The sequence below is a fragment of the Acinetobacter sp. ANC 3929 genome (assembly GCF_000369405.1).
GTDB lineage: Bacteria > Pseudomonadota > Gammaproteobacteria > Pseudomonadales > Moraxellaceae > Acinetobacter.
Map to the genome: position 1 here is coordinate 115343 of NZ_KB849998.1, position 57671 is coordinate 173013.

Consider the following 57671-nt stretch of genomic DNA (forward strand, 5'->3'; position numbering starts at 1 on the left):
AAGATCGACTACCGCAGGAACACCAGTAAAATCCTGCATCAGCACCCGTGCAGGGCGATACTGAATTTCTTGGTCAGAACTTTTGCTTTTCTGCCAATCCACCAGTGCCTGAATATGCTCCACTTTTACACTTTTTTGATCTTCAAAACGCAGTAAATTTTCTAGCAAAACCTTTAAAGACTTTGGCAATTGATCAATATTGCCAAGTGTTTCAGCTGCTCGCGCTAAACTATAAATTTGATAGGATGTCGAACCGACGGTGAGTGTTTGTAATGCATTGAAACTATTGATTTTGCTATATCTGGCCATAAGGTTACCCTCCCAGTATTGGCTGATGTGTTTATTATCGATTTCTTACTTTAATGTACCCCTGTTTAAAGACAGATGTGTTCCCTTTTAGTATCTTATTTTTAACAAGATTATTGGCTTATTCTCTTAAAATTATAGCTGCAAGGCGGTCAAAGAATTTTGCCATAGCTGAGTTGCAAGTTGAGCCTTAGACTGCTCAAGGCTTTGTGCCAAACTCTCTAGCACATAAAGCAGGTTAACTGGTGTATTACGGGTACGATGCTCTGTTGAGGTTTGACAACACAACGGCGTCATATCGGGACAATCCGTTTCAATGACCAAGTTTTCACTGCCAATCGCCTGCACCACTTGATGCAATTTTTTAGCATTTGGATTGGTGATTTGTCCCGTCACCCCGATTTTAAAGCCCAATTTAACCAAGGCTTTAGCTTCTTCCACACCACCACTAAAGGCATGGGCAATTCCGCCTAATTTGAATTTTTGTGTTTTTAAAATTGCGATGGTTTCTGCATGAGCTTTGCGAATATGTAGCAATACAGGTTTTTGATAGTGGGTGGCCAACGCAAGCTGCTCAATAAAATAATGCTGTTGCTTGGCAAACAATTCTGCTTGTTTATGTTGTTTTAAAAAAGTGTCTAAACCGATTTCACCCACAGCGACACAATCATTTTGCTGTAAGACCTGCTCTAAGCGGTGTAAATGTTCGGGTTGATGTTGTTCGATATAAAATGGATGTAAACCTGGGGCAAGATAGGAGCGCGGTACACTTTCCCAATGTTGTAATTGCTGATGGGTTTGAATCAGATCAGTGAATCGTGACTCAAGAAAACCGATCAACACCAATGCCTCAACCCCCACCTGTTTTGCCTGTACAGCCAAATGCTGCCGATCATGATCAAAATCGGCAACATCAAAATGGGTATGGGTATCAAATAATTGCATTAGCTTTTGGTTTTATCACTTGCAACAGGCGCAGAGGCTGCTGGTGTATCTATTTTAGGCAAATATTCAGGTTTTAATATACCTTGCAATTCACTAAATGGGATCACTAAACGTGGTAAGCCAACCACATAAGGTCCAATTTCATATTCACCATATTGCAGAATTAAACCTTGCTCACCCAACAAGAAGTTATCTGTCACTTGGAATGGCCATGCCTGTTCATACTCCTTCGGATCAGTTGCAAGTTTGGAATCAACAATCCATGTCTTAAAGGCTTCATGCGCCAATTTATCTAAAGCTGCTTTCTGCTTCGGCAATAACAGATCATGCAATTGAATCTGTTTTTGACTCGCTAAATCAAAGTTATAGTAGTGTTGTGAGGTTGAACCATGCGCTCCGCCCAAATAACTACTACTATTCAACACCACGGTTGCCAGCTTGCCTTTAGGCTGTAAAATTTTAGGCTTAATCATCAAGCTAATCTGATGGCTACTGCTCAATGCTTTTAGTTCTTCATCAATTTTGACAAATGAATCTGCATATAATTGTGCTTGGCTGTCTAAACTTGATTTTGACTCCGCAGTCTTTGGCGTAGATGCAGCAGTCTCTGCATCAACCACCTCTAGCATTTTGCTGAGTTGGTCTAAAATCTGTTGATCCAGTAATTGATCAATAAATGGGAAATTACTTTGTAATCGTTCAACGGTAAAATCAGGACAAGTATTACCCTTACATTCGGGTAATTTCACCTGAATTTTGACGGTTTCCCCTTGTAAAACAGGTTCAGCCTGTTGTTGCACCGCAGGTGGATCCGTCGGTTTATCCTGTGATTCTTTCGGCTCTGATTTCGGCTGACACGCTGCAAGTAAAATTGCACATGCAAGAACGCTAAATTTATAAAATGTTTTCATTTAAAACCTATCAGCATTGTTATTACACAGGATTTTTAAATGCTATCGAAGTTCATGCAAAACCGCTAGCAGCACATGCAATTTCTATACGAAACTCAAGCAACTAGATTAAAACATTTGCTGATAAATTTCAGGTTGCAGCATCTGTTTGCTTTGTTCCGTGGTTAAATAAATATCCAACTGCGGTGCATCCTTACTAATTTCATTGGCACGATAATGTAGTCCAATACCTTCACCATCAAAGAACCAATCTGCTTGCCCCCAATACAGTTTTTTTGGAACCTGCTTTTTGACTTCTGAAGACTGCTTCTCAATCCATTGTTGGTAATGCACTTGAATAATTTCGTTCAATGCATTTTGCTGATTCTTCTGAATTACATCTAAAATGCTGACACTTTTTTGCAGCTTGCGGTCGGCGATAAAGAAATAGAAACGATCTTTCACCGCAATATCTTCTTGTTGTGCATTTACTCCGACTTGCAACAACACATATTGATTACGCTGCGAAGCGATCCGTGTATTTAAATGCAATTCATACGCTTTATTTTTAGAATATTTATCCTGCCATTCATCTGACTTTTTCACATACGCATTAATCGCTTGTTGCAGGGTCAAGTTTTTATTCAGCTCAATCTGCTGTTGAATCACATTGGCCTGATTTTTCGCAATCCATGCATTCAGCCAATCATCCTGTGTCTTGATGGTTTGAATATCGACATCAATACAGTTTTTCTTTTCGCAGAATGGCAAAGCATAATCTGCCTTCGCCTCTTTCATATTTAAATAAGGTAAAACTTCGGCTTTTTCAGTAGTCGCTGCTGCTTGCTCTTTGTTCTTGGCTGTATCAGTCTCGTTTTTGTTAGGATGATCACATGCCGTTAAAGCCATCATTCCAATCAATACACTGACAGCAAAAAGTGGTTTTAAAGTGTTCATCGCATCATCCTTTATTTTAATCCCTCCCAACCTCCCTTTAATAAAGGGAGGAGCATCACGAATTTAAATACTTAAAACTCGTGACAGAGTCCCTCTTTCATAAAGATGGGTGAGGAGCGTTCAAGCTCCGCAAGGGAGATTCTAGTGTTCTCGTGTGTTACGGAACTGAATATCTGGCCAGCGTTCTTGCATCAATTGCAAGTTTACACGGCTTGGTGCGAGGTAAGTTAAGTGACCACCACCATCAACTGAAAGCTGATCATGTGCCTTCTTCTTAAACTCATTCAGAATCTTGTCATCATCACAATGCACCCAACGAACCGTATGAACACTGACTGGCTCATAAATACAATCCACTTTATATTCTTCTTTTAAGCGATAAGCGACCACATCAAACTGTAACACCCCGACAGCACCCACAATCAAGTCGTTACTGATTTGTGGCATGAAGACCTGAGTTGCACCCTCTTCGGATAATTCTTTCAGACCTTTCTGTAGCTGTTTCGATTTCAAAGGATCTTTGAGGCGAACGCGACGGAACATTTCAGGCGCGAAGTGTGGAATCCCTGTGAAATGCAGATTTTCACCGCTGGTAAACGTATCGCCAATCTGAATGGTACCGTGGTTATGTAAACCAATGATATCACCAGGCCAAGCTTCTTCGAGGTGCTCACGCTCACCCGCAAGGAAAGTCAATGCATCACTGATACGTACATCTTTACCAATACGCACATGATTCATTTTCAAACCTTTTTCATATTTACCCGAACAGATACGCATAAAGGCAATACGGTCACGGTGTTTCGGATCCATGTTGGCTTGAATTTTAAAGACAAAGCCAGTAAACCCTTCTTCATTGGCATCCACAATACGTTCTTGGGTTGGATGTGCTTTGGGTTGTGGCGCCCAATTGATAAAGGTGTCCAGTACATGATCAACGGCAAAGTTACCCAAGGCTGTACCAAACAAAACTGGTGTTTGTTTCCCTTGCAAAAATAATTCACGGTCTAATGGTTCATTTGCCATTTGGACCAATTCAAGAGATTCCTCGAAAGATGCCCACGCCAACTCACCAACTTTTTCACGAATATCCGCATGGTCATAGCCATCACGAACATCGATATCTGTAATCGTTGAGCCAAAACCTGCTTTATAGACATACAGTTTGTTTTCAAGCAGATTGTAAACACCTGCAAAATCACGTCCCATACCCAAAGGCCATGTAATTGGAACACAGCGAATATTCAGGACATTTTCAATTTCATCAAGCAACTCTAAAGGCTCGCGAATTTCACGGTCCATTTTGTTGACGAATGAAATGATTGGCGTGTCGCGCATACGACACACTTCCATCAATTTAATGGTACGTTCTTCGACACCTTTGGCGCCATCGATTACCATGAGAGCAGAATCGACAGCCGTTAAAGTACGATAGGTATCTTCCGAGAAGTCTTCATGTCCTGGGGTATCAAGTAAGTTGATGGTGTGCTTTTTATAAGGGAACTGCATCACCGACGTGGTAATCGAAATCCCACGCTCTTTTTCCATTTCCATCCAGTCAGATGTCGCAGAACGGTCAGACTTACGACTTTTAACCATCCCCGCAACCTGAATCGCCTTACCCCATAACAACAGTTTTTCTGTCATGGTGGTCTTACCCGCATCGGGGTGGGAAATAATAGCAAAGGTTCTACGAACCTTTACCTGATTAGCTAATTCATCTTTAAACATGAGAAAAATCTACAATATGTACACAGTTATGTACACATTTCTAAATATGTACCAAAACTGAAAAAAGTGGGAATTCAAAATTGGCGTAATTGTAGCAGATTTAGAGTTATATAGGCATAGTTGGTAATCCAGTGGCTTGGGGAATTGAGCCATCGTTTGGGCACCTACGGAACCACTTAGTTTTATAAACTCAATCTATACCTTTGCTTCGGACTTTTCGGCTTATTTGGGATTGTACGCTCAATCAAATTTGCTTCTATAGCAGGATTCAAGTAATTCTTTTGGAACGTTGCTCGATGAGTTAATCCAACCAATTGCATCAATTCAGCCAAAGTGTAGTCTTCTTGCTTCATTGCCGAAATTAAACGCTGAACTTGGTCGCTCACTTGTACGTCAACTTGAGCGGTAACATGATCGCTATCTTGAGCGGTATCATTTGAACTCAGGATTGCATCTAAGATCATCTGCAAAATATATTCAATAAATGGTGCTGAATCAGTCCGATCGGTACTTGTTTGCAAAGCCTCATAGTAGGCTTTCTGATTTTGATGAATCAAACTCTCAACTGGAATATTAGCAAAGATTGGGTTCCATCTGCTTAATATTAAAGTTTGCCATAGCCTTCCCATTCGACCATTGCCGTCCGCAAATGGATGGATAAACTCAAACTCATAGTGGAAGACTGAGCTTTGAATCAGTGGATGTATATCGCTGTCATTCAACCAATCAAGTAAATCAGCCATCAAACGGTTAATCTGATTCGCAGGTGGAGCCATATGCACCACTCGATTACCTGACATCACACCAACACCACCATGACGATATTGACCGACTTCATCAATCAAGCCTGTCATTAAAATTTGATGCGCTTGTAATAAGTCTGATTCTTGGCTTGGTTGCCACTGCTGAAAAGCTTCATAGGCTTTGATTGCGTTACGAACTTCCTGTACTTCTTTCGGAGGTGCAATTACTGTCTTACCATTAAGGATCGCTGTGATTTGTTCAGTACTGAGAGTATTTCCTTCTATTGCTAGTGAGCCTTGAATGGTACGGATACGATTGGCTTTACGAAGTTTTAGATTGTCTTGGATTTCCTCTAAAACAGTCAAACGCCCTATATTCTCACTGATCTGTGCAATTAGATGGATGATTTTTGATGTGATGGTATAAGGCGGTTGGTATTTCATTTTTGGCTTACTCCGCCAAATTGTGCGTTAGAATAAGGTGTACTACCTTCCCCCCAAGAAATCAAACGTCCTTCAAACTCAGGTACTAAAAACTCAATAAATTGATTTAAATCATGATTATAAATTTTGGCATCCTCTGACTGTTGGGTATATTTTTTATAGCGTTCTTTCCATTTACCCGAACTATCTCTCTCATTCAATAAGTTAGGTTTTCCAGTTACTTTTAAAGTAAGCATAAAATGCTTAATGTAAGCTGGATGATGTTCCATTAAGTTATGAGCTACACTTACCATATCGTTAATATTATTACCAACTGCATAGCCAAATTTTGCACTTAAAATTGAGTTAACCACTGTTTTATAGGGTGCATGTAAAAGGTATTTGGGTGTACTAATTCCCATTAGTTCAAGCTCTTTACGAATAGAGAACCACTGAAGGTTGAATTGACTATCGGTAAGATAATGAGTTTTTACCCATAGCTCAGTAAATTCCGCCAATAATTCAGATTTAGTTTTTGATGGAACTTTTGTTTCAAGATCAACCTGTTCTAGTGATTCGATATATTTCTGAACTTTTAGTTTATCTTTTTGATTCTTACTCTCTTGTAAATAACTATGCCGTAAGCCTAATTTTTGCTTTAACTTTCGATATTCAGCTTCATAATCAAAAAAGTATATTTGCTTTGTAGCTTCGTTCTGAACTAAGTTTTGGAATTCGACAAACTCAGTATTCCACTGATTAATGATTTGATTATTCTTTATTTCAGGCTTTAAATAATGACACTCTAAAGTAAAAGCTTTTGTTTGAATTGACTGAGCAACTGTAGAGGCATTCACTACAAATGCATTTGCATTATTGTTGTAGTAAATATCTTGCATTGACTGCTTCTTCGCTTTTTCAGTCGGCTCAAAATGATTGAAAATCCATAGTAGGCAAGCATTGTTATCTTGATAAAAAATCTTACGATCAATAATGACATTCAAAAAAGTTGTAGAAAGTTGTCCTTCAAAAACAACTAATTGCTTTTTATATAACGAAGATACATCTGGTCTACGCCATTGCTTTAGGTCAATGCTTTTACGAACTTGTTCAATATGAATATCACTAAAAGATTCATCTACTTGTAGACTCTTATATATATTCTCTTTTAGCAATTTATGTAGTTGGGTTTCTTTCGCAATCTGATACTTTAAAGCAGTTTTTTCTTGCTCCGATAGCTGTTTAATATGCTTTACAGGACACTTGAAGTTTGGGGTATTTTCCAACTCAGGAATATGTCTGAAAAAGAATGTTGCCGAAGTGTTGATCTGCATGTGATCTGTACGTCTAGCGAGGGTTACAGGTGATTGACACCAAGCACATGTAAAATGAGGCTTGGTTTTATTCCTTTTATATTGCTCCCTTATTTGACTACGCCATTGTGTAAGTTCCATTTCAGATTGTTGAAAGAATACATCAACATCAATCCACATATTTTGATCGGTATCAATGATATGAATTAACTTCATGTACTCTCCCAACTATTACTTAAATTAGCTTAACAAGCTCTCAATCAGATCGAAGCGCTTATCTTTAATCATAATAAATTTACATTGTCCTTCTGATAAATTAGCCCATAGCTCCCCAATTTGGCGATCATCCTTAGCAGCTTCCCACTTATCAGCCCCTTTATATTCAACCACTAAAATTTTTCCATTAGGTAGTTTACATATAAAATCTGGATAGAAGCGACCATTTCCCTTTTGCAAGTAAAAAGAACAGCCTTCTTTACGAACTAAGTTTCTCACCCAAAACTCAATATTTCCTTTAACTGCTTGCTGATCCAACCAACATGCACAAGCAAACTCTTCACCACTATCAAAAGCCCCAATACGGCCATAGTAATGTTTGTTAAATGTATAATATCCGTATTCACCATTATCATCGCGAGAAGGTGCATAAACATTTGGATGGAAATTAAACTGATATTCTTGTTCGTTTGAGACTGTTATTTGATGAAGCTCATCATTGCCAAATAAGAAATTTTGGTAAGCATCATTAACAGCTTCCTTTCGTAAAATATTAATTCTTTTTTCAATCAACTGACGAATTATATATTTCTGAGTATTTGTTCGAGCCAAATCAAAATCATCTTTACTTAACAAATCATTTAGCCACGCAAGAACAAAATTTCGTTTAGCCTCATGAGTTAATGATTCTTCTAAGATATTCTTACATAACCAAGTTGCTAATTTGACTTCATCCCAATTTTCAGGTTTATACACCAAACCTAAATCTCTCTGAAGTTTTGGAAGAAAAGTAACTTTTACCTTACCTTTAGTCTCATCAATATCTAAAGTTCCAAAATCATTTGAAGCATAAGCTGAATTTAAAATTGAAATATCATCATGCAAAACTTTTGCATCTACTGTTGTTAAATTCCAAGGATATTCAAGAACTTCTGGATCATCAAATAATTGAAGCTCGCCCTGAACCGATAATGCTAATAGTGGGACTTTAAGCTCTTTACCCAATTCCGCAGGTGTCTGAAAATATTCGATAGATTGACGGCTAACCTCGGCCCCTTTCTCAATCTGCTGCACTGACTCTAGTTGTGAAACAGTTTTCGTTAGTTCCACAGTCTCTTCTTTAGTCAACGGGGTAATAATCGTCAATTCATTGGTTTTATTATTCCATTCTACTTTCTTTTTTACCGTAGGTGTAACAGACTTTAAATCTGGCTTTTCAGGTAACGGAATTGTTATTGGTTTCACAATAATTTTAGAATTTCCAAAGTCCAAACGAGCTTGCTCACCCGTACCTGCTTTAACAAATTCAGCCGCTTCTTTAGTATCAAAACCAGCCCCTTCAACTAGGCTATCTCTCAAAGTTTCAGCTGTGTCAGAAAAACTTTTTGATACAACATAAGCATAAGATTGATTTAACTGTTCACTCTGTCTATGTGATGCATTTGGCTGTCTAAGAATACGCCCTAATAATTGCTCAACTGCTGTACTTGATTGCACAGAAGCCATACTCACTAAAATATAAGCAAATGGGCAATCCCAACCCTCAGCTAAAGCTTTTTGAGTAATTACATACTTAATTTTACAAGCCTTATCTAAAATTCCTTTAGGATATTTTGCTGTAATTTCTTCAAGTTCTTTCTCATCTCCTGTAGCAAGAGCGATCTGCTCTCTTGGAATATTCTGATTATTTTCTAGTTCATTAAGTACAGCATAAATATCCAATGTTTCACGAACTTTACTTTTTGCTTCAGCCTGAATAAGTACTATCGGTCTCAGATATTCAAAACCCTGTCTCTGTTCTTCTAACGCTATATGTTCTAAAGACTCTCTTTTATGAATCGCATATGCTAAGCATTGTTGCCAATTTGATTCTGTTTCTAAAACAATCGGCAATTTAATCATTTGTTCTGCTTTTAATTCAGCAGCAGAGACGCTATGTAAAACATTGGTTGGAGTTCTCACTGTATCTGGTGTTGCTGTAAGCTCCATAATGCCACTTGGCTTAAAACGAGCTAACATATCAAAAGCAAGTTCAGTACGACTATTATGTGCTTCATCAACAATAATAAAAGGGCGATGTAATCTAAGAACGTTAGCTAAAGAATTTGGAACTATTAGATCACTCCCTTCTCCCTCTGTTAATAATTCTGACTTTTGTTCTTCTGTTAGATGCTCAAAATGATGCATTAGCGCACCATTATTTTGATAAACTTTTCTACTTTCTTCTTCTTCTACTTGAAAAGCTTGGCGTGTAGCAACAATAACAACTGTTGAAGTTAAAAGCGTTGAACGAGTAATGCTTTTTGCTTCTTCAATATCCATGACTGTGACTTCACCTGCTTCACGTAATGCTGATGAATATGGATGCTGTTTATTTTTTAAAGCAGTAATAGTTTGTTCACGTATCGTCTTACTTGGAACTAACCACAAGATGATACTTTGAGCTACTCTCAAAAAATGTTTATTTATTAGTGCTACACTTTTACTTGCCAACCATGTCTTTCCCCCACCCGTCGGCACACGTAAACAAAAATAAGGCATCTCACTATTAAACCCATTTAATGCATTATAGGTTTGCCCCTTACCCCACAATCGTTCTGTAGTCACATAAAAGGCCGTAGATGCGTTTGCAAACTCATGACAGACTTGAAAATACGCTTTTACACTGTCTAATACTTGATCTTGATATTCTTTAGCAATATACGCAGTCATAGCTTAAACCTCTAAAGCATATGGTGTTTGTTTAAATACAATATTTTCACGTTTAGCCTTGCCCCCTAAACGATTAGCAGCCGCATAAATCACTTTAACTCCTTCAAACTTCGGAAGAACATCAAATACTTGCTTTGTAAGAATATTGCCACCTTGTTCGGTAAGATCTTTTAAAATTCCATTATAAAGTAGATAAATTGCACGACCTTCATAAATTCCCAGTAAAGGAGAGTCCGCTTTTCCTGTATAGCCCGTACCTGTTTCACAAAACCATACAAATTCAGCCAATTGCGAGAATGAAACATCATTGCGTATATGACCACTGGCATTAAACAATGGTTCTTGTGAAAGCTTACAGAATTGAAAACTACTACCCAACCCTTCTATATCTTCCCCATTCCTATTTATATAACCTTTAGTTACTCTTTTAATTCTTTCAAAAGTGACTTTTGTAGCAATATTTTTATCCATTTCAACTAAAATAAACTTTCTATTACTTCCAAAATTTGCATTGAGTTTTAATACTGCATGTGCTGTTGTACCCGAACCCGCAAAGCTATCCAGCACTAACCCATCTTTTGGAGTCACATAATCTATCCATCTTGCTAAAACATCACTATCTTTTGGATTGATGTGTGCTGAAAAAACAGGAGGTTTTAACTTGGTAAACTAAACACACTCATCAGGAGTTTACCATGAGCAAGAAACACAAGACTTACACCACAGAATTTAAAGCTGAAGCCATCAAATTAATTGAAGCCAATCAAGGCAATGTCTCGGAAACAGCTAGACAACTTAGCATTTCAATGCAAACTCTTTCAAATTGGAATACCAAAGCAAAGGCTGGAACTTTAGCAGGTACAAAACAGTATTCACCTGATCTAAACGCTCTACTCGAAGAAAATAAAAAACTCAAACAACAGCTCAAAATAGCTGAAATGGAACGTGAATTTTTAAAAAAGGCAGCAGCGTACTTTGCCAAAGAAAGTCAGTAAGGTACGCCTATATGAAACAAAAAAGATATTCTTTTCCAATTACCTTAATGGCTCGATTACTTCATGTTTCAGTTTCATGTTTTTATGATTGGCTCAAGAGAGGCGTGAGCAAAAGAACGATTCAACGAAATCAACAGACGATATTGGTGAAAATAGCCCATGAGGAGACAAGGCAGAGCTATGGTTATATTCGATTAACCAAATACTTACAAGCTCAGGGTATAAAAATGAGTATGTACGCTGTACGTCAGATAAAAGCGCTGAACCACCTGTATTGTAAGCGACACAAGCGTTTTAAAAGGACTACGAATAGTGACCATAATCGAGCGATCTATGAAAACCTGCTGGAGCAACAATTCTCAATGACTAGACCAAATCAAGCATGGTCAAGTGATATTACGTACATATGGACTGTTGAAGGATGGCTGTATTTAGCAGCGGTAAAAGACCTTTACACGAAGCAAGTGGTTGGCTATAGCTTAAATGAGCGCATGACAACACAGCTTGTTTGTAATGCGCTAAATATGGCTATTCACAATCAAAAACCAACCAAAGAACTGATTGTGCATTCAGACAGAGGAAGTCAATATTGCAGCCATGAATATCGAAATATACTTGAGCAATATGGTTTTCAAGGTTCAATGAGCAAGCGCGGAGACTGTTACGATAATGCACCGATTGAAAGCTTTTGGGGAATATTGAAAAATGAGTTAGTTCATCATTACAACTATCAAACTAGAGAAGAAGCCAAAGCAGATATTATAAAATACATTGAGTTATTTTATAATCATCGAAGAATTCAAAAGGGTTTGGGTTTTAAGACACCAAATCAAATGGCCGAAGACTTTTATAAGTTGGCTGCCTAGAATCTCCCAAGGGAAAGTCTCCTGATAATTCAGCGTATATCAGATAATCAAAAATTTCTGTTTTAAAAATATCTCTCAATTCATTTTTTGCCTGTAAGGCACTTCTATAAAAGTAGCTTCCAGCAACTTGCACTGCGGACTCATCATCAAATTCGTCCTCACCTGTTTGTATTAAGTATGTCTTTCTTATAGGTGGCTCACTATGATCCGCTCTAAAAACAACCTTTCCTAATCCTATCTGTTCTTGCATTTTTTCTAAAGTACTATATCTCCAACCATTCGGCGGAATAGCACAAGGTAAGCCTGTAACAGGATGAATAACATTATATTTAGGCCCATCAGGTTTTGGCCATGACATATTGTCATCACGCCAAATTCCTTTGTTATCAACTTTGGAATACCTTGAATGCTTTTTGGAAGGATGATCTTTCGCTAGATTTTTGTAAAATTTGGATAGGTCTTTTTCAATTGAAGCATAATCATTCTTGTATAACGTTCTTAATCGATTTAGCTCTATAAGAATTTCATCAGCGCCAGGTTTCTTCTCCCGCCATTTTATATTTTTCTCTTTGAGTTTATTTTTATTTCGAGCGTAAATAAGAATATATTCATGCCCTACTGATACATATTTTGCATCATTTTTTCTCCCTTTTTCCCAAACTAACTGACATATAAAGTTATTTACACCCCAAATTTCATCCATAATTAAACGTAAATTTGCTACTTCATTATCATCTATTGAAATTAAAATTACGCCTTCTTCCTTAAGAAAGCTTTTCAACATAGATAGTCGAGGATACATCATACATAACCAACGATCATGTCGATCTAGCGTTTCGCCCTCTTTCCCCACAATCTCCCCTAACCACTTACGGATCTCAGGACTGTTTACATTGTCATTATAGATCCACCCTTCATTCCCAGTGTTATATGGAGGATCAATATAAATACAATCAACTTTTCCTGCATAGCGTGGTAAAAGTGCCTTCAATGCATGTAAGTTATCCCCTTGAACTAAAAGATTGCCGCCCTGTTCATCCTCATTGCATGAAACTCCAGCCACAGGTTCTAGTAATCGATAAGGAACTTCTTTATGGTGCTTTTCAACTGCTTCTTTTCCTATCCAATTTAAAGTAGGCATTAAGTAATCCCAAAAACATAAACTCCTCAATTGGCATAGATTACCATTTTAAAAAGACTCAACCCTAGATTTTTACTCACGCCTTCTCATAAGTGTGACAACCTCTGACGTGCTAATCAATTTGGTCTATTTTAGTTTCATTGAATTAAACTATCTGTATTATGGCTCTGCATATGAATCGATACCTGAGATAAACCAGCCCGTTCAAATCGATATCTCATATATCTAGAAATATCATCTTCGTGTGAGGAAATGATTAATTGCCTATCTTTTAACTCGCAACGTAATAAGTCAGTTAAAGATGCAATATTGATTTCATCTAAGGATTGCACAGGATCATCAATTAAAACTAAAGAGTTCTCGGAATAAACTCTATTTAATGATAAGAAAAAAGCTAGACTCAATGCAGCCAATTGACCAGAACTCATTGCTAGTGTCGCATCATGGTCAGAACTTTCCGCAGTACAGAAGCGAATTTGCTGCCCTTCTGCATAGTCTATAAACAGTCCTAGACCACGTTGATAATTTTGTATTAAGCGCCCACTATAGATATGAAATATTAATTCAATATTAGCGATAATTCTTGAAGAGTAATCACGTTCAGTTTCAATTAGTGTTTTTTTCAACCTAATTATTTTAGCTTTTGCATTTAAGTTTGCATTATATAAATCACTCTTTTCCTTTAACAATTTTTTCGTCTGCTGAAGTTCAAAATCCTTAAAGTCTTTAAACTTTTTATTTACATAGTTTTTCTTATGATTTAAATCATCTTCCAGTAAGTCATAGAAATCTTTATGTTTCTCAAAAGTTACACTTATAGCTTCCTCCCACCCTACAGGTAGAACATCCCCTTCTATTTTTTTTAAACCTCTTAAATTAGAAATAATTTTATCTTTTCTAATTTCCAATTCAATATCATCATCTGTATATTCAGAAGAATAACTTATTGCCATTTTCTCAAGACGAGAACTCAAACCGTTCAAGGTTTTAAAAAAGTTTTGGCTTATATTTAATTTGGTGAACAAATTAATATTAAAATCTTTTAAAAAAGCATCTTTTTCTTTTATATATAACTCTTTAATCAACTTTAACTCAGAAGAAATAATCAAATAGACCTTACTTAGATCTTCTGTTGAACTTCCAATTTCTTTTGAATATAAATCTGAAATCACCCTTATATTTTCAATAAGTTTTTCTACACTTCCCCAATCTATCCCACATAAAGCGCATATAGTTCCATCCTCACCAAAACTTTGCTTATGTTTTTCAAATAAATCCTTTCGCATTTTATTAAGCTCTAATAACTTCGCTTTTTTTTCTGAGAGCAATGCTAATTTCTTATCTTTCTCAATAATATTTTCTTTAAGTTTATCTGAAATAACCACCCCTAAAGAACTTAATTTTGTAATTTCCTCTTGAGAAATAGCATTAAAATCCTTATCCAATATCAATAAAACTTGATCAACCTCTAAGAGTCTTTTATTAATCAATTGAAGATTATCAAAATTACTTATATGCTTACCTATAGATACAAGCAGCAACAAAGAACTATCATTATCAATGATAAATTTTTCAATAGCTGAATTTTGATTTCTTATGCGTATATCTTCTTTTCTTTTACAACACTCTATTAATAGATCAATTTCTTTTATAAAATTATTATAATTTACATCAGCCTCTTGTAAAAAAATTTCTTCATCATCCCATTTTGGGGATGTTCTTTGTGTAGATATTTTTTTATATATAACATCATATTCATTTTCAGAAATATTTTTTTCCAAGATATTTTTTAACTTAGCATCTATCTCATCAATTTCTACCTTTTGTGCTTTTTCCTGTTTTGTTAATTTACTTTCGACTTTATTACAAATATCAATACGTTTCTTTATTTCAGTTGTTTTTATTAGTTCTTCCAAAGCCTTCTTACGATCAGTGATTTTTTTCGAAAAAATAAATTGACTCTGACCTTGGTGTAAATAATTTAACATTGAATAGTTAGAACAAAAACTTTCACCAAAAAACTGTTCAAAAAAATTATTTTCTAACTTATTCTCAGTAGGTTCAGAGTTAAAATCATCTAATTTATATAAACTAAAAATATCAAAATTATTAGCTTTATTATTAATTTCGACTTTTAAATCATTGACAAACCCCAATCTAACAAAAAACAGTTTTTCATCATCATGATCATTCATCAACTCTACTTTAATTTTTAAATCAACCTCACCACCTTTTTTGTTCCAATATAGATTATCTTTAAACTTCTTTTTTGTCTCAACCATCACAAGCTTATAAAGATCTGATATTCTGGATATTTTCCCCGTAAATAGCAATTCAATAGCATCAAAGGTAGATGTTTTTCCATACCCATTTGGACCTTCTAAAGTAATCAATGAAGACTTTTTGAAATCAAATTCTATATTTGTAAATGCCTTAAATGCTTGAATCTGAAGCTTTGATATTTTCCAATTCTTCATTTAATAACTCCGCTATAACCTCATCAATACTATCTGCTTCAAATTTTCCAATAAAATCATAGGTTTTTACTAAATTTTCAACATTTACTTTTTCACTTACACTATCAAACAAATTTTGAAATGATTTACTAAATTTCGGAATTTCTAAGAATGGAAATTTAATAAACACTCTTGTAACTAAGCTATGAAATGAAGGCTTTAGAGGGTCTTTTTTGTACTCATCAAACTCATCCATTTTCTTAATTTGACTTTTAAAATCCCCATAATTCTTTCCAAGAAGTAATTTTTCTTCAGCATCTGAATAATAGAAAAAATATTTTTTAAAATAATACGGATTCTCTTCTATTTCTAAAATCTGTTCTTCAATTCCATTAAAATCATTCAAAAAATCAACTTTATAAATAAGAATTAAATCACAATTTTTTTTAAAAGCAGGATGTTTTTGCAATGTTTCAGGAAGAGATTCATTAATGAGATCATGAATACTTTCAACAGATAATAATTGATCTAAGACATGTACAATCAAGTACCTTTGAGCTTCACCATTTTCTTTAATGAAAAAATCTGTATTATCTAACGATTTTTCCAAAATAAATCCTGAATCAATCACAGCTTCATGCATAATTTTTTTAAGCATTATTCAACTCGCTCTGTGCTATAGGTGTACAAATTACTTTTACAGGAAGCTCTTTCAATATATGATTTTCCGCTTTATTTTCATCGATAGTGATTCGTGTCACACTGTCATTATAAGCATTAATTTCAATATTTTTGTGAACCTCACTACCTGATATTAAAATATTGTACTCATATAAAATTTTTACTAATAAATTATTACTACGAAGTTGTTCTATCAATTTAGCTTTAAATGATTCAGCACGTCTATCTTGCAACTTCAAGGCTGTAGGTAAGTATTTTTTTGAATCTTTAGAATAATGAGGAAGATCAACTAATACAATATTAGCTGAGATATCGGTAATGATTTCAGCATAAGTACTTACATCATCATTCCTTATTTGATCAGAAGATGATAAGCGGATAGATTGTTTTATATATTCTAAATCTGCATCATCCATTTTATAAATATGCTTAAAAACCTCATTAAATAAGCCTATTTGTTGTATTGTAAAATATTCATTACTCTCACATACATAATTTTCCAAAGTATCAGCAAAAAGATTTCGCAATCTTCTCATCTCATATGGAAGATCCTGTACTAAATTAAAGTCTGTAATTAAAATTTCTAAAATTAAATCACTTTCAATTGTATTTTCATAGGCCGCTCTATTCTGACTTGTTCCCCGATGGATCAAGGAATGAATTTCAATAACTTTTGAAGTGATCATTTCTGATAAATAATGATATTTCTGCTCTACAAGTAGCAAAGAGTTTTCCAAAGAATTCTTATTCAAATATTCTTCTATTTTTTCTTTAATTACTCTCTCAATTCGATCTAATTTAGGTGGTGTTTCAAAAAGTATGCTGGCATTAAACGAATCCATTATTGATATAAAAGAACACTAAATCAAAGGCTTTGAAATGATTTTCAAGCTTTTTGGAGAAGTTGCAGCTTCTCCTAAAGCCTCGCCTGATTCGATGCCGTAATCGACAATTATTGCCTTCTATACCCACAGTGAAAAATTTACCAATCAACTGTTTGCATTCTTTAAAGGTCGTAACAAAGCTATCCCAATGGTCACTTGATATACATGTATAGCTTACACCTAACTGCTTCAATTTTAATTTAAGTCGTTTTGCAGTGGCTAAATCTCGGTTACCCCATACATAAGCAACAATTTCACCTGTTTCTCGATGATAGGCATAAATTAGCCATTGTTTATTTTGCTTATGACCAACAAAAGTCCAAAACTCATCTACTTCAAGGGTTTCATAATGACTTTGCTGTGCTCGAAGTTGATATTTTGATTGGCTAAGTGTCCGTAGAACTTTACCGATACTTACTCTTTCAATTTCTGCTATATCCCTGACACCACTGCCTCGCACCATGAGGTGTAATATTTTGGTTTTGATACCTGAGTGACAGCCTTGATAACTGAGAGCATGATCACCAATAAATTGACGTCTGCATATTTTACATTGGTAATTTTGCTTACCATCTACTTTTGTGCCATTTTTCTTTATACTGTCACTTAGGCAGGCTGGACACTTGATTTCTAGAGTTATTCGCATTTCTCTATTTTATCAAAATCCAACCTGCTTTTTTTCAGCATACTTTTTGAAACACCACCAAAGAAGGAACGACAATGAAAATTAAATTTTTAACGGTCTCATTGATGTTTATTTTGCCATTTTCTGTTTTTGCAGCAAATGGACAAGTCGAAAAAGCGGTCATTGAATCAAATAATGCGTATAAAACCAAATATAATTTAGATGATATGACTGAGTTTAATTATGCGCAAAAAGGCTTTATTGCCAAGCCAACAGGTCAAATTAAAAGTGAAAAAGGCAATGTGATCTGGGATTTTGATGCGTTTAATTTTTTAAATGATCCAGCACCAAATACTGTTAATCCTGCGCTATGGCGACAAGCAAAGCTAAACAACAATGTTGGTCTATTTAAAGTGACAGATCGAGTTTGGCAAATTCGTGGTTTTGATTTGGCAAATATGACCATTATTCAGGGTGATACTGGTTGGATTATTGTGGATACATTAACCTCTAAAGAAACGGCTGAAGCAGCACTTAAATTTGCTAGGCAGCATTTAGGTGAGCAAAAAATTTCAGCCATTATTTTTACCCATAGCCATATCGATCATTTTGGTGGTGCATTAGGCGTTCTTTCTAGCGAAGAAATTAACGCTAGAAAAATCCCAATTATTGCGCCACAAGGCTTTATGGAAGAAGCGACCAGTGAAAATGTGATGGCAGGTTCAGCCATGATACGTCGTGCGACTTATATGTATGGAACTTTTCTACCTAAAAATGCAGAAGGGCTGGTGGATACAGGTTTAGGTAAGGCTGTTGCTGTGGGAAAAATGGGCATCCTTGAGCCTACACAATTGATCACTCAAGCAGAACAGAAAATGAGCATTGATGGCTTGGATTTTGTGTTTTATAACGTGCCAGGTTCAGAAGCACCAGCAGAGTTAACATTCTCTATTCCATCACTGAAACTTTATAATGGCGCGGAAATTCTTTCGCATACCATGCATAATCTTTATACTCTCCGCGGTGCTAAAGTCCGTGATGCCTTAAAATGGGTGGGCTATTTAGACCAAGCAATGCAACATGCCAAAGCATCCGATGTATTGATTGCACAGCATCATTGGCCGGTATGGGGCAATGACAATATTCAAGATTTTATTAAAACCCAGCGAGATGTTTATAAGTTCACGCATGATCAGACGGTGAGATATATGAACTCTGGTTTTAATGGTGCTGAAATTGCCGAGAAAATTCAGCTTCCAGCCGCACTTGACCAAAAATTATATGCGCATGGCTATTATGGAACCCTTAAGCATAATGTAAAAGCGGTATACCAATACTATATGGGATGGTTTGATGCTCATCCTTCCAATTTAGATCCATTGCCACCTAAAGCTGTTGCAAAAAAATATATTGAGTTAGCAGGTGGGGAGAGCAATGCGTTGAAAAATGCGCAGGATGCTTATGCTCAAGCTGACTATAGATGGGCTGCCGAGATTTTAAAACATATTGTGTTGAATAATCCTCAAAACCAACAAGCAAAAGACTTATTGGCAAATACGTATCGTCAATTGGGCTATGCTGCTGAGGCTTCAACTTGGCGTAATTTCTTTTTGGTGGGCGCTCAAGAGCTACAAAATAATGTACCTATGGAAAATACATCTGATCCGAGTGATTTATTGATTCACACGCCAACTGAAAGATTTCTGGAAGCCATGGCAACAAATTTAGATGTGGAAAATTTAAAAAATGAAAATCAGTGTATCAATCTGGTTTTGTCGGATACCCAAGAGAATTTTTCATTATGGGTTGAAAACTCAGTCATGCAGTTTAAACGTCATGATGACAGTAATGGTTTGGCATCGGATTGCCCAACATTAACCGTAACCAAGCCCTTATATCTAAAAATGATTACAGGTCAAATAGAAGGGGTAAAAGTCCTACTTTCGAAAGACAGTAAAGTCAAAGGCAATCCATTGAAAATTGGAAAATTCTTTGCCATGTTTAAACGTCCAGATTCGATTTTCCCAATTGTGACTCGACCAAATGGTTAGGGGGAAATAACGAAGCTTAAATGTTTAGGCTTAATTCAATAGAGTCGAATAAAAAGGGAGAACTTATAGATTAGTTCTCTCATTTTTTATATCAGTATTTCAATAAAAGCTCTTGTTTCATCAAGCAAAAATGATGATGTGCAACGAATCATGTTGGTATTAAAAATTCCTTCTCGTTTTGAGATAAAGCTAGTATGGGTGGACGATTTTAGTATGAGGGGGATTTTATATTGCGCTATGCTTATAGCTACATTGATGTAATTAGTGACTCGTATTGGCTTGAATTGTGAATTAGCTAGGGCTCCTCTATAATTAAATTCTTGCGTGTAGAAAATAGAGAAGTATGTCATCACAATCTCAAGTCGCTTCTACTCAGGTGACAAAACGCCAAACCAAGCCAGCAGAAGTCCGAATTGATGAGCTGATGAATGCTGCACAAACGCTTTTTTTAGCAAAAGGTGTGGAAGCTACCACCATTAGCGAAATTATTGCCAGTGTGGGCGTTGCTAAAGGGACTTTTTATCATTACTTTGAATCGAAACAGCATATTGTTGAAGCCTTAAAAAAACGTTATATCGATTTTTTTATCGCGGCCTTAGACACGGCAGTTGCAACATGTGATGCTGAAGATTGGGTCAGTCAATTTAAGGTTTGGGTCTCGGCCAATATACAAACCTACCTCGAAAGTTATGCAGTGCATGATATTGTTTTTGGTGCACATCACCATGAACGTAAAAATAATGAAAAAAATATGATATTGGAACAATTGCTGCAAATCTTAAATGGAGGGCAGCAGGCGGGTATTTGGCATTTAGAACAGCCAAGATTGACTGCGTTATTGATTTATTCTGGTGTACATGGGGTTGCAGATGAAGCAATTGCCAATCAACTGCACGATAGCACAGATTTTTCTCAGCAAATTGCGCTGCAATATTTAAAAATGCTCCATCATGATGGCTAACTTTTACCATTATTTTGAATCGTATAAATCGCTTCTCGTCTGATATTCTTTTATTATCAATTTTAATTAAAACCCTAAACGATGCATTTTAAAGTCAACCATTCTCCTTAAGTTGCAGTCACTGGTGATCTTTAAAAGTGCTTTCAAGACAGTCTATAAAAAATGAAAGCTTTGGGTTTTAAGTGGGTTTTTATACATTGACCGACGGTCGGTCAATGTATAGTATAATGATTCTCATTTAAATGATCTAGGTGATGTATGAATGCATCTCGCCAGCCGATTTATCTTATTCTAGCGCTCTATATCAGTACCTTTCTGTGTTTGGTGGATTTAAGCAGTGTCAATCTTGCACTTGGAAGTATTCAAAACCAATTTAATAGTGACATGGCAGATCTACAATGGGTGATTGATAGCTATGCTTTAAGTCTATCGAGTTTAATGTTAGCGGTGGGGGCATTAAGTCAGCGCATAGGGCGTAAAAAATTATGGTTGCTGGGTGTGATCATTTTTATTGTGGGTTCATTGATTTGTGCAATGGCAAGCAATTTTAGTTTATTGATTATTGGACGAATGATTCAGGGTGTGGCTGGTGCAGTTTTAATCCCTTTGGCATTGGCGATCATGGTGCATCATTTTCATCAACCGCAAGACAAAGCACGTGAAATTGGTCGCTGGAGTTCGTTTAGTGCATTTTCATTAATTGTCGGTCCATTGATGGGTGGGTTGCTGGTACATCATTTTGGTTGGCAAAGTATTTTCTGGCTCAATCTTCCTGTTGGGGTTCTAACGATTTACTTGGGCTATTATGGTATCGAGGCGGATCAGAAATCGGTGGCTGTACCTTTTGATTATCTAGGTTTGCTCTACAGTGCTGTAGCGATCGTCACATTAACGTATAGCATTATTGCATTACAACATGTGCATTTAGCGCATTGGTTTATGCTGAGTATTTTCTTATTTATCTTGGCAAGTATGGCGTTTGTATGGCAGCAAAAACATGCCACTCATCCATTGATCCCCAATCATTTATTTAAAAATAAACGGTTTTTAGCCTATAACGCGATTTCTTTTATTTTAGGGTTTGCAGGATATAGTTCGTTATTTGGTGGTGTTTCAAAAAGTATGCTGAAAAAAAGCAGGTTGGATTTTGATAAAATAGAGAAATGCGAATAACTCTAGAAATCAAGTGTCCAGCCTGCCTAAGTGACAGTATAAAGAAAAATGGCACAAAAGTAGATGGTAAGCAAAATTACCAATGTAAAATATGCAGACGTCAATTTATTGGTGATCATGCTCTCAGTTATCAAGGCTGTCACTCAGGTATCAAAACCAAAATATTACACCTCATGGTGCGAGGCAGTGGTGTCAGGGATATAGCAGAAATTGAAAGAGTAAGTATCGGTAAAGTTCTACGGACACTTAGCCAATCAAAATATCAACTTCGAGCACAGCAAAGTCATTATGAAACCCTTGAAGTAGATGAGTTTTGGACTTTTGTTGGTCATAAGCAAAATAAACAATGGCTAATTTATGCCTATCATCGAGAAACAGGTGAAATTGTTGCTTATGTATGGGGTAACCGAGATTTAGCCACTGCAAAACGACTTAAATTAAAATTGAAGCAGTTAGGTGTAAGCTATACATGTATATCAAGTGACCATTGGGATAGCTTTGTTACGACCTTTAAAGAATGCAAACAGTTGATTGGTAAATTTTTCACTGTGGGTATAGAAGGCAATAATTGTCGATTACGGCATCGAATCAGGCGAGGCTTTAGGAGAAGCTGCAACTTCTCCAAAAAGCTTGAAAATCATTTCAAAGCCTTTGATTTAGTGTTCTTTTATATCAATAATGGATTCGTTTAATGCCAGCATACTTTTTGAAACACCACCCTAATTTACAATAAGAATCTTCATCATATTTATAAAATTCAACTATTGCTTTTTTCTCATTTTCATAATCACTAGAATCATCAATTTCATTAGCTATATGGAAGTATCTTTTTGTATTAGGACAACAATCTATACATATTTTTGACGACTTATTTAGTGCTTTTTCAAATGCAGATCTATAAGGAGATGCCTTAGCCTTAACTTGATGAACCGATATTGCAATACCATCCGAATAAATGGCAAAGTCATCAGTACTATCCAACTGTAAAGCAAATTTCTTGACTTCTTTCCCCTCGAAGCTTTCATCCAATAGAAGCTTAATAGAATGAAAAAGTGCTATCTTTCCTTGATAGACGAAGCCTCCCCAAGATGATATTGCACTGTCAGGCAGCTCCTCTGTCATATAAAACCCTATTATTTATAAATTTTATTTCTTTCTAATATACATGAAATCTATTTCTTTGCAAAAACTAAACTACTTCAAATTTGGGAGCTTTCGCCCCCTAACTATCGACTTGCTAACCTTCGCTCAATCCATTGGTTTACCTCAAATGCCGACCAACCAACACAATTCACACTCAACTTAATTGGCTTAGGAAATGTTGAATCTAACATTTAGATTGAGGATTAAGTTTTTCATATATAACTGAACGGCTAATATCCGTAACTGCAATGACTTCTTTAATCCTAATGATTTGGTTTATGTGAAATATCTAATCATCTGATAAATACGTTTTATTTCTCCAACCATTATCAAAACTAAATTTAGAAAATGGACTAATTCACCGCCCTAACACTCCCTTGCCCTTGTTGAATATCCTCTACAGAACTTGGCTCCTTAGAGAGTTTAGACTTCGCCTTGACTTCAAACTCAAGCTGAGTTTGCTCAGCCTCATCAGTATAAAAATCCTCCACTAAATCTAATCCTTCCTCCAAATTTATCTCAAACTGTGCATTACTAGAACTTAATCTAGCTGTTGCATCTAAAGCATTTTGATTAAAGCTTACAGCTTTACTTTGTTGGTCTATTTCCTTTGCTGCTTAAATCGTATATTGAAGATTCACCACATGCTGTAAAGTTAAATTCACGCAATTGATTGCGAGATGTAAAGTAAGTAACTCGTCACTTTGAATAATAAGTCACTTAATTTTAACCATTAAAAAGATAGCTTACGATTGGCTATGTTTTTTAAACATTTGGCCAAAACTAATTCCACCGTCATCTTTTGGTCTTTCCCATGCTTCAAACAAACTAACTAAACCATTCACCAACTGTTTATCATAACTAATTGAACCAAAAGGAAATGATGTTAAATACTCAGCTTCTGAGTCTAAAACATGTAGAACAATTACAGCAAATTCATTTTTAACAACAATAAGTTCAAAATTACCGTCAAGTATCCCATCCTTAATCCCATAAAAATACTTTTGCTGATCTTTCGCAATAATCTTACGGTAATTATTTACAGAAGTTCGATCTTGTTCATCATGCATCGGTAAAAAGCATTTCAGTTGTAAATCAGTATTCTGTTTAGTCTTAATTTGCCCTAAAGCATTAATAAAAGTATTGAATCTTAGTGATTTACCCCAAAAGACATCATCTGGCGCTAACCAGTAGATACTGCTGACTTGATGATTCTTAGCAATGCTTTCTTTAATTTTATTCAATATAATCTTTGAATTGCTCTGACTATAGCAAGGACCAATAAACAAATGATTTCCATCAGATGATTTACTTTCAATAGGATTAATACTATCAAATAAAGCATTAGGTGCTAGAAAACGGCCATCCTTAAAATATTGATTAAGTTTTAACTGCTCAAACCCATCTAGATTATTCAAAATATCACGAATATTGTTACCCTTTTTACTTTGCCCCAATGCTTGATAAGTTTTATCTTTGAGTTCATCACTCATAATCGAGTCCAAAACTTTTATGGCTTGTGGTTCAGCCTGAGCATCAACATGAAGATCGAGCGACTTACGAACAGTACATTCTTTAACCTTTTTCACTGTACCCATTTTATAAATACTAGGTCTGCCTTCTATTTTCTTTAAGGTAATAATATCCTCTTCGATAAGTTGATAAAATTGCTTCTGAAATCGGTCCCTAACGATATTTTCACTATTTGCAGCATGAGTACTAGTCGCAATCAATTTAATGCCATACATATTGTTATCTGGCTTTTGAGCAATATAATTAAAATTGGTTAATTCATAGATCAAACTGTGAGTATGCTCCAAAATAGATGCAACTTTCGGTATTGAATCTACCGTGGTGAAATATTTCATTGATTTATTAGTCAAATGAAAAAGTCCATCTTGCTGAAGCTCAACTTCATTATTAGTAATGAGTTGATCTAATACAATGCGAGACTCTCGCTGATTCATGCCTAAAAATTTAGCGATATTCTTCACAGACAATGGGCTTATACGCAATAAACGCATAATCATAGAATCTATGAAGTTAGGCATTTGACTTGATGTATAACTAAAGTTTACTTCAAACTTTTGAGAAGGAATTAAGATATCAATATCATGATAAGGAATACTATAATTACTCATGATTGCCACCTCGATTCGAACTTGTTTTATATTTAAATTTCAATGAATTGGGATTCTTAGTTGGTGCAAGTTTCTGATCAGCAATATATTGATAATGCTGATCATCATTTGTACGCTCCAGGATATAACTAAGAACCAATCCTAATGGACTTTCTTTATGTCTTGGCATATCCCATAGACGAGATGCACCAAAAATTACCAACCGATCCATCGCTCGAGATAAAGCCACATTAATACGATTTGGCATATTCATAAAACCAATTTTATTATCAGAACTATTACGTGTAATAGATAAAATAATAATTCTGTTCTCTTTTCCTTGATAGCTATCAACAGTATCGATTTTAACTAAGGATCTAAATTCTTCATCCCAAGACTTCGAATTAAATTGCTTACGTAAATATCGTTTTTGCTCGCCGTACATACAAATAATACCGATAGGTGGCTCATTTGGCTTTGATCTGTCTTTTAACTCTTTCAATAATTGCTTATCTGAGTGAATTTTCTCTAACAATGCCATAATCTTACGAGCTTCATGTTTGTTATAGAAAGTTGTACCTACACCATCACTATACTTCTCAGACGTATCAACCCATGTCACTGTAGATCGTAGTTCTTGAACTGAACATTTAAGATAGATATTCGGCACAACTCGTACCATTTCTCTTGTATAAGGCTTCTCAAATGGTTCAATTACCTCAGTTTTAAGTGGGTCATCATAAAAACAATCCGAAACCATATTACCTATTGCAGGGGCCATCCGATATTGAGAAAGTAGTTTCCCTTGTACCACCTTCCCATAAGGTGAATTAAATAGTCTCTCAAAATCACTTTTCAGATTTGCCTCTATACGTTTTTCTGAAAATCCTAATTTACGTGCCAATGCCTTAGCATGTTCTGGTGAATACAAAGGAGGCAATTGTTTATGATCACCAACTAATAAAATACGTTTAGCTGACTGCATTGCGATAGCTAATTCTGAAGAAATTGATCGCGCAGATTCATCAATAATGACCCAATCAAATGTTTGATTTGCAATATCAATCGAATGATGCCCAATCCCGACACAAGTCCCGCAGATGAATTGCCGTGTCTTGGAAAGATAAGTCTCATAGTTGGCATTTGGACTATCAATCAATTGATCATAATCAAATGCAATTTGTACAAGTGCTTTGGCATTATTAGCAGCTTTACCTTGCACCTCAAAACTCTCATCCAACATTTCCCAGATTTGACTTTCTCTATCTAAAATCTGGCGGCTATTCAATCCAATTAAAGAAGTATGTAGCTCTTGCGAATAATCTTTAAGACGATCAATCAGCTTAGCCGATAACCCATTCCACTCAGTTTTAGACAATAATTTTTCATCTTCAGACTCTGTTGAAACCAACATTCTTGATAGGTGACCAAATAGATTTACCTTCAAAAATAAAGCGCAAGCTAAATATTCTTTATCAACTCCGATAGACTGGCTCAAAGATAGAACTCTATCTTCCATCTCAGTTAAAAACAAATGACGATGTGTAGAAATAATAGAGTCTGAATACACATCTTTTAAGTTATTTGATACGGCATTTTCTCTATTACTGAAACGTACAATTTCTAATGGTGTTTCTAAACGCTGAGCGTGTTTACGAATACGCTCAGCAGCAGTATTAACAGCTTCATGCGATTGACTAACCATTAAAACATTATTGGCATTTTGCTTTTCAAAAACATAATGAACAAAGGCTGCGATAAATTCAGTTTTACCTGTTCCTGGAGGACCTTGTAAAATTGAGACTGGACCAAAGTTAATTAATTTACGGAATGCTTCACGTTGAAGGTCATTCAGACTGACAACTACTTTTCCATTTTGATCTTTCTGATCGTATCTTTCAAAGTCTTTATCCGAAACAGTAATATTATAATTCTTGGGGATAATTTGTGAAGTCGGCTCAAAATAGTCAACTAAATTGGGGATATCAGATTGTCGTCTTAATATCTGTTCTAATGCATTTTTACGTTTAAGAAATGATGATTTATCCGCCTTAGTACGTAAATATAAAACTTGTCCTACCTTAATTTTATCAGCATATTTTACGCCTTTAACTCTTAACTCCCCAGCTAAAGAATTTTGAATATCAATATCACCTACACGGAACTCTCTATCCTCACCATTAAAATCAATAGTCTTATGGATTAAGCTAATTAACGCATCTTTCGGAAATTTGTCTAATACATCGTTATCATCTTCATATCTTGCAATATAAATTTTGGTATCAACCAATTGCAACGGTTGTGATAAAACAATGTATGGTAAAGCTTCAGTCTCTGTTTCTAAGATTGCCTTCCATAATTTCTTTGTATCAATATTTAAAGCAGCTAGCTTATTAGTATCATTATGGACATAGTCTAATGTTATCTTATTTACAATTTCATCTGTGACACAAGGATCCTGTGAATCATGAATTAGTAACTGTTGATCAATATCCAATACATCAGTTGACTGAGGAAAATCAGTCTCTAATTCTAAAATATCCTCTTGGTCATTAAACTGATCTTGCAAAATATCATCAATTGCAGTTGAAAATTCCTCCAAATTAAACAGGAAACTAGATAGTTCTGTATAATCTGGTCTACCAATTGAATGCTCAATATTTAAGTTAATATCTATTTCTAGCACAGCCTGATCTATGACGTAATGTGGCACAACATCAGATTCACGTACGCCTGTCACAAAGCGAATACTTTTGCTATTAGGATCTATAATAAAATGAATTGAACCCCCAATCCCCTGTAACTTGACCATAATGTCATTACCATTACGACCCTTCTCTAAAGCTGCATAGATACGCTTATTATCGGCAAAAATCTGTAGCTCAGTGAATTTATCAGGTACTGGAATACGAATGGTTGGTGTATCGCTGTTAATTTGCGTAGTTTCAATACTTTCCAATAGACGATTTAAATCACCTAAAGGAAACTCTGTTTCATTGAGCTCAAGTTTTACAGCATCACTAATCCATTTAAAATCTGTACTATCATCACCTATTTTAAACCTTAGGATTTGGCAAACCATATACATAATGGCATGGTTATGGCACTGCTCACTGGTAGGATTTTCGATATGTGCAGGATAATATTCACTCTTATGATCTAAGTATGGTCTGATATCAATAATATCATTGAAAACAAAACTGCTGTTTTCTGAGTTGAACAGCACACTATCATGATTAATGCGACCAATTGGTAAGCCCAATTTATGTAAATGGATGATCGCCTCTACCAAGTTAGCAGCCAACTGCAATCTGCTTTCTTTTTCAGCTTCAATTTCGTCAACTTTTACACCCTCAACAACATCACAAACAACAAATAAAGATCTAGACTTTGTTGAAATACCATATCGTACTAAATTCGGTAAATATGATAAGTTTTGGGCTGTAGCCTCTTTAAGTCGCTCAAAAAAATGTTGATATTTAAGAATATCACTTGATGAGAATCTATCCAAATGAACATCTGACCATTCTTTTACAAGATGATCACCTGAACGATATAAAGTGGTTTTATTATCTACATCTTCGTAGATTTCATCCTCCTCTGGATAAATCTTATATATTTTATCTGCTGTAACATATTCCTCTAATAATGCAACGTCAGCAATAAACTCTACTGCTTGCGTAGGCCTTTTCGCATTAAATTCTCTAAGCAATTGACTAGCATCATTAATTTCAAAAGTAATTGCCTTTTTTACTAAGTCAGCAATCCAATGGTCACTATTAACGCACACATTACTTATTGCTTTAGCAGTTAAACGATTATTCTCCCATAAGTGCCAAGCAACTATTGCTAACATATATACGTCTTTTTTAAACGCAGATACATTTGCTAATTTGGCTTGAAAATCTCTTGGAAGAAATGTAAGACTTGATTGTAAGTCTTCAATCTGATTATCGATATTTTCTGAATTAGAAGTTAAAAAGTGTGAAATAGCGACATCTTTTTGAGGAGAAATCCAAATACAGTGTGAATTAATATCTCCATGTGAAATACCTAGATTATGCATTTCAGCGAATTTACTCACTAAAATTTGAATCAAATCTAATTTATCTTCCTCAGACAAATTAGGGTTGATTCTAGTGATAAAATCATTAAAACGAAGATGACTTTGCCGATATTCAACCAACTCATTGTACTGTTCAGTAATTTGATCCTCTTCAGGCATGATCAAGGGTACAAGAGCAGTCTTATATAATTGGTTACTTTGCTGAAATTCGGCACTAATGATACGTTCATGATTTAGTAATGCAGCCCTTTGCTTTGGTGATTGAAGGCTCATTTCCTTAAAGTTAGCAAAATACCATTGTCTGATTAATGCTTTATCAGAACGAGAAATGGTCGATATTGCCTCATACTCTGTATAAATTTTTTGAGGATGAGCAAGGAGTTCTTCCTCCTGCTTATACTTTTGAACAATAACCTTTTTAGGTTGTGTGTCATTAGTAACAAAGATTTTATCGATTAAGCCAAAGTCCTTATCTAAATGTTGAGCATTTGGATGCGGTTTAAATTCTTTATTAAATGCAATTTTGTTAGAAAATTTGATAAATTTATCAATACTAATGACATGATTAGCTTCATCCTCTGGTAATCCAGAAAAATTTACTTTTCCACACATTACAACAAAAAAATAAACTCTAGGGACAAATCCTGGATTACCTGTAAATTTATCTTTAAGTGCTTTAAGCTTATTGACAAGAATGAATTGTTTTTGGCGTGTTAGTGAGACTGGGGAAATTCCCATATCACGTTCATCCATATACCAGTTGCCATTTACAGATTTTATTGATTTACCATTCCAATCCTTCAACTCAACAACTATTACAACACTGTTTGTCACCAAGATTAGGTCAAACTCCCCCTCTTTCTTAGTAATTCGATCCACCAAAGTATAGCCAGCATAACCATACCAAGGGCTATATTTTCTCATTTCATCTTCAACACTAAATGCTTCTCTAATTTTATCAATAGCTTTAGTTTCATGCTGATGAATCCCATTTGCTTGGGTTTTAATAATTAAAGACATAAAAAATCCATAGAAATAGATAGAAAAATCCATAAAATTTAAAAAATTATGAGATTTACTAATTTTGTTAAGTGTAAAATTTGGTTTTTGGTTATGGGCTCTATGCAACATCAATATTGCATTTGCTCAAATTTAGGTGATTTTTGTTAGTTATCTTTCCTTGGCTTTATTTTAGCCAACAATAATTTATGTATAAAATGTAAATGCATTTACGACGTAAGTAAAGTTCTTTTTCTAAAATTTAGTTTCATGCATTTTTATATTTAAAAAATAAAGACTGTGATAATTTAATCTAATAATTAATCCCCATGTTTTACACAGGGATTCTGTATCAATTTAAAGCCTTCACCGACTGCTGCAAACCTTTCTGGATACACTGAACATCGGTCAGATCATGCGTTTGCTGGTGCTGCTCTGGCTTCTTTTCATCATTATAAAACTCCTCAACAATATCCAAGCCCTCTTCACCGCCTACTTCAAAGCTGGCATTACCATAACCCTGCCTTGCCACATGATCTAATGCTTCCTGATAAAATCCTACTGCCTTGCTTTTTTCACTGATTTGCTTTGCATTGGTAATCGCTTCCTGCAAATTAATGCCATCACGTAAGGTCAAATCCACGTAATAAATCGGGATACGATAGCTTTGTGCAGTGCTCTTACCTCTTAAGGTCAGTTGCAGTGGCAAACACGAAAGTAAACCATTAGAAGCAGCATGGTAATAACTCAGTCGTGCTGCTAGTGTGCGAATGCTATTAAAACCAGTGGTTCTAAAAATAAACGTCCCGAGTTCATCCGATTCATCTAGATTGACATGTAGTCGTCCATAAGGCTTACAGTTGCCGCCTTGTGCCAATGGACATAGGTCAGGTGAAGGACATGCATGCTGTTCTACACCTTGATTGGTCAGCCGTTGGCAAGTTTCTCCATTACCTACACAAATGGGGCGTCCTGTTTGGCGGTCAAATAAACTGTACTCTGCCCGCAGGTTCAGTTCAGGATCATTAAAGATCATCCGTACAGGAATAGAGCGTAGTTTTTGATTCGGTGCTTTAGCTCTGAGCTGTTCATCAAGTGGATGCTTCACCCAACCATCTTTATTTTGGATTTGGCTGGTAATAGTAAATTGGTCATCCTTTTCAGGCAGACGCTTACCGTTCTTTTCGACCACTTTACCGATACTAATTCTGCCGAGTATTGGCGGTGTAATCGCTAAACCTTTTATCATGTTGTTTGTCCTATAAATAAAATTTTACTGCTTACCCCTTGTTATGTAAGTAAACAGAAATATGAAAAGCTATGACTTCGCAAAGACTGCCATTTGGGTTCACCACACCTTCGGGTGTTGGTGAATCGGGGCGGTTTTTTGCACTTTTTAAGAGAATGGATATTTCATAGATATATAGCCGTGATGGATTCAATCATCGCTATAAATCTGAAAGCGTCGTGTCCCTGCTTTGTTTTGTGGAAATTGCTCAAGCATTTCGGGATGAAGTTTGAGTACAGCCTTACTGTCTAAAGCAATCGAGTCTTTAGATCGTTTCCACGTCACTGAACCATTGGCAAAAGTTGCTCGTTCAGCATCTTTCATTAACATCTGAATTTGATGCTTAGTTTCATCAAAGCTGTTTTGGTGTTTTTCAATATGATGCTTTTCTTGAATCAGTTGAGCAAACAACTGATTGGCTTGTTCATTTTGACTGAGATCTTCGATACTGAGTGGAATATGTTGAGGATAGAGTTGCTGAATGGCTTTAGCTGCCGACTCACTGGCATCAACTGAAGGTGGCGTGTCATTTTCCACACATTCCCAAAAGTAACGCTCTGCATTCATAATATGTTGAATGACTGATTCACTGCGTACCACTTTATAGATACGAGTTTCATGACCACAGATCAGCACACAAATATGCGCTGCCTTTTTGCCTGTTACAGCGAGTTGATGTTGCACCTGACACAATACATATAAAGGCACACCATCTCGCCACAACTTTGCGCCATGTTCACCTGCGGTTTTACATTCTAAAATCTGGACTTCATCACTGCCTACGACTGAGTAATCCAAATTTGCCAACATAAAATGCTTATCTGCTTCGGGATGTTGCAACACTGCATTGATGCGACGTACCTTATTGTTGGTATGCATGCTGTAATATTCAGCGACTAAAGGTTCAAGTTGTTTGCCCCAATATAAAGGAGCATGACCTGTGCTTTCATCTTCAATGGATTGTTTAACTCGACCTGTCTTGATCATCCACAGCTCTAGCATCGACATGTAGGGATTGAGTCCACAAGCTGCGGCACAATCGCTACTGCCAATACCTTGACGTCTGACTTCAAGCCATTCTGCTTGAGTCATATTTTTGGTATTGACCAAGCGTTTGGCTGTGAATAGCTTTGGGGCAATAAATGGGGTACTTACCTGTTGTATAGATGGGTTTAAAATTGCGGTGTTCATATTGAAGTCCTGATTTTTGAGTGGTATAAAAGGATGTGAGTGATAAAAAATGGGCATAAAAAAACCACAGCCGAAGCTATGGTTTTCATAATTTTTAAAATTAAAGATTCTCTTTAAAAATGCTCAGTTAGGTCTAACTTTCCATGACTGAAATTTAGTTTTTTACATGATCAAATCATGCTTAACGCTTGTTCCAATCCTCGTTGTTTGATTGATGCACCTGCACCAAACCAAGCTGAATCAAGTCGATGGTCAGTGCTCATAGCACGACGTTCATGGTCGATAAATTCAGTGATCGAGCACAGTAATCCATAGGCGGTATCTTTGGCTGAAGAGAGGTTTGCTCCTCGTCCCTGACCATTAAACATCTCCATAGCTTTACTCATCGACTTGGCATTCGGTTCAGATTTTTCCTTGCCATTGGCTTGTGCTTGAGTGGCAACATCTCGATAGAACTGAATAATGTTGTCTTCTTGGTCAGTGATGCTCATCGTGGTGTTATTAAACACAGCATCGAAATAAGCGGCTGCTTCATACTGGGTGACTTTACGTTGACTGAGTTGTTTCATCTCATACATGTGCTCATCCCATGTACGAACTGAAATACCGAGTTGTTGTTTGACTTTATCTGCATCAAACTTGGTACTGTGAGGAACTTTCACCACCCCTGCACTGCTGTTCTGACCTTTCAGTGCAATCGCCAACGTGTTATTACACACCACTCGGATTAAGGTAAATTGTGCGGTGGTAGCAAGAGTTCCATCACAAGCGGTAGCTAGAAGAATATAGCCATTACTGACATCTTTACCTTTGAGTGATGAAGTTTGTCCTGTGCGTGCCAATGCCCAGAACTTTTTACCGCCTTTAAGTACCCCTGCGGTTTCCAATTCCAAACCTGATTGCTCAGTCAGGTCACGATAGAATTCTAAAATCTCTCTCGGTTGGACTTCCTGAAAGCGTTGACTGACGACTGATAGTGGTGCATGAGTATCGGAACGATAAAGTACTCGTTGTTCTTCATAAGGCATGATGATGCTTTGTCCTCGTTCATTCTGTGCCATATAACTGACATTAGAGGATTCGATCCGCCAATCCATGCCTGCTTGTTGTGCCCAGATTTCTATCGGTTGGTTTTGACTTAGTTGATTACCTAGACCATGCCAAGGGGTATCACCGACATAAGCCATTTGTTCAAGTTGATGTGCCATAGTTGTATTCCTTTTAAATTAAACTGAAATTTGAATCTGTGTGGATATGAATATTCTTTAGTGCAAAAGATGAGTTGGAAATTTTTGGTAGCAATTGTGGCAAAAGCACAAATTCTGCTGTGATGATGTGCTTTGTTCAGTGAATGAATTCAACACACTACCCAATACTGTTCCTGCAATTCCACCGACAATCGGTGGCAGATTGAAAGACTTTGCGACCGTGGTTCCCAATGCACCCAATGTGGTCGGTGTGACCAAATTGGTTAAGGTCGTATTTGATTGTTGTGTACTTGCTTCAACCAATATCACATTTGTTGAATGACAAAAGGGACAGCTCAAGCTCATGGCTCGACTCCTTAAATTTTGGGCATAAAAAAGCCTGCTCGATGGCAGGCTCTGTTTTCATATTTTCATGTCCTCTCAAAAGAGTTTCATGATTCTCATTAGTATGTTATGTATATGAAATTATTTGGAATATAGCCCTGACCAAGCTATTATTTTAATGATCTCAAAGAGTTGATGCTCTTACCGTCATTTCCCGCTCTTTTAAAGAGCCGTCGGTCTAGTTTTCACTGCTTTAATTTACTGCAAAAGATTCTCATTTTGATGGTCTCTAATGACTGTATGCAGACGAACAAAACTTGATCTGAGATCATCACTTACAAGAGGACAAGCTTTACTCAAGAAAGCTGAACAACCTCGTTTTTATTTATAGTTATAACTTTCAAATAAGATGGAAAATTCCCATGAATACCAGCAATAACCCTACAGGAAGCAATACCTCAACAGCAGAGACTAAGTTTCTTGAAATACCCATAGTTCAATTTGTCATTTTTATTATCATCACTGGCATTTACTTTTTTGGTATCTATCATTTTTTTGGGGTTGATTTTAATAAAATAAAAGCACTTGAACCCAATGCCCTTGGGGATTTTCTAGCGGGAACATTTGCCCCATTAGGATTCATTTTATTAATTCTAGGTTATATGCTCAATACAAGCGCCTTGAAAATTCAAGCCCAAGAACTTAGAAATAGCGTACAAGAACAGCAAGCATTAGTTGAAACAGCTAAAAATGAGTATGATTTGCTGATCACCCAATATAATCAAAACCAAAGTAATTTAGCTAATCAACGTAGCGATCAAGAGTTAAAAGATGAGCTGAATTCAATGCCTGTTATCCAGTTTAAATTCGCAGGAAATTACAACTATTTTGAAGTCATTAATATCGGCTCTCCCGTTATTGATATTTCTTTAATTAAAGACCAAAACATTGAGCATATGACCTCTTACATTCCTGTACTGAAAACGAACACCACAACACGAGAAGTCACAATTACAATTTCTGCAAATAAAGACGCTATCTTTAGTTTTGAAATGGTATTTAAGACGACTAAGGGGTTAAAATATAAACAAAAATTTAAAAATGACAGATCAGAGTTTGATCATAATTTATTTATTATTACAGCTCAAAATGACCCTGAAAAAATTGAAATTATAGACTGCTAATCCGTCTTAGCATCATCAAGATATATTTCCACTTCATCATGAAGTGGAAATATACAAATTCAATCAGTACTCTTGGATTCTGCTTTACTTCCATAATCAATGATCTAAATGTCTCAAGCAATGACCAACCTCAAGCCTGCACAAGCATTAAATATAAATCGATCATTTATTGTCATTGTTAAATAACCCCCTAACCTCACATAAAATGCATTTTCTACCTTTGATTTTATTTGTTTTTTCACACCACTTGATTGACTCAGCGAAACCTTAATTTTATCATTCAACTGCTGACCTACATCGTCAGTCGGTTTTAGCAGACCGTTCAGCCAAAGCACACTAAAAAGTATATCTTTTTGGTGGGCGACCCTGCGTGCCCCCTCTGCGGCGGAACGGGAGGGGGACACCTTCAGGTGTGCTGATCCTTTGGCTATCAGTCTGCTAACCCTCTTTCGTTTCGCCACCATTATTTAGCAGTAACGTGGTGAAGCTTCTTTCATAGCCAAAGGAGTCATACCCATGACTAAGTTTTTCCTATCTATATTGTTTTCCCTGAAACGATTTTATATTTCTCTGTTGCATTAACAGCATTCATAAATTTTTGCTTATTTGACTAATCTAAACGCTGTCTAGCCTTGGAAAGCTTTGTTGCATCTACACTTTAGTCCATTCAGCAAAATTTATTACACATCAAATAACACAATAAAAAATTAGGGGAAATGATGAAAATTCAAACTTCACTTGCACTCATCTCTGTTGCATTAATGGCTTCAGGTTGTGCCAGCAAAACCGAACGTCAATTTATCAGTGGTTGTAAAACAGGTGGCATTGATGGCAGTACCTGTTCATGTATTTACGACAAACTTGAAAATAAATATGGGGAAGATGGGCTTAAAGAAAACCTCTACACCTTGCAGCAAACTGAATCCTTCCAAAAAGATATGGTCAATATTTCCTATCAGTGCATGAAGGAATAACCATGAGAACACTTGCTGGCATCATCTGCATCATTGCAGTGATTTGCTTTTTAGGTTTGCCATTTATTGGCTTCATGATCGTGATGGGACTATTTATCGCATTGGCAAAATATGCAATTGGGGGAAAGTAAATGAATTCAAATATTAAGACATGGATGATTAGTAGCTACTTGGTGATTGGTTTTTTCTTTGCCATCTATCAACACTTTTGGGGACAGTATAACTACAAGCCATTTACTTACAATTTGGGGCAAGGCTTAGTGTGGCCTGCGGTAATGTTTCCAGTCATCGGTAAAATTGTAGGTGGTATCTTGATCCTATTATTCATTTGGTTCGTTGTTATTCGACCTAAGTTATAACGGAGTGCAATCATGAAAAAAATACTTTCCACAGTAGCACTTTCAACTTTACTGCTCGCTTGTGGCCAAAACAATCAGCCAGCTCAACAAAGTGCTACAGATCAAGCTAAACACAGCTCATCTAATACTGCTACACAAAAGGAGCAATCTAAATATGCTCCATATAGTAAGGAAGAGGTTGAAGCCAAAGTACAAGCTTTAACTCAGATTGTAGAAAATGATACCGAGTATTTGCCTGCTGCGGTCAAACAAGCTCAGTCATTTCTTGAGAGTTGGGAGAAATATCCTGAAGCGCTCAAATCCATGATGGAGTCTGATCTTGATCCAAACAACGCTGAATATAGCAATCATATTCCCATGGAAATGGAACAGCCTGCATTATCTGTTCGTGCTCAAATTACCAGTCGTGAGTCACAATCTGCATTTAATGTACAAGGGGCGATTGAATATATTCTAGAAATCCAGTCGACCAACGATCAACCTTTTGTTTTACAAGGTATGAGTATTAATCGTGGTCGTTGTGGTTATTACACCGCAGATTTCCATAGCAAGATGCCTGTACAAATGAATTATAGTTCAACGGTATCGTACTTATTGAAATGCCGTGGTGATCAAGTCCTTGAGGCTGAATTGACAACCGACCAAGGTAACGTGAGTTTGTCTTTTTGATGTTAGGAATATATAAAATAGAGAACATGGTATTAACAGTGTTCTCTATTCTCAAAATGACCTATTCTTTATATGCCTCTTCGCCAATTTACATCAAACTGGCTAATTCCAAATGTTTTCATATTCAGAGATGTCTTGGCACTAAACGTTGGTCTACTTTTTTAGGATTCACAAACTATATACCTGCACGAAAAGCATTCTCACGTTGTTTTGGTTGATCTCTATGGATCATTCCTATACCAAGCAAATCATTAACCGCAAACTTTTCTTTGTTCTCTTTTCGATTACAGTTGAAATAGCTCCCTTGGTTATCTTATTCATAAGGTCATTGATGATTATAACCGTGAGTCATTGGATATATTGATTGACTTCTCATTACCTGCTGAACAGGTACTAAGAGGGCTCGACCAACTCATTGCATGGCGAGGAAAGCCCAAGCAAATCAGATCCGACAATGGCCCAGAATACATTAATGATCTCATGGAAAAGTAGTGTGAAAAGCACAGTATCGAACATGTATTCACGCAATCTGGTAATCCACAGCAGAACGCATATGTTGAACGTTTTAATCGTACAGTACGTTATGAGTGTTTGAATCAATATTTATTCATAGATTTAAGCGAGGCTCAAGACTATACAACTGCATGTCTGCACTTTTATAATCATGAGCGACCTCACATGTCAGTTAATGCTAGCCCACCTAATTTTAAACAATGATAAGAGGGTTGGTTTTTCTACTCATTAATTCAATTAAAATGGGGGTATTACCGCGCATCCTAATAGCTTTACTTAAATTTTGTAATAAAGAGAACACTTCATATGGCAACAGAAGCAAAATTTCGCGAAGATCCTGATCTAGCATTTCTACAATATTCTGATTTTCAAGATCTTAAGTTATTATCAAACACTTTAATCGCTGATAGTGAAGGTACAGAACAATGGACAGGGGGGCTTAAAAGCACACTTGTTAAAAACATGAGCATGTACTCAACTGAAGACGATTTATATAAAAATAGCTGGAAAGCAATTGCTGCTGAAATTCAACTATTTGGCGGAGATACAGTAGTCAACCTTGTCAGAGGAAAAGGGGTTGTATATCGTGAACTACTAGAAGATGTTGCAAAAAAAACAGGTGTAGATTTCCATAAAGATACTTCTGATATCAGTCTTCTTGAAGAAAAAGTACTAAGAACCCTTTTTGGTCGAATCACTCAACTTAATGAGCTGGACTTCATCAATAAAAAATTGAAAGAAAAAGGATACTTAGGACTAACCTCAATTAAAGAAAGCCCTCTTAAAACGATTAAAAATAGTCTTGGAGGTGGAACCGCTTCAGGTACAGCTGGTGGACTTTTAGCTGGATTAAATATGGCTAAAAATTTTATTAAGGTAAATCCATTCGTTGCAGCCGCAACATTACCTTTAACTGCAAAAGATATTACAGCTCCAGCTTATCGCGTTACGATACCTGCTGCCTGTATTGTTGCGATGATGAGGATTAAGCATGAAGAAAATAAAAATAACTACAATGAGTTCTAAGGTATCAGCATGTTAGATAAAGTATTTAGTTACGATATTGAAAAATTTTCAAAAGAGCTTTTAGAAGCTATAGCAAATGACCAGGTGATTTTTAGAGATGGCGTTGCCTACTGGAAAAAGGGGCTCGAACATGTAGGCATTATTCAACATATTCCTTTAAAAGAAGTCAGTTCTGTAGGTGTTGAAACTTTTGTTCAAGGATTAGGCTCTTTGCAATCAACATTGCAAACCACAATTGTTGCAGCTCAAGCTATTTCTACTGCGACGTTAATGGTAGCAATGGTTATCCAAACTCAAATTTTAAGTAAAAAAATTGAGGCTGTAAAACAGTGCGTCTTGAAGGTTTCTCAGGATATCATAGAACAAAACATTTTATTTTATACAGACAAAGCGAGCGAGTATTTAGCTTTATTACAGACTTTTAAATTACTACTAGACAACAGAACCCCACTTACAGATGTTAATCAGTTAGCCAATAATACTTTGTCATCCTCTATACAGCTTAAAAATCATTTAATCTCCTTTATTGGAAACCTACTAAATTTAGTACAAACTCAAAAAATTAGTTCACAGCAACATGTTGAGCTAATTATGCAATTTATCCAACAAATGATGGAAATACTACCCATTGGAATGCATCTAGAATTTATTCTTTCACATCGACTAAATCAAAATGAGTTTTCTCAAGTTTTGATTGAAAATAGCCATAGCCAATATTTAGGCTTGTTTAGTCAGTACCGCAATTATCTCAATGAGATTAACAATGGTCTGAAAGAGTTTCGGATAAAGCAAGATCAAGTTCCATTTTTTGAGAAAATCAGGCTACCTGCAAAAAACTTGTTCCAATATTCAATACATGTAGAGTTACTTGAAAAGCCTGCGAAAGAAAGAATCACTTATATAAAATCACAAACTGACTCTAAAGAATTTTAAGCTATAGTAGCTCCACCGTTTTCTATTTACTCTGCTACCGTTATAATCAAGTACTTGAAACTATAATGGTTACAGATTTTTGTCATTTTTGTATCAGATTGCACAACATAGAGAACATGCTATTAGCCGTGTTCTCTATTAAAAATCTAATATTTATAAACCTCTTCGGTTTTTCGAATCGATCACACCTTTACCAAAACTACGCATATAGGGTGAACCCTTCACTCGAGGATGTTGTTGTTCTTTTTCTCCATTCACTAGATAAGGAACTACGTAATTCAGAAAATTATTAATCTTCTTTTCATCATGACGATGAATCATTCCAATGCCTAAAGTTCCCATCGATTCATAGATCGCCATATAGTGAGGATGGTTACAGTTAAAAATATAACCACAGCCATGTGTAATCTGCTCCCAACACTCACCTACCCACTGCCCCATTTCAAAACCACTTCGATGTACATTCCCATCGTACTGATATACGCTGAATTATCAGGAGACTTTCCCTTGGGAGATTCTAGGCAGCCAACTTATAAAAGTCTTCGGCCATTTGATTTGGTGTCTTAAAACCCAAACCCTTTTGAATTCTTCGATGATTATAAAATAACTCAATGTATTTTATAATATCTGCTTTGGCTTCTTCTCTAGTTTGATAGTTGTAATGATGAACTAACTCATTTTTCAATATTCCCCAAAAGCTTTCAATCGGTGCATTATCGTAACAGTCTCCGCGCTTGCTCATTGAACCTTGAAAACCATATTGCTCAAGTATATTTCGATATTCATGGCTGCAATATTGACTTCCTCTGTCTGAATGCACAATCAGTTCTTTGGTTGGTTTTTGATTGTGAATAGCCATATTTAGCGCATTACAAACAAGCTGTGTTGTCATGCGCTCATTTAAGCTATAGCCAACCACTTGCTTCGTGTAAAGGTCTTTTACCGCTGCTAAATACAGCCATCCTTCAACAGTCCATATGTACGTAATATCACTTGACCATGCTTGATTTGGTCTAGTCATTGAGAATTGTTGCTCCAGCAGGTTTTCATAGATCGCTCGATTATGGTCACTATTCGTAGTCCTTTTAAAACGCTTGTGTCGCTTACAATACAGGTGGTTCAGCGCTTTTATCTGACGTACAGCGTACATACTCATTTTTATACCCTGAGCTTGTAAGTATTTGGTTAATCGAATATAACCATAGCTCTGCCTTGTCTCCTCATGGGCTATTTTCACCAATATCGTCTGTTGATTTCGTTGAATCGTTCTTTTGCTCACGCCTCTCTTGAGCCAATCATAAAAACATGAAACTGAAACATGAAGTAATCGAGCCATTAAGGTAATTGGAAAAGAATATCTTTTTTGTTTCATATAGGCGTACCTTACTGACTTTCTTTGGCAAAGTACGCTGCTGCCTTTTTTAAAAATTCACGTTCCATTTCAGCTATTTTGAGCTGTTGTTTGAGTTTTTTATTTTCTTCGAGTAGAGCGTTTAGATCAGGTGAATACTGTTTTGTACCTGCTAAAGTTCCAGCCTTTGCTTTGGTATTCCAATTTGAAAGAGTTTGCATTGAAATGCTAAGTTGTCTAGCTGTTTCCGAGACATTGCCTTGATTGGCTTCAATTAATTTGATGGCTTCAGCTTTAAATTCTGTGGTGTAAGTCTTGTGTTTCTTGCTCATGGTAAACTCCTGATGAGTGTGTTTAGTTTACCAAGTTAAAACCTCCTGTTTTTTCAGCACACATCATACATAAGCAGAAGATGGCAGTGATAGCCTTTGCTAACACCATGCTCTAATGCCCATGCATAACCCTGCAAAGCATTAAAGCAAGTATCCTGATCTGCGATTCGACGAAGCAAAGTGTCTAATGCTTTGTTAAATGCCTGAATGTTGTATAAGGCTTGATATTCCTGAAGAATGGATAAATCCACACGTACAACTAATAGTCTTGCATAATGATTGATCAATGAGGATGTATAGTCGAATAGGCTTTGCTGATTCTTTAATTCACGTTGTTGAAAATCGATCAGTTGCTGTTTTACACAGCCTGATAATGACTGGATGTAAGTCAAAATATGCCAGACGGTCATCTCATCCAAACAGACTATACAATCATAGTCTGCCTGTGGCATTAGACTGAGTGTGTGATCAACGATGTTCACCACCTCAATGAATATCTGCACTGTATTGCAATAGAAAAAATTAGCGTTATAGATTGGCTTAAATGACTGAACTAATTTTTGTAAGTCTATCATCAGGTTTTGATGATATAGATCATAACTACCTAAGCAAACCTCTTGAATGAAATGGTCTACTCCTGCCAGCACTTCGGCTTCATGGTAAAGCTGATCATATGGATTATTTTGAAATTGAACATTTTGGTACATTTAGGTTCTCACTGAAACATAAGGTTCATATGTAAGTGAGGAATATATTTTTTTACTGATCTTAATTCTAAAGCAGGATGCTGTAGTCATCCTGCTCTACTGAATATGCTCATAGACTTTGGAACATACTATAGGGTTAGTTCTGCATGTTTTTAGTGACTTGATATGGATACGTTATCTATAGCCCATTTGAGTATGGGCTATACTGAACTAAGCAACTCATTGTACTTACTTAACTAGATAAGATATTGTTTATATTATTAATATATTACTTATAGATAATAATATAAGATACCTGTTAAGTACCTTAAGCTATTGCCTCGGTAAGATCATTGAACCATATGATGCTAACCATCGATATATCCAAAGATATATCGAAATTTGCTTAGGCTAAAGTTACGCCAATATAGTTAAATATTAACTAAGCAATCTACCCCCCTACATTCCACAGGAAGCAAACCAAAATCTTGTAATTGCTGTAAACTTGGTGAGTCAAAAGAACTGAAATTTGAATCATGATTTTTGTGTTTTCGACACTCGGAGAAATCATCATCTGCTTCATCCAATAAGCAAAACTCATTTGCTCGTAGGGTTGGATCAATCATAAAAATGCAGCTATATGTTTGTTGATGATATGAACGAGGCATAATACTGAAAGGCTTCAACTGCTTAATATTACTTTGCTTAGCAAGGAACGGATAAAGCTTATTGTTTGCAATCAATGTCAGTAAAAAACTAATTAAGAAGGTAACACTTTGAATTTCTTGTTCGAAGAATCTACTCAAATCGCGATCATTTATCTGAAGCAAAGAACTTAGCTTAAGGTTTTTTTCAAGCCTCTTGAGATCATTTACTTCTACAACATCAAAATTTAGTAATAATTGCTTCAATCTAGTTGAGGAGGAATATAACTCTAAACTCCACTGTTCCAAATAACACTGAAATAATGCGCAAGCCATCGAAGCGTTAACAAAATTATTCGACCTGGTGTTCAACTCATTATAGCTAATTAGTTCTTTCAACCACGACTGAGCTAAAGGGTATTTTTTTAATTCAAAGTAACCACTCAATAAATTAAGCACAAGCTCCTTTTCTAAATCATCCTGAGCCATTTTGGATGAATTTTCAAAATTGAATACCGTTCGCTGGCATAAGCGATCACTCAATATTCTTGGTTCATGCTGTATCAAACTGATATATGTTGAATGTGGATCTTGTCTAAAATTTAAATAATAGTCCAATTCTCTATTAAAGGTTTTAAACAACTGAAATAAACGACCTACCCGTTGTACTTCAAAAAGCTGAGTGGGTTTACTTTTCTCAATATAAAATCGACCATATCGAGCTTTATCCCCCCAAAGCTCATGCGATAAGTTGAGTGCGTAAAATGGATTCATTCGACTGATAATCTTGCTTGATTGAGTACCATCGACTCGTGTACGAATGAGTCCCTGTTGCTTTAATTTTTTGATACACCGAAAGATCGCATCTTTAGACAGTCCTGTTTTATGCTTTAATTTATGAATTCCGCATTTATTGGTAATTCCAAATTGATTACTATGTCTAACCAATACCATTAATACCAATGCCGTTTTGAAATCTATTTTTCCAAATAATATCGGTTTAGTATGTTGTAAGTGATGTACATAAAAGTCATTTAATTTGGTATCGACAAGGTGAAAAAAAAGAGCCTTCAGCGGAAGTTCATGATTCATCATCTTAGAGAACCATCGCTCTTTCTCAAAATCACCTATCGTTTTTACACTCCCCCAAAGACCAAACATTTCAATATCTATTCTTACAAATTCTTTGCAAGATTTTTCATCAATTCCTCTAACAATTATTTGATGCTCTTGTAATTCATTCAGCGTAGTCTGCAATTTTTTATCATGAAATACAAACTCCTTTGCACTCATTGCAGATGTTAAACAAAATTCTTGCCCTCCATACATTTGAATTATTTGGAGTAACAACCATCGTGCTATTGGAGTCAGAGTAACAGGGGAAAATTCGTGTGCAAGTAAAAAAAGTAAAAATCTATCTTCCATGAATCTATCGAACACTACCCACTTGTAATTTCACAAATATGGATGATAAAACTCAAATACGCAACTATTAAAATTTAGTAAATATTAATTTAACATTATAGTTAACATTAACTTACTAATAAGTTAATATTATTCCTGCTATTAATTTCATAAGAATGCTCATCATGACAAGACCATACGAACATTTTGAAAATTGGATGAAGAAAGACAGTAAAGCGAAGGAAGATTTCATCCAAAAAAATAAAGATGCATGGAGCAAATTAACCCCAAAACAATTTACAGTGTCTATATCCCAACCCCAAATCCTATTCGGTTATGATCAAGAACAAGCCATACTTTCAACAAAAGAATTTGTCGCCGCATCTAAAGATTTCTATGAAACCATTCGTAAAAAATTTAGGGAGCACAAGCACCAAACCTCTAAACAGCACAAAAGCCGTATTCAGGCAAGAATAAGTAAAAGCTCAACATCCAAGCTTGAACAAATCAAAAAAAAGCTTGAACATAGCAGTGCTTCAGGGACACTTGAACATATCATTAATAGTTTTGATGAAGACAAATTAAAGCAACAAATTCAAATTAATAAATTACAGGAACAAATTCAAAAACTGCGAGATTTTGAAGCGTATCTAAATAGTAAGCACAAATTTGAGCTTGAGACAGCACATGCACTCAATGAGAAAATTCAGGATTACTTATTCAGCCAATGGGTTTCAACCCAGCAAAAATTGGAAGTCCTAGAAAACCAATTTCCGAATGAAGATGACCTTGACCAAATTTATTCTTCTCAAAGTGACGAAGAAAAGGAGAACTCTCGTAGGATAATAAAATCAAATTTACAATCTGATTTTAATAACAACCTTCTCCGCATAAAAGCGACACTGGAACTCAAATCAGAAACCACAAATCCCCTTCATACAACTCTTTCGCCTATTTCCGAAAACGATTACCCACTTATTTATCCACGACCTTCAGGATTTACTAAACAAGGGGAAATTATTCATGATGGCATAGAGGAAAAAACTGATAACAAACAGAAAGCTGTGCCAAAGTACCTTACAAACCCAATAAAACCATTCACCAACAAATAAGCTTAAATTGAATTCAATATTTCCTTCAATATTTCAGGTTGTCCCCTCAACCAATGGATGATCGTTTCATCTAAATAAGCAGTGTTGTTATATGGCATTTTATAATTCAAATCCTTCAGCTTAAGTGAAGGATTTTTAGAATGAAGAATACTTTCTAGTTTTTTAATTTCAACTTGGATTTTATTGATTTTTTTAGCTTTTACAGTAGATGATGCTTTTTTACGTTTTATTAAATTATCTGACCGTGATTCAAACATAGGGACATCATCTTGTTCAAGTTTTTGAAGCTCATTCTGCATGCGAGTAATTTTAGACTTGATCCAAATGACATCATCTTTTTCAAATTCTTTGATCAATATAGGAATAATTGATGTAACCGCCTGAGTTGGATTATCCCATTTACGACCACGTTGAACTACCTGCTCACGTAAGACTCTGCATATTATTTCTCGTCTTGGGTACAAGCTTTTTGTATGTTTTTCTATTGCTGCTTTTGTTGTTTTAGCTTGCCTTTCAAGAGCCGTATTGTAAATTAAATATATCCTCCCTCCCAATACATCAACATACGTCATTAAAATATTTGAGTAACATTTTTTTTGGAGCCTCTTTTTCAACTGCTCCATATCTTCTCTTAAGCTATTGATCTGTACTAGAAGTTCAAAAACTTGGTCTGGCTTGAAAGGAATCAATTTAATATCATCACTCCCCTCTATCAGACTTAATGCTTGCTCACTGAGTCGAAAATCATTTTCTTTCATACGGAGCATGATTTTGTCTGTCATTGCTGCATATAATGGATTTCCCAATTCTGCCTCTAAATCACACTGATAGTAGTAACAGAAATTCTCAAGAATGTTCTGTTCGAGCAACGCTAGATCTGAAATTATTTTCGAATCCATAATTATTTAATCCCTTATATTACAAAATATTATAACAGGATAATGCTAAAATTCTTTTATACATGAGTACTGATCTACTTTAATCCTTTTCTAAATTTTATAGTGACCTCATCAACAAACAGAACTAATGACTTAAAAATACGCGTTGCTCTCTGACCTGTATTTAAAGCTAGAAATTAGTTCTTTCATCTAATTGTTATGACTACAAAAGGATCAAAGGTATGGGCTACTTAACATCTAAAGAAATTCGCCACAAACTTAAAAATTGCTCTCCTTCAACATTATGGCGTTACCAACAACCTAATCAAAAAATGTTCGAACAACCGATGCCACAACCTATTAAAAAATGTGCTGGCTCTTCTAGTCTTTGGGATGAAGAAATGTTTAATGAATGGCTACTCAAATATTTCAATAACAACCAAATGAGTAATCTGTCTAGCTAGACAGATTACTTAACTTTTTCCACCATTTTTTATAAGCTTTCGACATCTCTTTTTGATAATCATAATAGTCATATGTCCCCTGTTCCCCAGACATCACATGACCAACCATCAGTTCCGCAACATCCCTACTCGTAAACGCACTGAAATTTGTCCTTGCTGTACGCCGTAAATCATGCATAGACCAATGTTCCATTTCAATTTTATAATTCTTCCTTGCAAATTGCATGAAGTTATAAGGGGTATCTGTTGGCCCACTACGCCCCATAGGCTCTTTGCCATTTTCATGTGGGAAAATGTATTCAAAATTACTCAAATCCATTGCAGACTGAAGCCACGGTTTGATCTCATCAATAATAGGTCGAACAATGTCCCCTTTACTTTCTCCTGTCTTATGATTTTCATACGGTACTGTCCATGTATTTTTACTAAAATCAAAATCTGATTTCCGTGCAAGCCTCAACTCACTATATCGATTACCATAAAACAAACATAACTTGAGAAATAAAACATTCCTTAATGATGTTCTAGACTCATCACAAATTTTAAAAATTAAAGATAACTCATCATCTTGTAATACTCGAACAGTTTTATTTTTCTTAATATTCAAGTCACGTTTTCCAGTGATATGTCTTATGGGGTTTTGCTCAATTAATTTTCGATTGATCCCCCAATCCAAACACTGCTTTGTATTCGTAAGAATGCGATCAGTTATCGATGGTGACTGTTTAAATTGCTCTTCTAGTAAATCTAACCACATATGTAATGTGATTTGCTCAGCAGGTATGCTACCTAACTTTGGGAAAACATAAAGTTCAAATGATCTCAAATATTGATCTGCATTCTTTTTATTAGGAATACTATATTTCGCATGCCACTCACGAAATAACGCTTCAAAAGTTATAGCCTCTGTGATCTTGTGAAGCTCTACTTTTTTATGAATACGTGGGTCATGTCCCTTTTCTAAAATTGCTTTCATTTTCTGCAATTCAATACGAGCTTCTTTAAGGCTCATATTTGGATAGGTTCCCAAGTCTAAACGAGCTTGCTTATCGTTATATCGAAAACGCATCTGAAAAGTGAGCTTTCCTTTTTGCGATACACGAACGCTCAATCCATCTTGATCAGGCTCTGTATGTATAGCTGGACGTTCACGATCTAGATTCTTCTTCAGCCAAGTATCTGTTAAAGGCATTTTACTCCACCTGTGTACATATTTTTTTCAAGTAGCTAATTCTAGAAAATATGTACACACATATGTACACAAACATACTGACTAGACTTGAAATCTATTGAACGGGGTTGAAAGATATGTCAGATAAAGAATAGCAATATTTTTATATTTTTACAGCACTTACAATGATTTTATTATTATATTTGAAATAGGTTGAATGAGCTTGAATAGATATCAAATATTTGGGTGGGAAATAATCGCAAAGGTGCGACGCTGGGCAACCTGTGCCGCTAATTCATCTTTAAACATGCTAAAAATCTACAATTTGTGCACCCATGTGTATCTGCAAACAATGGCAAGAACAGATGGCGTGCGAAAGAATTTAAAATTGGCGCAATTGTAGCAGATTTATCCGCTGTTGATATGTCTTCATTTATCCACAATTTCGACGCTCCCTCTACTCAAAAATGTATAAACAAAGCCTTTTCAAAATAACATCGATCATTAAAAAGAGAGAACATTACAGTCAGTCTCTATGACTTTAGCTCATAGACTAATTGAGTTAGGATGAAGTTACGTCGATGAACACACCCAATCTTTTTTCACAACTACAAGAGTAAAAATATGTCACAACAAGATTATGAAAATGGTTTAAAAGTTCGTACGGAAGTCATGGGAGAGTCTTTTGTAAAACGTGCTCAAGACAATACCGTACCTTTTACTCAGCCTTTGCAAGACTGGATCAATGAACATGCTTGGGGTTCGACATGGCAACGTGAAGGTGTGTTGCCTCGCAAATATCGCTCACTGATTACCATCGCATTTTTAACTGCACAGAAAAGCCCAACCGAACTCAAAGGACATATCCGCGGTGCATTAAATAATGGGGCGAGTGTTGAAGAAATCCAAGAAGTTCTACTTCATAGCCTTCCTTATTGTGGCGCACCAGCAACTCAGGAAGCCTTTCGTGCTGCACTTGAAGTCATTACTGAATATCAGAAAGATCTCTAAACCACCGTCATTTGTAAAACACCACTGAGATTGTAACGAGACAGAACCAAGCCGATAAAAAGCCCTAACTAAAGAGAAGGATTTTATCGGTTTGATGCAAATAATCCTCCTTGAACGAACAAATCAAACGGCAAAAAGAATATGGCAATGTTTAATGACTAAAATAGTGATTTTTCACCACTTCGATAAAAGCATTGGTTTCATCCATACCTACATGCTGTGCTTTGACAATTCCGACCTGTAAAGAGAGTGAAAAATCTTTTAACTCAACAATCTCCAAGCCTTTTTTGTCCAAGGTAGATTGATCAAAGAACGATTTCGGATAGAGACCGAGACCATCTCCATCTAAAATACTTTGTAATTGAAGCTCTACGCCAAAAAGTTCTTTATTAATATAAAAACCCAGCTTTCTTTCATACAAGGTTTTAGCTAAGCCTTCTCTAAAACAGCAGCCATCTGGATGCAATACCCACCCTCTTTTACTGCACATTTCCAGACTCTGGTATTTACAAGCATCACCTTTCTTGGCAATGATGACCAAAGGAAGCGTACCGACTTCGAAGAATGAAATATTGGTTGTTAAACCAAGATTAGATGGAATCATCAAGGCGGCTAAATCTATTTCGCCCTCATAGACCTGTTGAACTAAACTACATCCCCAGCCACTATAAATATCAATTTCATAATATGGACTCAGTTTTTGCGACTTATAGATGACGTAATCCAAAATATCATCAATAAAGGTTTGAGCAATGCCAATTTTAATATGCTTTTTAATGATCTCGCCATTCTCAATATGAAAGTTTTTGAGTGATTCCAGTTGTTTTAAAATAAAGCAACTTTTTAAATAAACTTTCTTGCCTAAGCTTGTTAATTGTAAGGGTCTCGTCTTTCGATTAAATAATACGCCCTTAACAGCCCCTTCCATATGACCAATGCGTTTCGTGACGGTAGATTGATTCACACCCAGTTTTTTGGAAGCAATTGTAATGGACTGATGATCAACTACATATATAAAAGTTTTTAAATCCCTGATATCCAAAACTTTACATCTCCATTGAATTATTTTAAATGTTTCCTAAACTGACACGGGGAACATCCTGCCCAACTCTTAAATGCACGTGTAAATGCACTATGCTCTGTATAGCCCAACGTATATGCGATATCAGACAACCTCACATTTTCTTTTTTTAATAAAGCTAATGCTTTCTCGTGTCTGTTTTGCTTGACCAGCAATTTAAACTCTTCACCCTCATTTTTTATTTTTTTAGACAATACTCTTGGTGTGAGCCGCATTTTTTTTGCAACCTTTGTGAGATAGGGTTCTCCCTCAGATAAAATACTATTAATTTGATTATTCACTTTTTCGATAAAATCAGCACCTCCTTTGTTCCAATATGCATAAGATGCCAAAAAGGCGTCTAAACAAAGCTCATCAAATTTCTTGTAAAATGTTATAGAATTAAATAAATCACTTGAATATAAAGGGTCTTTATAAATATCATCTATTGCTGAATCGAGTATGCACTGTGTATTTTCAACATCAAGATAATCAATCAAATATTTCATACCATTCAAAAAATCATGTAGTAAAAAGTCTTGACCGACTACCTCACATTTATAAATAAGGATAATTCTAAAATCATATGAAGATAAATTATCTATGAGAGAGAAAAATTTATCGACATCCAAAAGAAAAAAAATAACCGCATGTTTTATATCTTTATTTCCGACTTCAATAATATGCAGTTTTATATTTTTTTCACAATGTGAAAAAGTATGAAACATATTATTCATCTCATCTGTCAGCTTTTAAAAGCTTAGCAAAATTCAGTATTGTTTTTTTAACACTTTATATCTTTTAAATAATCATTTTAGGAAAATTAAACATAAAAACCAAACAATAGCCTTATATGTTTAATTAACCTAAAAAATTTACATAAACTCTGAAAGCATAGTTCCTAATTGATGATGCCTTGATTAGAACCTAAACAGCGATTTCTTGGCAGCTATCATCTTTCCAGACAAGACGTTCTACAATATATTTTTGATTAAAATCAATACGTAGCTGACAGCGTTTATACTGCTGCGTATCGGCTATACGAATATCCAATACATAATTCCATGTTTTAACGCCCATCACACCTTCCTTAAAATGTGGATTACCCAAAATATGACGTATCTGGTCTTTATTCAGTCCAGTATCTAAACGAGCAACATTGTTGTATTCATAACGTTTTACCAATTTCAAATAGCTTTTATTGAGTTCTGGGAACTCGATTTCCTGAGAATGTTGTACTTCCGCATTCACTTGGTTTTGCAGAACACTACTGATGACAAAAACCATCATTAACGATATGATCCTATTCATGGATTTGTTCTCACTTCATTATCATTGAGGGAATAGAAGAACCTTTCGACTCCCCCCAAAACTTATTCAATTAATCAATTACACCACTCAGGCCAAGACGGAAACTTGGGTCGCCTTGTGAGGCAGCTGCAATGCCACCAGTCAATGACCAGCGTCCGTTATCTGCTGTCTTACGTAGCGTCGCACCAAATGCATTTTCTCCACCGTGATAAGCAGCGCCAACCGCATAGGTATATTTACCCGCGACAAAAGGCGCTGCTTCTAATGCAATTGCAGCAGCTACACCCGCATTGGCTTTTTTCTCAACATCATCAATTCTACGATTGGTATCATAAAAAGCCTGTTGCATCTGATCACCAAGATTAGTGATGCGATTATCAAGTGCCTGGTCGGCTTGATTTAACGCGCCTAGCGCATCCCCAACGTTGTTATAATTCCCTCCCGCAACATTGTACGTCGGACCTTTCCATCCCTTTTCAGGATCATAACCAGCTCCACCGCCTAATGCCGCACCTACATTTTCATAAGAACGATGCAGTTGTCCGCCATTGATGCCATCCTGTGAACCCTTCTCAATCCGCCCATCTGCGACACCCGTCACTTTCTTACCGCCTGCATGAATGCCATCGGTCGTCATGCTTGGCCCCGCTTCTCCCTTCGGTCCAGTGATGCTAATGCCACCACCTGTAATGGTCGTGCTGCCTTTGTCACCTCTAACATTCACTTGGTTCGCATTCACATCTTTCGCGGTAACACTATCCACACTGATGTCTTTGGCTAAGCCAACCTCGTAGTCTTTGCTTCCATCTGCTTTTGTCGTTTCATTAACCTTAATGTTGCCATCTTTGTTACTGACAGAAGTTTTTGCAGCTTTAGCATCCTGCTTCACTGAGGCAATCGCATCATTGATATTGTTATGTCCTGTTCCTCCAACATCCTCTGTCTTAATGGTTCCATCTGGATTGACTGTTGTCTTGCCACCAATCGCTCCTGCAACACTGTCTGAAACACCTTTGAGCTGACCGCCATTCACTGCATCTTTCGAGTCTTTGGCAACCGTACCATCTGCTACTCCTGTAACTTTCTTATCTCCTGCATCAATCCCTTCTTTGGTGACACTTGGGCCTCCTTCAATGGTGAGTCCATTGCCATCAACTTTGGTACCTCCAGCTGTCACGCTATCTACCTCTAGATCTGGTGAGGTCGAAACTTCATAGTCCGTGCTGCCATCCGCATTCTTGCTTTCCTTCACAACAATGTTTTTGCCTTCACTCACTGTCGATTTCGCTTCTTGAGCAGCTTTTCCAACCGCACCAATCGCATCGTTGATGTTGTCTTTGCCTGTGCCACCAATGTTGCTGCCACTCAACGTACCATCAGGATTTACTGTGGTATTGCCACCAATGATGTTCTTCACGCTATCGGCAACACCATGTAATTGGCTTCCATTGATTGCATCTTGTGAATCGGCTGCCACGCGTCCTGCTGCAACACCACCAATGATGGTATTGCCTGCATTAATACCACCTGCGGTAATGCTTGGCCCAATGTTCGCGCCTGTGGCATCTACAAAGCTCAAGCCTTCTTGATTCAGCTGAATGCCTTTTCCTTCTTGGTCTTTGAGCTTGATGCCTTTCGCTCCGTATTCTGCTTCATTACCTTCGCCATCTTTGACTTGAGTTCCTGTTGCAGTGAGTACGGTTTCGTTGCCGTCTTCATCTGTTGCAGTCACGCTGTCAAATTTCACGTCTTTGGCTGTTGCAACGTCATAGTTGGTACTTCCATCGGCATTTTTAGACTCGGTTACAACAATGTTGTCACCTTCGGTTACTGTGGTTTTCGCTGCAACGGCTGCGCCGCGGACTGAGTCAATCGCATCATGAATGTTGTTTTGACCTGTGTTTCCAACATTAGTGGTGGTGATTGATCCATTTGGATTTAACACTGTTTCTCCACCAATTGCGTTCTTCACACTGTCCGCAGCACCATGTAATTGACCGCCATTCACAGCCTCTTTAGAACCTGCTGCAATCGTTCCATCTGTGACACCGCTGATCTTGCCTGTCGTGCCATCAATGCTGACATCACCCACTTTGACATTGTTAAACTCAACGTCGTCTGCGGTTGCAACATTGTAGATGTCTTGTCCATCATCCCCTGTCGTCTTGGTTACAGTAATATTCTTACCCTCGGTGACTTCGGTTTTCGATGCTGCTGCTGCATTGTCTAACTGGTCTTTATTCACAGCATCGGTACCTTCTGTACCTGCTGCCACATTACTGATCTTGTTTCCTGCAGCATCAATACCAGTCTTAGTTACGCTTGGGCCACCAACAATGCTCATACCATCATTGTTGATTACGGTATCGCCTGCAGTGACGCTATCCACTTTCAGATCTTTAGTAAGTTCAATTGCGACTTTTCCGTCTTGTACCTTGGTAGTGATGTTCTCATCTGCACCCACAACATCAACTGCTTCACCCAGTTTCTTCTGAACGGTGCTGCCATCTTGCGCAGTTAAGCCAAAGCCTTTATCTGTTAAGTCCTGTCCTGCTTTATCTAACTGGCCTTTATTCACTGCATCACTGGCTTCAGTTCCGTCTGCAACGTTAGTAACTTTATTGCCAGCAGCATCGATACCTGATTTAGTGACACTTGGACCGTTGGCAATGGTTAAACCATCATTGTTGATTACGGTATCACCTGCCTTAACACTGTTCACATTCAAATCTTTGGCAAGTTCAATTGCTACTTTTCCGTCTTGGACCTTGGTAGTGATGTTCTCATCTGCACCTACAACATCAACCGCTTCACCCAGTTTCTTCTGAACAGTGATGCCATCTTGCGCGGTTAAGCCAAAGCCTTTATCGGTTAAGTCCTGTCCTGCTTTATCCAATTGGCCTTTATTCACTGCATCACTGGCTTCAGTTCCATCCGCAACGTTCGTGACTTTATTGCCAGCAGCATCGATACCTGATTTAGTGACACTTGGACCACCTGAGATGGCCATGCCATCATTGTTGATCACGGTATCACCTGCAGTGACGCTATCCACTTTCAAGTCACGGTTCAGGCTGTACTTGATGTCGTTGCCTTCTTTCGCGACTTTTAAGTTTTCTTCGCCATCCGCTGTACCAATATCAACCGTATCACCAGCTTTGACAGCACCAGCGTTTTCTCCATTACTTTGTAGTGTCCAACCTTTATCTAAGGCTGTAATCGCATCACCTACATTGTTCACGGTATTGCCATTTACATTGTAGTTCGGAGCAGTCACAGCACCTGTTGCAGGGTCATAGCTTGAACCTCCACCCAAAGCATCCGCTGTACTTTCACCCAGTTGGTCAACGCCATCCTGAACATTTTTTAATTGGCGGACGTTGACGGCATCTGTATCGGCTGCACCATCTGATAAGTTCTGGATACGTCTTTCATTGCCTGCTGTACCGACTGATACCACAGAAGCGGGGGCTGCTGTGCCTGTTCGATACGCTGCGCCTGTTGCCGTACTGGTTTGGCTCCCTGCACCTAATGCAACATCTTCGGCATTGGTTGCTACCGCATTCGAACCCAGTGCAATGCCTCTTGATGCCTGTGCATTGGCTGCATCACCGAGTGCAATCGCACCTGCGGCTGCCGCAGTGGATCGATTACCGAGTGCAACTGATCCCTGACCAATGGCTTTGTTTTCGTTACCCAATGCAACTGCACCATCTGCAGCGGTTGAAGCCGCATCATTGCCCGCAGCGGTATTATTACGACCCACAGCAACTGCACCATTACCATTGGCATTGTTGGGATCACCAATCGCAACCGCACCATCACCTGCTGCTTTTTGATCACGTCCTATTGCAACCGCACCTCCATCCGCTGTGCCTGCATTGGCTGTGGTGGTCCCTGAACCCATCGCAACGTTCTGGCCTGTACTTCCTGTGGTAACTCCATTACCAACGGCAATGTTATTGCTTCCTCCACTGGCTGTAGCGGCATTACGACCCAGTGCAATATCGTTATCACCTTGTGCTTGCGAGTTGTCTCCAACAGCAACTGAAGACGCGCCTTTAGATCGGGCACTGGTACCCACTGCTGTAGATTTATTTCCTGTGGCTTGCACAAGTGCACCAAAACCACTGGATAATTCACCACTTGCAACAGAATTTGAACCTGCGACCGTTGCACCAACAGCTGATGCATTTGCCTGATTACCTGTCGCCGTCGCAAAATTAGCGGTTGCTTTGGCACCATTACCTAAAGCACTACTATATTCTGCAGTCGCTTCGGCTAGCCCACCTAAAGCCGATGCACCCAGTTTAGTTGCTTTGCTTTTTTGTCCAACTGCTGTTGTATTCTTACCTTCAGCCTGAGCACTCGCACCTAAAGCCGTTGCCGTATAAATTGTTCCCTTCTCAGTCACTCCTTTAGCAGAAGCATCTCGACCAAGCGCAATATCACCATCACCATTCGCATTAGAGTTATGCCCAATTGCGATAGACTGATCTCCTGCTGCAATGGCTCGCCCTGCGATTGCTACAGCCTGATTTCCTGAAGCTCTTGCTCCCGAATTACGACTATTTGAGAGCCCATCAGTACCCATTGCAACACTACCCACTCCGCTCGCTTGTGCCCAAGATCCAACTGCTGTCGATTGTGTCCCCGATGCTTGAGCTTGCATGCCATATGCGGTAGCTCGTGTTGTTGCCTCAGACCCAAAACCCATGACAGTTGCTCCAGCACCTGTCGCTGAAGCATATGCTCCAACAACTTGAACACCAAGATGGTTATTTCCCTTCGCATTACATCCGACGACATTACTCCAAGTACCACTACCATTTACAGGATTAGTGTCAGTTGGTCTATTTATGCTATCAGGCCCTACACCTGCACCCGCACTACAAGTTTGTGAACCCGTGTAAGTTGCTGCATAAGCTGAACTGCTTATCACAAAACTGAGCGATAATAGTACTGTTATACCTAAAATCTGAAATGCTTGGGGTAAGGTTGCAACTTTAAAACTTACAGATTCTATATTCTGATTTTTTTCAACATTTGTTTTTTGGGGAAATGAAACTGTTATATTACGTTTCTTACAAGAGCCTCGCGCAATTTCTGAAACAACCATCCATAAATTTAAACTTTTATTCCAAACCAATCGGTAAATTTTATTCATAATCTAATCCTTTCTTATAATCAAGAAACATTAAATCTAGATAAAATTAATAAAATAAATTTAACAATTGAGTATAAAAATTAACAATACAGATTATTCATAACAAAAAAGAAGCAAATTATTATTTATAAAAACATTATAAAACCAAAAGAATTTTAAAATAAAACATATTAGGCCATTAAAAACCAACAACACCTACAAATTATAAAAATATTCTAATTAAAATACCACTTTAAAAAATACTAAATTACGTATTAATCAAATAAAAAAAGCCAGTATATAAATAAAACTGGCTCTCTATCTACTTTAAATTACCATTGAATATTCACTCTCCGATTTGGAGCTAGACATTGTACAACTTGTACATTTCTAGATTGACCAGAGCACTCTTGATATAGACTAGTCCCACCACTGACTTGCAACTGAATCCGTGCAGGATCTACTCCCTGCTGTGCCAATAACTTGGCAACTGTATTGGCTCGACGTGATGATAGATCTTGATTATAAGCAAACTTACCGAGCCGATCAGCGTAACCCGAAATGACTACAGGATTTTTTGACTGTTGAATTGATCCAACGACATTCGCAAGATTAGTAGAACTTGACTCTATTGAATTTGCATCAGAACGATCAAATGCAAAGAAGACTGTTGCATTTTGTGCAGTTGTTTGTATTGGTACTGCAGGAACAACATTATTTGCTCCCCACGCCATTAATCCCTGACACTCTTCTCCTTTCCATGATAAACGTTCAGCAATATATTTTTTGTCATAATCAATACGTAACTGACAACGCTTATAATCCTGGGTATTTGGTACGCGAATATCCAAAACGTAATTCCAAGTTTTTACCGCAAATATGCCTTCACTAAATTGCGGATTACCCAAAATATGACGAAATTGATCTTTATTCATGCCAGTATCTAAACGAGCGACATCGTTATATTCATAACGTTTGACGAGTTTAAGATAACTCTTATCCACTTCAGGAAACGTCACCTCTTGGGATGGTGTT

The 57671-nt window shown here is 36.7% G+C and carries 44 protein-coding genes and 8 pseudogenes (2 of these 52 running past the window's edge); 16 read left to right on the forward strand and 36 right to left on the reverse strand.

Going from position 1 to position 57671, the window contains the following annotated elements; all coding sequences use genetic code 11:
* From acnA to F909_RS15635, 9 genes are all read right to left on the reverse strand, one after another.
* A protein-coding gene (gene acnA / locus F909_RS15675; protein ID WP_005146729.1) for an aconitate hydratase AcnA crosses the window boundary here: on the reverse strand, window positions 1-309 show its 5' portion. It extends 2448 nt beyond the left edge of the window; the window shows 309 of its 2757 coding nt (coding positions 1-309); the start codon lies at window positions 307-309; its stop codon lies off the left edge, out of view.
* A gap of 132 nt (window positions 310-441) precedes the next feature.
* Window positions 442-1251: a TatD family hydrolase gene (locus F909_RS15670; protein WP_005146731.1), complete on the reverse strand. Its 810-nt coding sequence runs from the start codon at window positions 1249-1251 to the stop codon at window positions 442-444.
* A complete protein-coding gene (locus tag F909_RS15665) occupies window positions 1251-2162 on the reverse strand; it encodes an RsiV family protein (RefSeq protein ID WP_005146733.1) in 912 nt (303 codons plus the stop codon). Before F909_RS15665 ends, F909_RS15670 begins: the two co-directional genes overlap by 1 nt.
* Window positions 2163-2270: 108 nt before the next feature.
* The gene (locus tag F909_RS15660) at window positions 2271-3098 is read right to left on the reverse strand and encodes a hypothetical protein (RefSeq protein ID WP_005146737.1); all 828 of its coding nucleotides are present in this window, start codon (window positions 3096-3098) and stop codon (window positions 2271-2273) included.
* 141 nt (window positions 3099-3239) lie between these two features.
* Window positions 3240-4829, reverse strand: a complete 1590-nt coding sequence (locus F909_RS15655; RefSeq protein ID WP_005146740.1) for a peptide chain release factor 3 — start codon at window positions 4827-4829, stop codon at window positions 3240-3242.
* 182 nt (window positions 4830-5011) lie between these two features.
* Entirely contained in the window at window positions 5012-6016 is a 1005-nt protein-coding gene (locus F909_RS15650; RefSeq protein ID WP_005146746.1) for a Fic family protein, read from the reverse strand.
* On the reverse strand, window positions 6013-7524 hold the full coding sequence (locus F909_RS15645; RefSeq protein WP_005146747.1) for a DUF6035 family protein: 1512 nt from the start codon (window positions 7522-7524) through the stop codon (window positions 6013-6015). The genes F909_RS15650 and F909_RS15645 overlap by 4 nt, the downstream gene beginning before the upstream one ends.
* Before the next feature lie 24 nt (window positions 7525-7548).
* Entirely contained in the window at window positions 7549-10236 is a 2688-nt protein-coding gene (locus F909_RS15640; protein ID WP_005146748.1) for a DEAD/DEAH box helicase family protein, read from the reverse strand.
* A gap of 3 nt (window positions 10237-10239) precedes the next feature.
* Entirely contained in the window at window positions 10240-10869 is a 630-nt protein-coding gene (locus tag F909_RS15635) for a DNA methyltransferase (protein WP_085940848.1), read from the reverse strand.
* A gap of 62 nt (window positions 10870-10931) precedes the next feature.
* Here F909_RS15635 and F909_RS15625 point away from each other — a divergent pair.
* Window positions 10932-12097, forward strand: a protein-coding gene (locus tag F909_RS15625) for an IS3-like element ISAba22 family transposase (RefSeq protein ID WP_085940844.1) whose coding sequence is annotated in 2 segments (ribosomal slippage) — window positions 10932-11190 and window positions 11190-12097 — 1167 coding nt in all. Because the reading frame shifts where the segments join, the coding sequence is not laid out codon by codon here.
* Here the strand turns inward: F909_RS15625 and F909_RS15620 are convergent.
* The 5 genes from F909_RS15620 to F909_RS15600 all read right to left on the reverse strand — a co-directional run bounded on the left by F909_RS15620 (window position 12048) and on the right by F909_RS15600 (window position 17905).
* The gene (locus F909_RS15620; protein WP_005146751.1) at window positions 12048-13238 is read right to left on the reverse strand and encodes a site-specific DNA-methyltransferase; all 1191 of its coding nucleotides are present in this window, start codon (window positions 13236-13238) and stop codon (window positions 12048-12050) included. The two genes, F909_RS15625 and F909_RS15620, sit on opposite strands and share 50 nt — an antisense overlap.
* 137 nt (window positions 13239-13375) lie before the next feature.
* Window positions 13376-15715 (reverse strand): ATP-binding protein, encoded by a 2340-nt coding sequence (locus F909_RS15615; protein WP_005146752.1) that lies wholly within the window; start codon window positions 15713-15715, stop codon window positions 13376-13378.
* The gene (locus F909_RS15610) at window positions 15672-16352 is read right to left on the reverse strand and encodes an ABC-three component system middle component 1 (protein ID WP_005146753.1); all 681 of its coding nucleotides are present in this window, start codon (window positions 16350-16352) and stop codon (window positions 15672-15674) included. Before F909_RS15610 ends, F909_RS15615 begins: the two co-directional genes overlap by 44 nt.
* Complete coding sequence (locus F909_RS15605; protein ID WP_005146755.1) at window positions 16345-17217, reverse strand: ABC-three component system protein; 873 nt, start codon at window positions 17215-17217, stop codon at window positions 16345-16347. The genes F909_RS15610 and F909_RS15605 overlap by 8 nt, the downstream gene beginning before the upstream one ends.
* The gene (locus F909_RS15600; protein ID WP_004282341.1) at window positions 17204-17905 is read right to left on the reverse strand and encodes an IS1 family transposase; all 702 of its coding nucleotides are present in this window, start codon (window positions 17903-17905) and stop codon (window positions 17204-17206) included. The genes F909_RS15605 and F909_RS15600 overlap by 14 nt, the downstream gene beginning before the upstream one ends.
* Before the next feature lie 74 nt (window positions 17906-17979).
* Between F909_RS15600 and F909_RS15595 the strand changes: the two genes are divergently transcribed.
* From F909_RS15595 to F909_RS15580, 4 genes and pseudogenes are all read left to right on the forward strand, one after another.
* Window positions 17980-19935 carry an alkyl/aryl-sulfatase gene (locus F909_RS15595; RefSeq protein ID WP_005146758.1) on the forward strand — a complete coding sequence of 652 codons (1956 nt, stop codon included), beginning with the start codon at window positions 17980-17982 and terminating at the stop codon, window positions 19933-19935.
* Between the two features lie 343 nt (window positions 19936-20278).
* Window positions 20279-20896, forward strand: coding sequence for a TetR/AcrR family transcriptional regulator (locus F909_RS15590; protein WP_004822839.1), 618 nt, complete (start codon window positions 20279-20281; stop codon window positions 20894-20896).
* Window positions 20897-21154: 258 nt separating this feature from the next.
* Window positions 21155-22000: pseudogene (locus F909_RS15585) on the forward strand (MFS transporter); the annotation flags it as partial.
* Between the two features lie 59 nt (window positions 22001-22059).
* Complete coding sequence (locus F909_RS15580; protein WP_004282341.1) at window positions 22060-22761, forward strand: IS1 family transposase; 702 nt, start codon at window positions 22060-22062, stop codon at window positions 22759-22761.
* On the opposite strand, the gene F909_RS15575 is transcribed toward F909_RS15580, so the two are convergent.
* From F909_RS15575 to F909_RS15545, 9 genes and pseudogenes are all read right to left on the reverse strand, one after another.
* Window positions 22742-23191 (reverse strand): hypothetical protein, encoded by a 450-nt coding sequence (locus F909_RS15575; protein WP_005146761.1) that lies wholly within the window; start codon window positions 23189-23191, stop codon window positions 22742-22744. The two genes, F909_RS15580 and F909_RS15575, sit on opposite strands and share 20 nt — an antisense overlap.
* A 104-nt stretch (window positions 23192-23295) precedes the next feature.
* A pseudogene (locus F909_RS20715) lies at window positions 23296-23501 on the reverse strand (helix-turn-helix transcriptional regulator).
* Between the two features lie 64 nt (window positions 23502-23565).
* Window positions 23566-23877 (reverse strand): annotated as a pseudogene (locus tag F909_RS21725) (hydrolase or metal-binding protein); the annotation flags it as partial.
* An 81-nt stretch (window positions 23878-23958) separates the two neighbouring features.
* On the reverse strand, window positions 23959-25353 hold the full coding sequence (locus F909_RS15570) for a hypothetical protein (RefSeq protein ID WP_005146766.1): 1395 nt from the start codon (window positions 25351-25353) through the stop codon (window positions 23959-23961).
* A complete protein-coding gene (locus tag F909_RS15565; RefSeq protein ID WP_005146767.1) occupies window positions 25346-30418 on the reverse strand; it encodes an AAA domain-containing protein in 5073 nt (1690 codons plus the stop codon). Before F909_RS15565 ends, F909_RS15570 begins: the two co-directional genes overlap by 8 nt.
* Window positions 30419-30749: 331 nt before the next feature.
* Window positions 30750-31646, reverse strand: coding sequence for a recombination directionality factor (locus F909_RS15560; RefSeq protein WP_005146768.1), 897 nt, complete (start codon window positions 31644-31646; stop codon window positions 30750-30752).
* Between the two features lie 189 nt (window positions 31647-31835).
* Complete coding sequence (locus F909_RS15555; RefSeq protein ID WP_005146769.1) at window positions 31836-32876, reverse strand: YqaJ viral recombinase family nuclease; 1041 nt, start codon at window positions 32874-32876, stop codon at window positions 31836-31838.
* Window positions 32877-33046: 170 nt separating this feature from the next.
* Entirely contained in the window at window positions 33047-34084 is a 1038-nt protein-coding gene (locus tag F909_RS15550; protein WP_005146770.1) for a DUF932 domain-containing protein, read from the reverse strand.
* 57 nt (window positions 34085-34141) lie between these two features.
* The gene (locus tag F909_RS15545) at window positions 34142-34429 is read right to left on the reverse strand and encodes a hypothetical protein (protein WP_005146776.1); all 288 of its coding nucleotides are present in this window, start codon (window positions 34427-34429) and stop codon (window positions 34142-34144) included.
* A gap of 401 nt (window positions 34430-34830) precedes the next feature.
* On the opposite strand from F909_RS15545, the gene F909_RS15540 reads away from it, so the two are divergent.
* The 5 genes from F909_RS15540 (at window position 34831) to F909_RS15525 (ending at window position 37594) form a co-directional block, all read left to right on the forward strand.
* Window positions 34831-35592, forward strand: coding sequence for a hypothetical protein (locus tag F909_RS15540; RefSeq protein WP_005146779.1), 762 nt, complete (start codon window positions 34831-34833; stop codon window positions 35590-35592).
* A gap of 719 nt (window positions 35593-36311) precedes the next feature.
* Window positions 36312-36566 carry a hypothetical protein gene (locus F909_RS15535; RefSeq protein WP_005146782.1) on the forward strand — a complete coding sequence of 85 codons (255 nt, stop codon included), beginning with the start codon at window positions 36312-36314 and terminating at the stop codon, window positions 36564-36566.
* A gap of 2 nt (window positions 36567-36568) precedes the next feature.
* Window positions 36569-36697: a hypothetical protein gene (locus F909_RS21645; RefSeq protein ID WP_005146783.1), complete on the forward strand. Its 129-nt coding sequence runs from the start codon at window positions 36569-36571 to the stop codon at window positions 36695-36697.
* Window positions 36698-36925, forward strand: a complete 228-nt coding sequence (locus F909_RS15530) for a hypothetical protein (protein ID WP_005146785.1) — start codon at window positions 36698-36700, stop codon at window positions 36923-36925.
* Between the two features lie 12 nt (window positions 36926-36937).
* A complete protein-coding gene (locus F909_RS15525; RefSeq protein WP_005146787.1) occupies window positions 36938-37594 on the forward strand; it encodes a hypothetical protein in 657 nt (218 codons plus the stop codon).
* Between the two features lie 68 nt (window positions 37595-37662).
* Here the strand turns inward: F909_RS15525 and F909_RS21505 are convergent.
* Window positions 37663-37907, reverse strand: a pseudogene (locus F909_RS21505) (hypothetical protein); the annotation flags it as partial.
* Here F909_RS21505 and F909_RS20730 point away from each other — a divergent pair.
* The 3 genes and pseudogenes from F909_RS20730 to F909_RS15515 form a co-directional block, all read left to right on the forward strand.
* Window positions 37904-38311, forward strand: a pseudogene (locus tag F909_RS20730) (integrase core domain-containing protein); the annotation flags it as partial. The pseudogenes F909_RS21505 and F909_RS20730 overlap by 4 nt on opposite strands.
* A gap of 102 nt (window positions 38312-38413) precedes the next feature.
* Window positions 38414-39133 (forward strand): YaaW family protein, encoded by a 720-nt coding sequence (locus F909_RS15520; protein WP_005146790.1) that lies wholly within the window; start codon window positions 38414-38416, stop codon window positions 39131-39133.
* Window positions 39134-39142: 9 nt separating this feature from the next.
* Window positions 39143-40066, forward strand: a complete 924-nt coding sequence (locus tag F909_RS15515) for a hypothetical protein (RefSeq protein WP_005146791.1) — start codon at window positions 39143-39145, stop codon at window positions 40064-40066.
* A gap of 153 nt (window positions 40067-40219) precedes the next feature.
* Here the strand turns inward: F909_RS15515 and F909_RS15510 are convergent.
* The 4 genes and pseudogenes from F909_RS15510 to F909_RS15490 all read right to left on the reverse strand — a co-directional run.
* Window positions 40220-40540, reverse strand: a pseudogene (locus F909_RS15510) (hypothetical protein); the annotation flags it as partial.
* Between the two features lie 43 nt (window positions 40541-40583).
* Window positions 40584-41749 (reverse strand): IS3-like element ISAba22 family transposase gene (locus tag F909_RS15505; protein WP_085940844.1). Its coding sequence is split into 2 segments (ribosomal slippage): window positions 40584-41491 and window positions 41491-41749, totalling 1167 coding nucleotides; the frame shifts between segments, so codons are not numbered across the junction.
* A gap of 62 nt (window positions 41750-41811) precedes the next feature.
* Window positions 41812-42456, reverse strand: a pseudogene (locus F909_RS15495) (YagK/YfjJ domain-containing protein); the annotation flags it as partial.
* A gap of 410 nt (window positions 42457-42866) precedes the next feature.
* Window positions 42867-44504: a helix-turn-helix domain-containing protein gene (locus tag F909_RS15490; RefSeq protein ID WP_005146795.1), complete on the reverse strand. Its 1638-nt coding sequence runs from the start codon at window positions 44502-44504 to the stop codon at window positions 42867-42869.
* 164 nt (window positions 44505-44668) lie between these two features.
* Here F909_RS15490 and F909_RS15485 point away from each other — a divergent pair, with 164 nt between their 5' ends.
* Window positions 44669-45595 (forward strand): hypothetical protein, encoded by a 927-nt coding sequence (locus F909_RS15485; protein ID WP_005146799.1) that lies wholly within the window; start codon window positions 44669-44671, stop codon window positions 45593-45595.
* Between the two features lie 2 nt (window positions 45596-45597).
* Here the strand turns inward: F909_RS15485 and F909_RS15480 are convergent, their stop codons facing one another.
* On the reverse strand, window positions 45598-46494 hold the full coding sequence (locus F909_RS15480; protein WP_005146801.1) for a hypothetical protein: 897 nt from the start codon (window positions 46492-46494) through the stop codon (window positions 45598-45600).
* Between the two features lie 221 nt (window positions 46495-46715).
* On the opposite strand from F909_RS15480, the gene F909_RS15475 reads away from it, so the two are divergent.
* Window positions 46716-46937, forward strand: a complete 222-nt coding sequence (locus F909_RS15475) for a hypothetical protein (RefSeq protein ID WP_000541019.1) — start codon at window positions 46716-46718, stop codon at window positions 46935-46937.
* On the opposite strand, the gene F909_RS15470 is transcribed toward F909_RS15475, so the two are convergent.
* Together F909_RS15470 and F909_RS21730 are read right to left on the reverse strand one after the other, a co-directional pair.
* Window positions 46930-48129 carry a tyrosine-type recombinase/integrase gene (locus F909_RS15470; protein WP_005146803.1) on the reverse strand — a complete coding sequence of 400 codons (1200 nt, stop codon included), beginning with the start codon at window positions 48127-48129 and terminating at the stop codon, window positions 46930-46932. The genes F909_RS15475 and F909_RS15470 overlap by 8 nt on opposite strands.
* Before the next feature lie 219 nt (window positions 48130-48348).
* Window positions 48349-48417, reverse strand: a pseudogene (locus F909_RS21730) (hypothetical protein); the annotation flags it as partial.
* A gap of 315 nt (window positions 48418-48732) precedes the next feature.
* Between F909_RS21730 and F909_RS15465 the strand changes: the two are divergent.
* Window positions 48733-49119, forward strand: a complete 387-nt coding sequence (locus tag F909_RS15465; RefSeq protein WP_005146807.1) for a carboxymuconolactone decarboxylase family protein — start codon at window positions 48733-48735, stop codon at window positions 49117-49119.
* A gap of 151 nt (window positions 49120-49270) precedes the next feature.
* Here F909_RS15465 and F909_RS15460 read toward each other — a convergent pair whose 3' ends face one another.
* From F909_RS15460 to tpgA, 5 genes are all read right to left on the reverse strand, one after another.
* Window positions 49271-50161, reverse strand: a complete 891-nt coding sequence (locus F909_RS15460; protein ID WP_005146810.1) for a LysR family transcriptional regulator — start codon at window positions 50159-50161, stop codon at window positions 49271-49273.
* Window positions 50162-50181: 20 nt separating this feature from the next.
* Complete coding sequence (locus F909_RS15455) at window positions 50182-50907, reverse strand: helix-turn-helix domain-containing protein (protein WP_005146811.1); 726 nt, start codon at window positions 50905-50907, stop codon at window positions 50182-50184.
* A gap of 199 nt (window positions 50908-51106) precedes the next feature.
* Window positions 51107-51466 (reverse strand): outer membrane protein assembly factor BamE domain-containing protein, encoded by a 360-nt coding sequence (bamE, locus tag F909_RS15450; RefSeq protein WP_416202063.1) that lies wholly within the window; start codon window positions 51464-51466, stop codon window positions 51107-51109.
* 94 nt (window positions 51467-51560) lie between these two features.
* Window positions 51561-56657 (reverse strand): ESPR-type extended signal peptide-containing protein, encoded by a 5097-nt coding sequence (locus F909_RS15445; protein WP_005146817.1) that lies wholly within the window; start codon window positions 56655-56657, stop codon window positions 51561-51563.
* A gap of 311 nt (window positions 56658-56968) precedes the next feature.
* On the reverse strand, window positions 56969-57671 hold the 3' portion of the coding sequence (tpgA, locus tag F909_RS15440) for a trimeric autotransporter adhesin/peptidogylcan-associated protein TpgA (RefSeq protein WP_005146821.1). 92 nt of this gene lie beyond the right edge of the window; the window shows 703 of its 795 coding nt (coding positions 93-795); its start codon lies beyond the right edge, outside the window — the gene reads right to left on this strand; it ends in the stop codon at window positions 56969-56971.

What these genes read in the sequence shown, in the direction of transcription:
- F909_RS15610 (WP_005146753.1), bottom strand. Translation starts at nt 16,352, where the DNA reads ATGCTTAAAAAAATTATGCATGAAGCTGTGATTGATTCAGGATTTATT.
- F909_RS15645 (WP_005146747.1), bottom strand. Translation starts at nt 7,524, where the DNA reads ATGAAGTTAATTCATATCATTGATACCGATCAAAATATGTGGATTGAT.
- F909_RS15540 (WP_005146779.1), top strand. Translation starts at nt 34,831, where the DNA reads ATGAATACCAGCAATAACCCTACAGGAAGCAATACCTCAACAGCAGAG.
- F909_RS15600 (WP_004282341.1), bottom strand. Translation starts at nt 17,905, where the DNA reads ATGCGAATAACTCTAGAAATCAAGTGTCCAGCCTGCCTAAGTGACAGT.
- F909_RS15570 (WP_005146766.1), bottom strand. Translation starts at nt 25,353, where the DNA reads ATGAGTAATTATAGTATTCCTTATCATGATATTGATATCTTAATTCCT.
- F909_RS15525 (WP_005146787.1), top strand. Translation starts at nt 36,938, where the DNA reads ATGAAAAAAATACTTTCCACAGTAGCACTTTCAACTTTACTGCTCGCT.
- F909_RS15530 (WP_005146785.1), top strand. Translation starts at nt 36,698, where the DNA reads ATGAATTCAAATATTAAGACATGGATGATTAGTAGCTACTTGGTGATT.
- F909_RS15665 (WP_005146733.1), bottom strand. Translation starts at nt 2,162, where the DNA reads ATGAAAACATTTTATAAATTTAGCGTTCTTGCATGTGCAATTTTACTT.
- F909_RS15620 (WP_005146751.1), bottom strand. Translation starts at nt 13,238, where the DNA reads ATGCCTACTTTAAATTGGATAGGAAAAGAAGCAGTTGAAAAGCACCAT.
- F909_RS15560 (WP_005146768.1), bottom strand. Translation starts at nt 31,646, where the DNA reads ATGATAAAAGGTTTAGCGATTACACCGCCAATACTCGGCAGAATTAGT.
- F909_RS15445 (WP_005146817.1), bottom strand. Translation starts at nt 56,657, where the DNA reads ATGAATAAAATTTACCGATTGGTTTGGAATAAAAGTTTAAATTTATGG.
- F909_RS15640 (WP_005146748.1), bottom strand. Translation starts at nt 10,236, where the DNA reads ATGACTGCGTATATTGCTAAAGAATATCAAGATCAAGTATTAGACAGT.
- F909_RS15475 (WP_000541019.1), top strand. Translation starts at nt 46,716, where the DNA reads ATGGGCTACTTAACATCTAAAGAAATTCGCCACAAACTTAAAAATTGC.
- F909_RS15485 (WP_005146799.1), top strand. Translation starts at nt 44,669, where the DNA reads ATGACAAGACCATACGAACATTTTGAAAATTGGATGAAGAAAGACAGT.
- F909_RS15465 (WP_005146807.1), top strand. Translation starts at nt 48,733, where the DNA reads ATGTCACAACAAGATTATGAAAATGGTTTAAAAGTTCGTACGGAAGTC.
- F909_RS15595 (WP_005146758.1), top strand. Translation starts at nt 17,980, where the DNA reads ATGAAAATTAAATTTTTAACGGTCTCATTGATGTTTATTTTGCCATTT.
- F909_RS21645 (WP_005146783.1), top strand. Translation starts at nt 36,569, where the DNA reads ATGAGAACACTTGCTGGCATCATCTGCATCATTGCAGTGATTTGCTTT.
- F909_RS15535 (WP_005146782.1), top strand. Translation starts at nt 36,312, where the DNA reads ATGAAAATTCAAACTTCACTTGCACTCATCTCTGTTGCATTAATGGCT.
- F909_RS15590 (WP_004822839.1), top strand. Translation starts at nt 20,279, where the DNA reads ATGTCATCACAATCTCAAGTCGCTTCTACTCAGGTGACAAAACGCCAA.
- F909_RS15555 (WP_005146769.1), bottom strand. Translation starts at nt 32,876, where the DNA reads ATGAACACCGCAATTTTAAACCCATCTATACAACAGGTAAGTACCCCA.
- F909_RS15615 (WP_005146752.1), bottom strand. Translation starts at nt 15,715, where the DNA reads ATGAAGAATTGGAAAATATCAAAGCTTCAGATTCAAGCATTTAAGGCA.
- F909_RS15660 (WP_005146737.1), bottom strand. Translation starts at nt 3,098, where the DNA reads ATGAACACTTTAAAACCACTTTTTGCTGTCAGTGTATTGATTGGAATG.
- F909_RS15650 (WP_005146746.1), bottom strand. Translation starts at nt 6,016, where the DNA reads ATGAAATACCAACCGCCTTATACCATCACATCAAAAATCATCCATCTA.
- F909_RS15520 (WP_005146790.1), top strand. Translation starts at nt 38,414, where the DNA reads ATGGCAACAGAAGCAAAATTTCGCGAAGATCCTGATCTAGCATTTCTA.
- F909_RS15655 (WP_005146740.1), bottom strand. Translation starts at nt 4,829, where the DNA reads ATGTTTAAAGATGAATTAGCTAATCAGGTAAAGGTTCGTAGAACCTTT.
- bamE (WP_416202063.1), bottom strand. Translation starts at nt 51,466, where the DNA reads ATGGTTTTTGTCATCAGTAGTGTTCTGCAAAACCAAGTGAATGCGGAA.
- F909_RS15490 (WP_005146795.1), bottom strand. Translation starts at nt 44,504, where the DNA reads ATGGAAGATAGATTTTTACTTTTTTTACTTGCACACGAATTTTCCCCT.
- F909_RS15515 (WP_005146791.1), top strand. Translation starts at nt 39,143, where the DNA reads ATGTTAGATAAAGTATTTAGTTACGATATTGAAAAATTTTCAAAAGAG.
- F909_RS15455 (WP_005146811.1), bottom strand. Translation starts at nt 50,907, where the DNA reads ATGTTTCATACTTTTTCACATTGTGAAAAAAATATAAAACTGCATATT.
- F909_RS15550 (WP_005146770.1), bottom strand. Translation starts at nt 34,084, where the DNA reads ATGGCACATCAACTTGAACAAATGGCTTATGTCGGTGATACCCCTTGG.
- F909_RS15470 (WP_005146803.1), bottom strand. Translation starts at nt 48,129, where the DNA reads ATGCCTTTAACAGATACTTGGCTGAAGAAGAATCTAGATCGTGAACGT.
- F909_RS15580 (WP_004282341.1), top strand. Translation starts at nt 22,060, where the DNA reads ATGCGAATAACTCTAGAAATCAAGTGTCCAGCCTGCCTAAGTGACAGT.
- F909_RS15480 (WP_005146801.1), bottom strand. Translation starts at nt 46,494, where the DNA reads ATGGATTCGAAAATAATTTCAGATCTAGCGTTGCTCGAACAGAACATT.
- F909_RS15575 (WP_005146761.1), bottom strand. Translation starts at nt 23,191, where the DNA reads ATGACAGAGGAGCTGCCTGACAGTGCAATATCATCTTGGGGAGGCTTC.
- F909_RS15545 (WP_005146776.1), bottom strand. Translation starts at nt 34,429, where the DNA reads ATGAGCTTGAGCTGTCCCTTTTGTCATTCAACAAATGTGATATTGGTT.
- F909_RS15565 (WP_005146767.1), bottom strand. Translation starts at nt 30,418, where the DNA reads ATGTCTTTAATTATTAAAACCCAAGCAAATGGGATTCATCAGCATGAA.
- F909_RS15605 (WP_005146755.1), bottom strand. Translation starts at nt 17,217, where the DNA reads ATGGATTCGTTTAATGCCAGCATACTTTTTGAAACACCACCTAAATTA.
- F909_RS15670 (WP_005146731.1), bottom strand. Translation starts at nt 1,251, where the DNA reads ATGCAATTATTTGATACCCATACCCATTTTGATGTTGCCGATTTTGAT.